This window comes from Arthrobacter sp. 05N428_2, from assembly GCF_056397065.1.
In genome coordinates this window covers 168,507-223,454 of record NZ_JBFTMR010000001.1, presented here as the reverse complement: position 1 = coordinate 223,454, position 54,948 = coordinate 168,507, and the positions used below count along the sequence as shown (strand labels likewise).

Annotated in this window: 55 protein-coding genes, 1 tRNA gene and 1 other RNA gene (1 of these 57 cut by a window edge); 26 read left to right on the top strand and 31 right to left on the bottom strand. The window is 67.4% G+C overall.

Annotated elements, in window-relative coordinates; translation table 11 throughout:
* Window positions 1-93: 93 nt before the first annotated feature.
* Window positions 94-579 (bottom strand): glutathione peroxidase, encoded by a 486-nt coding sequence (locus AC1DGI_RS01095; RefSeq protein ID WP_441399385.1) that lies wholly within the window; start codon window positions 577-579, stop codon window positions 94-96.
* Between the two features lie 90 nt (window positions 580-669).
* Window positions 670-2,139 (bottom strand): M23 family metallopeptidase, encoded by a 1,470-nt coding sequence (locus AC1DGI_RS01090; protein ID WP_476897435.1) that lies wholly within the window; start codon window positions 2,137-2,139, stop codon window positions 670-672.
* A 218-nt stretch (window positions 2,140-2,357) separates the two neighbouring features.
* Between AC1DGI_RS01090 and AC1DGI_RS01085 the strand changes: the two genes are divergently transcribed.
* Window positions 2,358-3,269, top strand: a complete 912-nt coding sequence (locus AC1DGI_RS01085; RefSeq protein ID WP_441399387.1) for an oxygenase MpaB family protein — start codon at window positions 2,358-2,360, stop codon at window positions 3,267-3,269.
* 167 nt (window positions 3,270-3,436) lie between these two features.
* On the opposite strand, the gene AC1DGI_RS01080 is transcribed toward AC1DGI_RS01085, so the two are convergent.
* Window positions 3,437-3,521, bottom strand: a tRNA-Ser gene (locus tag AC1DGI_RS01080).
* Between the two features lie 360 nt (window positions 3,522-3,881).
* On the opposite strand from AC1DGI_RS01080, the gene ffs reads away from it, so the two are divergent.
* The 3 genes from ffs (at window position 3,882) to recR (ending at window position 7,674) form a co-directional block, all read left to right on the top strand.
* An RNA gene (ffs, locus tag AC1DGI_RS01075) (signal recognition particle sRNA small type) lies at window positions 3,882-3,978 on the top strand.
* A gap of 27 nt (window positions 3,979-4,005) precedes the next feature.
* Window positions 4,006-7,023 (top strand): DNA polymerase III subunit gamma and tau, encoded by a 3,018-nt coding sequence (locus tag AC1DGI_RS01070; protein WP_476897434.1) that lies wholly within the window; start codon window positions 4,006-4,008, stop codon window positions 7,021-7,023.
* 51 nt (window positions 7,024-7,074) lie between these two features.
* Window positions 7,075-7,674 (top strand): recombination mediator RecR, encoded by a 600-nt coding sequence (recR, locus tag AC1DGI_RS01065; protein WP_441399389.1) that lies wholly within the window; start codon window positions 7,075-7,077, stop codon window positions 7,672-7,674.
* A gap of 11 nt (window positions 7,675-7,685) precedes the next feature.
* Here the strand turns inward: recR and AC1DGI_RS01060 are convergent, their stop codons facing one another.
* Both AC1DGI_RS01060 and AC1DGI_RS01055 read right to left on the bottom strand, forming a co-directional pair.
* On the bottom strand, window positions 7,686-8,834 hold the full coding sequence (locus tag AC1DGI_RS01060; protein ID WP_476897433.1) for an ABC transporter permease: 1,149 nt from the start codon (window positions 8,832-8,834) through the stop codon (window positions 7,686-7,688).
* Window positions 8,831-9,802 carry an ABC transporter ATP-binding protein gene (locus AC1DGI_RS01055; RefSeq protein WP_476897432.1) on the bottom strand — a complete coding sequence of 324 codons (972 nt, stop codon included), beginning with the start codon at window positions 9,800-9,802 and terminating at the stop codon, window positions 8,831-8,833. The genes AC1DGI_RS01060 and AC1DGI_RS01055 overlap by 4 nt, the downstream gene beginning before the upstream one ends.
* Before the next feature lie 209 nt (window positions 9,803-10,011).
* Here AC1DGI_RS01055 and AC1DGI_RS01050 point away from each other — a divergent pair, with 209 nt between their 5' ends.
* Window positions 10,012-11,370 (top strand): aspartate kinase, encoded by a 1,359-nt coding sequence (locus AC1DGI_RS01050; protein WP_476897431.1) that lies wholly within the window; start codon window positions 10,012-10,014, stop codon window positions 11,368-11,370.
* Window positions 11,371-11,470: 100 nt separating this feature from the next.
* Here AC1DGI_RS01050 and AC1DGI_RS01045 read toward each other — a convergent pair whose 3' ends face one another.
* Entirely contained in the window at window positions 11,471-11,677 is a 207-nt protein-coding gene (locus AC1DGI_RS01045) for a hypothetical protein (RefSeq protein WP_441403491.1), read from the bottom strand.
* Between the two features lie 197 nt (window positions 11,678-11,874).
* Entirely contained in the window at window positions 11,875-12,099 is a 225-nt protein-coding gene (locus tag AC1DGI_RS01040) for a hypothetical protein (protein WP_441403489.1), read from the bottom strand.
* Between the two features lie 81 nt (window positions 12,100-12,180).
* On the opposite strand from AC1DGI_RS01040, the gene AC1DGI_RS01035 reads away from it, so the two are divergent.
* From AC1DGI_RS01035 to AC1DGI_RS01020, 4 genes are all read left to right on the top strand, one after another.
* Window positions 12,181-12,657, top strand: coding sequence for a MarR family winged helix-turn-helix transcriptional regulator (locus tag AC1DGI_RS01035; protein ID WP_476897430.1), 477 nt, complete (start codon window positions 12,181-12,183; stop codon window positions 12,655-12,657).
* A gap of 104 nt (window positions 12,658-12,761) precedes the next feature.
* On the top strand, window positions 12,762-13,316 hold the full coding sequence (locus tag AC1DGI_RS01030) for an SSI family serine proteinase inhibitor (protein ID WP_476897429.1): 555 nt from the start codon (window positions 12,762-12,764) through the stop codon (window positions 13,314-13,316).
* Window positions 13,285-14,265: a 3-methyladenine DNA glycosylase gene (locus AC1DGI_RS01025; RefSeq protein ID WP_476897428.1), complete on the top strand. Its 981-nt coding sequence runs from the start codon at window positions 13,285-13,287 to the stop codon at window positions 14,263-14,265. Before AC1DGI_RS01030 ends, AC1DGI_RS01025 begins: the two co-directional genes overlap by 32 nt.
* On the top strand, window positions 14,258-14,638 hold the full coding sequence (locus AC1DGI_RS01020) for a serine protease inhibitor (protein ID WP_441402832.1): 381 nt from the start codon (window positions 14,258-14,260) through the stop codon (window positions 14,636-14,638). The genes AC1DGI_RS01025 and AC1DGI_RS01020 overlap by 8 nt, the downstream gene beginning before the upstream one ends.
* A 95-nt stretch (window positions 14,639-14,733) precedes the next feature.
* On the opposite strand, the gene AC1DGI_RS01015 is transcribed toward AC1DGI_RS01020, so the two are convergent.
* Together AC1DGI_RS01015 and AC1DGI_RS01010 are read right to left on the bottom strand one after the other, a co-directional pair.
* Complete coding sequence (locus AC1DGI_RS01015) at window positions 14,734-18,111, bottom strand: S8 family serine peptidase (protein ID WP_476897427.1); 3,378 nt, start codon at window positions 18,109-18,111, stop codon at window positions 14,734-14,736.
* A 141-nt stretch (window positions 18,112-18,252) separates the two neighbouring features.
* Entirely contained in the window at window positions 18,253-18,438 is a 186-nt protein-coding gene (locus tag AC1DGI_RS01010; RefSeq protein WP_441402533.1) for a hypothetical protein, read from the bottom strand.
* Between the two features lie 218 nt (window positions 18,439-18,656).
* On the opposite strand from AC1DGI_RS01010, the gene purS reads away from it, so the two are divergent.
* Genes purS through purL form a run of 3 tightly spaced genes read left to right on the top strand, consistent with a single transcriptional unit; the run spans window position 18,657 to window position 22,010 of the window.
* Window positions 18,657-18,908: a phosphoribosylformylglycinamidine synthase subunit PurS gene (gene purS / locus AC1DGI_RS01005; protein ID WP_476897426.1), complete on the top strand. Its 252-nt coding sequence runs from the start codon at window positions 18,657-18,659 to the stop codon at window positions 18,906-18,908.
* A gap of 1 nt (window position 18,909) precedes the next feature.
* Window positions 18,910-19,680, top strand: coding sequence for a phosphoribosylformylglycinamidine synthase subunit PurQ (gene purQ / locus AC1DGI_RS01000; protein WP_476897425.1), 771 nt, complete (start codon window positions 18,910-18,912; stop codon window positions 19,678-19,680).
* Window positions 19,677-22,010 (top strand): phosphoribosylformylglycinamidine synthase subunit PurL, encoded by a 2,334-nt coding sequence (purL, locus tag AC1DGI_RS00995; RefSeq protein ID WP_476897424.1) that lies wholly within the window; start codon window positions 19,677-19,679, stop codon window positions 22,008-22,010. Before purQ ends, purL begins: the two co-directional genes overlap by 4 nt.
* Window positions 22,011-22,076: 66 nt before the next feature.
* Here purL and AC1DGI_RS00990 read toward each other — a convergent pair whose 3' ends face one another.
* From AC1DGI_RS00990 to AC1DGI_RS00965, 6 genes are all read right to left on the bottom strand, one after another.
* Entirely contained in the window at window positions 22,077-23,039 is a 963-nt protein-coding gene (locus AC1DGI_RS00990) for a hypothetical protein (protein ID WP_476897423.1), read from the bottom strand.
* 119 nt (window positions 23,040-23,158) lie between these two features.
* Window positions 23,159-23,452 (bottom strand): DUF503 domain-containing protein, encoded by a 294-nt coding sequence (locus tag AC1DGI_RS00985; RefSeq protein ID WP_476897422.1) that lies wholly within the window; start codon window positions 23,450-23,452, stop codon window positions 23,159-23,161.
* Window positions 23,453-23,526: 74 nt separating this feature from the next.
* A complete protein-coding gene (locus tag AC1DGI_RS00980; protein WP_476897421.1) occupies window positions 23,527-23,844 on the bottom strand; it encodes a putative quinol monooxygenase in 318 nt (105 codons plus the stop codon).
* Between the two features lie 60 nt (window positions 23,845-23,904).
* Window positions 23,905-24,507, bottom strand: a complete 603-nt coding sequence (locus tag AC1DGI_RS00975; protein ID WP_441402215.1) for a tetratricopeptide repeat protein — start codon at window positions 24,505-24,507, stop codon at window positions 23,905-23,907.
* 14 nt (window positions 24,508-24,521) lie between these two features.
* A complete protein-coding gene (locus AC1DGI_RS00970) occupies window positions 24,522-25,070 on the bottom strand; it encodes a DUF1990 family protein (RefSeq protein ID WP_476897420.1) in 549 nt (182 codons plus the stop codon).
* Window positions 25,067-25,480, bottom strand: coding sequence for an MmcQ/YjbR family DNA-binding protein (locus AC1DGI_RS00965; protein WP_476897419.1), 414 nt, complete (start codon window positions 25,478-25,480; stop codon window positions 25,067-25,069). The genes AC1DGI_RS00970 and AC1DGI_RS00965 overlap by 4 nt, the downstream gene beginning before the upstream one ends.
* A gap of 237 nt (window positions 25,481-25,717) precedes the next feature.
* On the opposite strand from AC1DGI_RS00965, the gene AC1DGI_RS00960 reads away from it, so the two are divergent.
* Window positions 25,718-26,746: an isopenicillin N synthase family dioxygenase gene (locus tag AC1DGI_RS00960; protein WP_476897418.1), complete on the top strand. Its 1,029-nt coding sequence runs from the start codon at window positions 25,718-25,720 to the stop codon at window positions 26,744-26,746.
* Between the two features lie 45 nt (window positions 26,747-26,791).
* On the opposite strand, the gene AC1DGI_RS00955 is transcribed toward AC1DGI_RS00960, so the two are convergent.
* On the bottom strand, window positions 26,792-27,268 hold the full coding sequence (locus AC1DGI_RS00955) for a polysaccharide deacetylase family protein (RefSeq protein WP_476897523.1): 477 nt from the start codon (window positions 27,266-27,268) through the stop codon (window positions 26,792-26,794).
* Window positions 27,269-27,544: 276 nt separating this feature from the next.
* Window positions 27,545-27,967, bottom strand: a complete 423-nt coding sequence (locus AC1DGI_RS00950; protein ID WP_476897417.1) for a CoA-binding protein — start codon at window positions 27,965-27,967, stop codon at window positions 27,545-27,547.
* A gap of 381 nt (window positions 27,968-28,348) precedes the next feature.
* Here AC1DGI_RS00950 and AC1DGI_RS00945 point away from each other — a divergent pair, with 381 nt between their 5' ends.
* From AC1DGI_RS00945 to AC1DGI_RS00915, 7 genes are all read left to right on the top strand, one after another.
* Window positions 28,349-29,236: an ABC transporter ATP-binding protein gene (locus tag AC1DGI_RS00945; protein WP_476897416.1), complete on the top strand. Its 888-nt coding sequence runs from the start codon at window positions 28,349-28,351 to the stop codon at window positions 29,234-29,236.
* 114 nt (window positions 29,237-29,350) lie between these two features.
* Window positions 29,351-30,400 (top strand): aliphatic sulfonate ABC transporter substrate-binding protein, encoded by a 1,050-nt coding sequence (locus AC1DGI_RS00940; protein WP_476897415.1) that lies wholly within the window; start codon window positions 29,351-29,353, stop codon window positions 30,398-30,400.
* Complete coding sequence (locus tag AC1DGI_RS00935) at window positions 30,400-31,311, top strand: ABC transporter permease (protein WP_476897414.1); 912 nt, start codon at window positions 30,400-30,402, stop codon at window positions 31,309-31,311. Before AC1DGI_RS00940 ends, AC1DGI_RS00935 begins: the two co-directional genes overlap by 1 nt.
* Complete coding sequence (acs, locus tag AC1DGI_RS00930) at window positions 31,302-33,368, top strand: acetate--CoA ligase (RefSeq protein ID WP_476897522.1); 2,067 nt, start codon at window positions 31,302-31,304, stop codon at window positions 33,366-33,368. Before AC1DGI_RS00935 ends, acs begins: the two co-directional genes overlap by 10 nt.
* Before the next feature lie 9 nt (window positions 33,369-33,377).
* Complete coding sequence (gene sfnG / locus AC1DGI_RS00925; protein WP_476897413.1) at window positions 33,378-34,586, top strand: dimethylsulfone monooxygenase SfnG; 1,209 nt, start codon at window positions 33,378-33,380, stop codon at window positions 34,584-34,586.
* Complete coding sequence (locus AC1DGI_RS00920; protein WP_476897412.1) at window positions 34,586-35,992, top strand: O-acetylhomoserine aminocarboxypropyltransferase/cysteine synthase family protein; 1,407 nt, start codon at window positions 34,586-34,588, stop codon at window positions 35,990-35,992. Before sfnG ends, AC1DGI_RS00920 begins: the two co-directional genes overlap by 1 nt.
* Entirely contained in the window at window positions 35,989-36,486 is a 498-nt protein-coding gene (locus AC1DGI_RS00915; RefSeq protein ID WP_441399965.1) for a CoA-binding protein, read from the top strand. The genes AC1DGI_RS00920 and AC1DGI_RS00915 overlap by 4 nt, the downstream gene beginning before the upstream one ends.
* Before the next feature lie 98 nt (window positions 36,487-36,584).
* Here AC1DGI_RS00915 and AC1DGI_RS00910 read toward each other — a convergent pair whose 3' ends face one another.
* The 4 genes from AC1DGI_RS00910 to AC1DGI_RS00895 all read right to left on the bottom strand — a co-directional run bounded on the left by AC1DGI_RS00910 (window position 36,585) and on the right by AC1DGI_RS00895 (window position 40,132).
* The gene (locus tag AC1DGI_RS00910; RefSeq protein ID WP_476897411.1) at window positions 36,585-37,304 is read right to left on the bottom strand and encodes a hypothetical protein; all 720 of its coding nucleotides are present in this window, start codon (window positions 37,302-37,304) and stop codon (window positions 36,585-36,587) included.
* Window positions 37,301-37,849 carry an RNA polymerase sigma factor gene (locus tag AC1DGI_RS00905; protein ID WP_441399967.1) on the bottom strand — a complete coding sequence of 183 codons (549 nt, stop codon included), beginning with the start codon at window positions 37,847-37,849 and terminating at the stop codon, window positions 37,301-37,303. Before AC1DGI_RS00905 ends, AC1DGI_RS00910 begins: the two co-directional genes overlap by 4 nt.
* A 97-nt stretch (window positions 37,850-37,946) precedes the next feature.
* Window positions 37,947-38,432, bottom strand: coding sequence for a hypothetical protein (locus AC1DGI_RS00900; protein ID WP_476897410.1), 486 nt, complete (start codon window positions 38,430-38,432; stop codon window positions 37,947-37,949).
* A 410-nt stretch (window positions 38,433-38,842) separates the two neighbouring features.
* Window positions 38,843-40,132 carry an adenylosuccinate synthase gene (locus AC1DGI_RS00895; RefSeq protein ID WP_476897409.1) on the bottom strand — a complete coding sequence of 430 codons (1,290 nt, stop codon included), beginning with the start codon at window positions 40,130-40,132 and terminating at the stop codon, window positions 38,843-38,845.
* 223 nt (window positions 40,133-40,355) lie between these two features.
* Here AC1DGI_RS00895 and AC1DGI_RS00890 point away from each other — a divergent pair, with 223 nt between their 5' ends.
* From AC1DGI_RS00890 to AC1DGI_RS00880, 3 genes are all read left to right on the top strand, one after another.
* Window positions 40,356-41,585 carry a multidrug effflux MFS transporter gene (locus AC1DGI_RS00890; RefSeq protein ID WP_476897408.1) on the top strand — a complete coding sequence of 410 codons (1,230 nt, stop codon included), beginning with the start codon at window positions 40,356-40,358 and terminating at the stop codon, window positions 41,583-41,585.
* 249 nt (window positions 41,586-41,834) lie between these two features.
* Window positions 41,835-43,043, top strand: coding sequence for a cobalamin-independent methionine synthase II family protein (locus tag AC1DGI_RS00885; protein ID WP_476897407.1), 1,209 nt, complete (start codon window positions 41,835-41,837; stop codon window positions 43,041-43,043).
* A 173-nt stretch (window positions 43,044-43,216) separates the two neighbouring features.
* Window positions 43,217-43,849, top strand: coding sequence for a uracil-DNA glycosylase family protein (locus AC1DGI_RS00880; protein ID WP_441403701.1), 633 nt, complete (start codon window positions 43,217-43,219; stop codon window positions 43,847-43,849).
* 84 nt (window positions 43,850-43,933) lie between these two features.
* Here AC1DGI_RS00880 and AC1DGI_RS00875 read toward each other — a convergent pair whose 3' ends face one another.
* The 3 genes from AC1DGI_RS00875 to AC1DGI_RS00865 form a co-directional block, all read right to left on the bottom strand.
* Window positions 43,934-44,359 (bottom strand): DUF3151 domain-containing protein, encoded by a 426-nt coding sequence (locus AC1DGI_RS00875; RefSeq protein ID WP_441402677.1) that lies wholly within the window; start codon window positions 44,357-44,359, stop codon window positions 43,934-43,936.
* 2 nt (window positions 44,360-44,361) lie between these two features.
* A complete protein-coding gene (gene fbaA / locus AC1DGI_RS00870; protein WP_441402676.1) occupies window positions 44,362-45,381 on the bottom strand; it encodes a class II fructose-bisphosphate aldolase in 1,020 nt (339 codons plus the stop codon).
* Window positions 45,382-45,538: 157 nt separating this feature from the next.
* A complete protein-coding gene (locus AC1DGI_RS00865; RefSeq protein WP_476897521.1) occupies window positions 45,539-46,195 on the bottom strand; it encodes a TrmH family RNA methyltransferase in 657 nt (218 codons plus the stop codon).
* A gap of 109 nt (window positions 46,196-46,304) precedes the next feature.
* Here AC1DGI_RS00865 and AC1DGI_RS00860 point away from each other — a divergent pair, with 109 nt between their 5' ends.
* Window positions 46,305-47,171, top strand: a complete 867-nt coding sequence (locus AC1DGI_RS00860) for an HAD-IIA family hydrolase (protein WP_441402675.1) — start codon at window positions 46,305-46,307, stop codon at window positions 47,169-47,171.
* 26 nt (window positions 47,172-47,197) lie between these two features.
* Here AC1DGI_RS00860 and AC1DGI_RS00855 read toward each other — a convergent pair whose 3' ends face one another.
* From AC1DGI_RS00855 to AC1DGI_RS00835, 5 genes are all read right to left on the bottom strand, one after another.
* On the bottom strand, window positions 47,198-48,238 hold the full coding sequence (locus AC1DGI_RS00855; protein ID WP_476897406.1) for a thioesterase domain-containing protein: 1,041 nt from the start codon (window positions 48,236-48,238) through the stop codon (window positions 47,198-47,200).
* A gap of 60 nt (window positions 48,239-48,298) precedes the next feature.
* Complete coding sequence (locus AC1DGI_RS00850; protein ID WP_441403453.1) at window positions 48,299-48,850, bottom strand: hypothetical protein; 552 nt, start codon at window positions 48,848-48,850, stop codon at window positions 48,299-48,301.
* Window positions 48,851-48,937: 87 nt separating this feature from the next.
* Window positions 48,938-49,711, bottom strand: a complete 774-nt coding sequence (locus tag AC1DGI_RS00845) for a GAF and ANTAR domain-containing protein (RefSeq protein WP_476897405.1) — start codon at window positions 49,709-49,711, stop codon at window positions 48,938-48,940.
* Window positions 49,712-49,813: 102 nt separating this feature from the next.
* Window positions 49,814-50,398: an orotate phosphoribosyltransferase gene (gene pyrE, locus AC1DGI_RS00840; RefSeq protein ID WP_476897404.1), complete on the bottom strand. Its 585-nt coding sequence runs from the start codon at window positions 50,396-50,398 to the stop codon at window positions 49,814-49,816.
* A 66-nt stretch (window positions 50,399-50,464) separates the two neighbouring features.
* Window positions 50,465-51,718, bottom strand: coding sequence for an FAD-dependent oxidoreductase (locus AC1DGI_RS00835; protein ID WP_476897403.1), 1,254 nt, complete (start codon window positions 51,716-51,718; stop codon window positions 50,465-50,467).
* Between the two features lie 145 nt (window positions 51,719-51,863).
* On the opposite strand from AC1DGI_RS00835, the gene nadE reads away from it, so the two are divergent.
* Complete coding sequence (gene nadE, locus AC1DGI_RS00830) at window positions 51,864-52,688, top strand: ammonia-dependent NAD(+) synthetase (protein WP_441402980.1); 825 nt, start codon at window positions 51,864-51,866, stop codon at window positions 52,686-52,688.
* Window positions 52,689-52,707: 19 nt separating this feature from the next.
* On the opposite strand, the gene AC1DGI_RS00825 is transcribed toward nadE, so the two are convergent.
* Together AC1DGI_RS00825 and AC1DGI_RS00820 are read right to left on the bottom strand one after the other, a co-directional pair.
* Complete coding sequence (locus AC1DGI_RS00825) at window positions 52,708-53,673, bottom strand: plastocyanin/azurin family copper-binding protein (protein WP_476897402.1); 966 nt, start codon at window positions 53,671-53,673, stop codon at window positions 52,708-52,710.
* 282 nt (window positions 53,674-53,955) lie between these two features.
* Window positions 53,956-54,741, bottom strand: a complete 786-nt coding sequence (locus tag AC1DGI_RS00820; protein ID WP_476897401.1) for an IclR family transcriptional regulator — start codon at window positions 54,739-54,741, stop codon at window positions 53,956-53,958.
* Between the two features lie 204 nt (window positions 54,742-54,945).
* Between AC1DGI_RS00820 and AC1DGI_RS00815 the strand changes: the two genes are divergently transcribed.
* A protein-coding gene (locus AC1DGI_RS00815) for a CoA transferase subunit A (protein WP_476897400.1) crosses the window boundary here: on the top strand, window positions 54,946-54,948 show its start. 750 nt of this gene lie beyond the right edge of the window; 3 of the gene's 753 nt are visible here — the first part of the coding sequence; the start codon lies at window positions 54,946-54,948; its stop codon lies beyond the right edge, outside the window.

Sequence of the window (54,948 nt, the reverse complement as noted above, 5' to 3'; positions counted from 1 at the left end):
AGGGTTTCGCCAGTCTAGGGTCTGGGCATGTTTTGGGGTAGGGCCCGTTGTCCCCTTGCCAATGTCGCGGCTTAGCCGCTGACAGGCGGGTGCTCAGCCGAGCGCCTGCCGGACCGCCTCGATCACCTCAGGTGCGTCGGGCTCGACGGTAGGCGCGAACCGGGCCACGATCTCGCCGTCGCGGTTCACCAGGAACTTCTCGAAGTTCCATTTCACGAGCCCCGGCAACGGTCCGTTCTTGAACTTGGTCAGCTTGCCGTAGAGCGGGTGCTGGTTCTTGCCGCGGACGTTGGCCTTGGTGGTCAGTGGAAATGTCACGCCAAAATTGCGTTCGCAGAACTCAGCGATTTCCGCGTCGGCACCCGGCTCCTGCCCGGCGAACTGGTTGCACGGGACGCCAAGGACGGTGAAGCCATCCGAGCGGAACTTGTTGTGGAGGGCTTCGAGGCCGGCATACTGCGGCGTAAATCCGCACTGGGATGCCACGTTTACCACCAGTACCACCTGGCCCTTGAACCGGCCAAAGTCCGTTTCGGTGCCGTCATTGAGAGTCAGGGGGATGGAATGCAGGGAGGTCATGGGCGCGTTTCCTCGAACTAGGGTGCAGGACACTTCACACTGTAATTCGATCCCAAGACGCGGCGGTATGGGTGGCCAGGGTGATCAGGATTAGGGCGCGGGGGTTGCGGTCGGTGTCACCGCCGGAGCAGCCGTGGCCGCTGGCTTCGTGGTAGCTGTCGCCGTGGGGACTACCTTCGCAATAGGCGCCGGTGCAGGCGCGGTCGCGGTCGCCGAAGGGGTCACGGCCGGAGCAGTGGTGGACGTTGGCTTCGTGGTGGCTATCGCCGAGGGGACTGCCGTCGCGGTCGGGGCCGGCGCACTGGGCGCCGGCACGGAAGGTACCGACGCACTGGGCGCCGGCGCGGCGGGTGCCACCGACGGCGTGACCGCCGGGGCAGTTGTGGGTGTCGGCGCCGGCGTCACGGTCGGCGTCGGCGTGACTGCGGCGGGTGGCGGGGAGGCCGGCGGTGTGGGGCTCGGCGTCGGCGTCGGTGAGACTGCCGGCGGAGGCGTGGGGGTTGCAGTGCGCGGCGGAGTTGAAGCGGCAGGCGGCGGAGTGGCGCCCGTAACCGTCGCGGCAGGCGGCGTGGAGCTCGGCGTCGACGTTTTCGGCATGGCCGCGACGACCGGCGGTGGGGTGGCAGCAGCACTGCCCGCAGCCGTCGGAACGCGAGTTTCCTGCAACCCTCCAGTGACTGCGGGGGCCGGGTCGCCGGTCACCGGGACTGCCCAGTCGGAGCTGGAGCTGCCCTGGGCGCCGGCGCCGGGCGCGTAGCTGACCATCTGCAGGTCGTCGAGCCGGTCTACCTGCCGGGTGGGCAGGAAGGTCCAGTCCAGGGGATTGACGTGCGAGCCGTTGAGGATCGTCTCGAAGTGGAGGTGGCAGCCGGTGGACGAGCCGGTGGTGCCCACCTTGGCGATGAGCTCGTCCACACCCACCGTTTGACCCTTCTTGACGGCGATGCCTTCAAGGTGGTTGTACGTGGTGATCAGCCCATTGCCATGGTCGATTTCGACCCGGTTGCCGCCGCCCCAGGGGTGCCAGCCGACAGCGCGCACCACCCCGGCGTCGGCCGAGTAAACCCGGGTACCGCACGGCGCGGCGAAATCCTGGCCCCAGTGGAACTCTCCCGCGGTGCCGGTCAGCGGGCTGGTGCGCAGGCCGAAGGGCGACGTTTCCACCAGCGTTTCGAGCGGGGCCATCAGGGAGCCGTGCGGCGGACGCGACAGACCGGCCGACGCCAGACGGAGCTCCGCCTTGCCGTCTTTCGACGCGGTCTGGACCGTGGACCGGGCGAAGGAAAGCACGGCGCGGCGGTCTGCGGTCAGCGCATCCGGCGTCACCGCGGCAGAATCTCCCGCACCGGCCGGCGCGGCGGTCAAGGGGTCCAGGAAGCCCGGGCCCACGGAGCCGGTAGCCGGCGGTAACGGCGCCTCCCGCGCCGAGGTGCCCATGGGGGCCGGGACCCCGATGACCAGCACGGCAAGTGTCAGGGCCGTGGTTGCCGCCAGAGCGCGCGCCACGATCTTCGTTTTTTTGGACTGCTCACTCGTTGAGTTTCCCCAGTGTTTTCCCACGATGTGACTCCTGCAATATCTGTCCGCCAGACCCCAATCTCAACGGACTCACCCTTTATGGGAACACAATCGACCGGGTCTGTGAACCTCCAAAATCCTTGGGTTTGGGCGGATTCGCGGCATTCTCAGGGTGCCGTTCGGCGACTTGGGTGGCATCTCAGTAGCCCCCGCCGGGAAAGCACGTAGGACGCCCGGCCGGGCCGGGTAAGAATAGGAGTATGCGCAATGTCCTTAGGGAATGGCAGGCCGAGCTCAAACAGACATTCACCGGAACCCGGGATGCCGTTCCGGAATGGGTGGGCCACCTCGAGGAAGGCGACGACCTGGGCTACCACCTTCCCGGGTCCGCCGTCTGGGCCGTGCACGGGGGCATGCCCACGATCGTTGCGGGCATCCGGGCGCTCCTCATGCAGGCCCTCCACCCGGGCGCCCTGGCCGGGGTCCACGACCATTCCCGGTTCCGCGAAGACCCCCTGGGCCGGCTCGCCGGCACGATCCGCTGGATTTTCACCGTCACCTACGGTTCTACCGGCGCGGCCCGGGCCGCATCCGACTGGGTGCTACGGCTGCACGAGTCGGTGCACGGGACCTATCTCGACGGGCACGGGACGCTCCGGCCCTACGCGGCAAACGACCCGGAGCTGCTCCGCTGGGTGCACATCGCCTTCACCGACGCGTTCCTGTCCGCGCACAAGATCTGGGGCAGGCCCATTCCGGGCGGCCCGGACGCCTACGTGCGCGAATGGGCGCAGGCGGGAACCCTGATGGGCGTGGACTGCCCGCCGCTGAGCGAAGCGGAGATGCGCCGGCAACTCGACCGCTGGTACGACGACGGCGAACTCAGCGCCGGCGACAAGGTCACCGAGACCGTGGCCTTTATCCGCGATCCCCCGCTCCACCCGGCTCTCCGGCCCGGGTACCGGGTGTTGTTCGCGGCGGCCGTGGCCAGCCTCGAACCCAAATACCGGGACATGCTGGGGTTGCGGACGGCACGGTTCGGCCCGTTTCCGCTGCCGGTGAAACTGGCGACCAAGGTCACCCTCGGCATCGTCCATCTTGCCCTCGGCAGGGTCGGCCCCAGCGAGCAGGCGGCCCGTCGGCGGCTCGGGCGCCTGGGGTACACGAATTAGGGGTCCGGCCTGGCGGGGTCGTGGAGCCCGGGCCTTGAGCGGCGTGGAGGCGTGCTGCGTTGGGTCAGTGCTTGTGGTCCCTCCCGGTGGTTCCACGCAGGACAGGCGGAGGTGCTATTCCGGCCCCGGACGCAAAAGGGCCCCGGTCCTAGGACCGGGGCCAAACGCGGAGAATGGGGGATTTGAACCCCCGAGGGCGTTAACCCAACACGCGTTCCAGGCGTGCGCCATAGGCCGCTAGGCGAATTCTCCAGTAGCTTCTGAATCAAAAGCAGATACTAGACTACCTGAACTTCCCGGCTGCGCCCAATTGAGCCCTCCCGAGCCGCGCCGCGGGACATGCTCCGCGCCCGCGCCGAACCCTGGACATACCCCCACTATGCCCACTCCCGGGCGCCAAAAATGGACATGCCCCCGCGCCAACCGACCCCTTTGCATGCCGCTGCACGCCGCTGCATGACCCGCCACGAGCCGCGCCGCGGGACATGCTCCGCGCCCGCGCCGAACCCTGGACATACCCCCGCTATGCCCACTCCCGGGCGCCAAAAATGGACATGTCCCCCGCACCGGCCTGCGGATTCGAGGCAAGCCCGATCGTCGGGTAAGCTAGTCGTCGGCCCCTCATGTGGCGTCATCCTGTTGAACTCCCCCAGGACCGGAAGGTAGCAAGGGTAAATGGGCTCTGGCGGGTGCATGGGGGGTCTTTAATGTCTGTGCCGATTGGTAGGGTTTAGCTGTGACTGTTACTACCGCCCTTTACCGTAGATACCGCCCCGATTCGTTCGCGGATGTTATCGGGCAGGAACACGTCACGGAGCCGCTTATGACGGCGCTGCGGAAGAACCGCGTCAACCACGCCTACCTGTTTTCGGGCCCGCGGGGCTGCGGCAAAACGACGTCCGCCCGCATCTTGGCCCGCTGTCTGAACTGCGCCGAAGGCCCCACCGACACCCCTTGCGGCGTCTGCCCCAGCTGCGTCGAATTGGCGCGCGGCGGTTCCGGTTCCCTCGATGTGATCGAGATTGACGCGGCCAGTCACGGCGGGGTGGACGACGCCCGGGATCTACGCGAACGGGCCACCTACGCCCCGGTCCGTGACCGCTACAAGATCTTCATCATTGACGAAGCCCACATGGTCACCTCGGCTGGCTTCAACGCGCTGCTCAAGATCGTCGAAGAGCCGCCGGAACACATCAAGTTCATCTTCGCCACCACGGAGCCGGACAAGGTGATCGGCACCATCCGGTCCCGCACGCACCACTACCCCTTCCGGCTGGTACCGCCGGAACCCCTGATGGCCTACCTGGAGCTGCTCTGCCGGCAAGAGAACGTGCCCGTGGCACCCGGCGTGCTCTCGCTCGTGATCCGCGCCGGCGGCGGCTCGGTGCGCGACTCGCTCTCGGTCCTGGACCAGCTCATGGCCGGAGCCGGCCCGAACGGGCTGGACTACGAACTGGCCGTGGCCCTGCTTGGCTACACGCACGCCTCCCTGCTGGACGACGTCGTCGAAGCCGTTGCCGCCTCCGACGCGGCCACCGTGTTCCGCGCAGTGGACCGAGTAATCCAGACCGGCCACGACCCCCGGCGCTTCGTCGAGGACTTGCTGGAACGATTCCGGGACCTAATCATCGTGCAGGCCATGCCGGAAAGTGCCCAATCGATCCTTCGCGGAATGCCCGCGGACCAGATCGCGCGGATGCAAAACCAGGCACACAACCTCGGCGCTGCCGAACTGTCCCGCGCGGCGGATGTCACCAACACCGCGCTCACCGAGATGACCGGTGCGACGTCGCCGCGGCTGCACTTGGAACTGCTCTGTGCCCGGATTTTGCTGCCCAGCTCCGAACAGACCGAACGCGGAATCGCCGCCCGCATCGACCGCGTGGAGCGGCGCCTGAATTACGGCGGGAACGACGTCGGAGCCCCCGCTGCGGCGCCCGCAACGGCAGCATCAGCGACGGTTGCAGCGCCCGCGGCCGCTCCGGTAACAGCCACGGCGCCGGAAGCCACCCGACCGGCCGACACCGCGGTCCGGGCGGGGTCCGCGGGTACCGGCGTCCCGGCGGCGGGCCCCGCGCCCGCACCTGCCGCGCAGGAACCACAGCAGGACCGGCCGCCGCTGACGCCGCCGCGGGTCAGCACCAACGACTGGCCGGTGGAAGAATCCACATCCGCGAACGGCGCCTCACGAACCGACCCCGTCTCGGCCCTCGCCGCCGCTTCGACGATGCGGCCGGCCCCTGCGGACGAGCCGAACCGGGCAGGCCGCCCGGAGCAGGCACCGGCTGAGCGCCCGGCAGCCAGCGTCCCCCCAACGACGCCTGCCCCGGCTGCAGGACCCGACGTCGAGGTCCTGCGCCGGGCCTGGCCCGAGATCCTGCAGACCCTGACCAAAATCAAGCGCAGCACCTGGGCGCTGGTCGAACCCAACGCGCAGGTCGGTCACTTCGAAGGCCAGGTCCTGACCCTGTCCTTCAGCACGTCCGGACTGGCCGGTGCCTTTGGCCGCGCGGATCACGCGGAGAATCTGCGTCAGGCGATCCACAAGACCATCGGCATCGATTGCCAGATCACCGCCGTGGCCGGCGGCGCCAACAGCCCAGCGAGCTCTGAGCCAAACCCAAAAGCGCCCGCTAGCCGGGAGGCCCCGGCCAGCTCGGCGGATGTCGCATGGGGTCTGGCGCCGGCGGGGACAACGCCCGCACCGGAATCCGCGTCCACGTCCGTAACCGATGCCGGAAACAGTGCCGAAAACGGTGTCGCAGAGGGCCCCGGGATTGGCACGGCGGCGCCTGCGGCTGTGCCCGCTGCGGCACCCGTATCGTCGGGCGGCGAGTCTGTCACGGCCGCGGCCCCGGCCGTTCCGCGGACCGGCCCTTCAGGCGGACCGTCAGCCGAAGCGTCTACCGGCCACGCTACCGATGCCAGCGGTTCATACTCCTACCCGGACGACGACTGGGGTCCCGCGAGAGATGAAGACGCGCCGCCCCTGGACGAAGAGCCGCCGATGGACTGGGACCCCTCAGCCCCGGCACCCGTCCGGGCAGCCGCCGAAGCAGCGCCAGCACCCGCGCGGACTGCTTCACGCCCGCGTTCGGGCGCCGGCTCAACCAACACCGCAGCCAACGCCGCATCGTGGCCCTCCGTCACAGCACCGCCCGCCGCGGACGACGTCGCGGACCCATGGGCACGCGCCGTCGAGCAGTCCCCCGGGGTCTGGAGCGTCGGCACCGAACTGAACGTGGGCCGACACGCCTCCCCGGAGCCTGCGCCGCGCAGCCCCGAACCGGAACCGGAGCCGCCCCACTACGAGCCGGCCGCTGCCCAGATCCCCGAGCAGGTCGCCGCCTTCCAGGCCGCATCCGGTTCCGGGAACGCCGTTTCCGTGGACGCCGGCAGGCCCGTGCCACAGCTCGTCCCGGCCGGCGCCGGGGCCGCCTTCGCCCCGGCCACGGCCACCCCAGCAGTGACGGCTGCCCCGGTCGTTGCCCCGGCTGGTGCCCCGTCCGGCTCCGGACGGCAGAGTCTCTACCAGCGCCTGTCCAACAGCCCCGAGGCTGAGGCCGGACGCGCCAAGGCACCCGCGCGCGCCGCCGTTGCCGTCACGAGCTACGAACAGGACATCCCCAGCGCCGACGACGAAACGATCGAGGAATCGGGCGTATTCGGCCGCGCCGCCGTCGAGCGTATTCTGGGCGGGAAGCTGCTCGAAGAGCGCTCCCTGGACGGAAGCCCGCTGGCGCCGCGCTTCTAGCCATTTCGGCGGCCATGCCGGTTGCCGGTCCCCCAAACGAACGAGGAAAACGTGTACGAAGGTGCAGTCCAGGAGCTGATCGACGAGCTTGGACGCCTTCCCGGTGTAGGTCCCAAGTCCGCCCAACGTCTTGCCTTCCACATTCTGGAGGCCGACCCGCAGGACATGAAGCGTCTTGTCGAGGCGATCACCACCGTCAAGGAGCGGGTGAAGTTCTGCACAGTCTGCGGCAACGTCACCGAACAGGAATTGTGCAACATCTGCCGGGACCCGCGACGCGACCCGTCCGTCATCTGCGTCGTGGAGGAATCCAAGGACGTCCTGGCGGTGGAGCGCACCCGCTCCTTCCGAGGCCGGTACCACGTGCTCGGCGGCGCCATCAACCCGATTGCCGGGATCGGGCCGGAGCAACTGCGGATCCGCGAGCTCCTGACCCGGCTCAACGACGGTGCCATCCAGGAAATCATCATCGCCACCGACCCCAACCTCGAGGGTGAGGCCACGGCCACGTACCTCGCACGGATGCTCAAGTCGATCGGCATCGCCGTCACCCGGCTCGCCTCCGGCCTGCCGGTGGGCGGAGACCTCGAATACGCGGACGAGGTCACCCTCGGCCGCGCCTTCGAAGGCCGCCGCAACGCGCTGACCTGATCCCCGGCCGGTTAGGCGACGCGCGTCCCCCGCGCAAGGCGATGCGCCGGGGTGCGCAAGGCGCGCCAGCCCAACCACATCAGCAGCCCCGCCAGCAGCAACTGCAGCCCAAGCCCCAGCGGCCACAGCGGGGTGGACTGCGCGAGGTACCGCGGCTGGGTCTCCCCGTTGGCGCAGGGGTATGTGCCGTCAGGACCCGCCATCGCATAGCGGGCACCTTGGCTGATGGTCTCAATGGCCCCCACCGGCGACCTGCCGTAGCTGCTGGTCCGTGCCGGATACGGGATGGCATCGGCGACGACGATGTAGGGGTTCATTGCCAACATCCAGGCCACCCGTTCGGTGTGCACGGCCGGCTGTTCCCGCATTGGTCCTGCACACGTGTACTCCGGCTCCAGCGGCATAGTTTGGTCAGGGGCGGGTCCCTGGGCGGTGTAGCCGCGGTACTGGGCCTGGCTGGCCATGATGGTGCCCTGCGCGAGTCCAGTGCCCAGTCCAAAGGAAATCAGCGTCCCGAACACCAGCCCGGCCACCGCCAGGTAGGTGACCACAATGGAAAACAGCGGCCGGCCGGCGAGCGCAGAAATTCCGACGCCGAAGGCAGAGACCACGCCCAGCTCCACAGCCAGCATCAACAGGGCCACCACCACATAGCCCGGCGTCATCCCGCCGAGGGTCACTCCGATCGCCAGGAATGGCGTACTGGTGACCAGGAATGCCAGTGCGGCCGCCCAGGCCGCGAAGAACTTGCCCCAGAGGATTTGCCCCGGACGGAGCAGAGTCACCTGAAGGATGGCCAGGGTGCCTCCCGCGCGGTCGCCATTGATGGCGTTGGCGGACAGTGCAGGCGCCACTAGCAGCGCGAAAAGAAGGACGAAGGCCAGGACGACCTCGAAGATCATGGACCCGGGCCCGCCGGTATCCGCGGGGGCGATGCCGGAGTAGGCCCTCTGGGCCTGGCGCTGGGCGTTCCAGCTGGCCCACGTGAGCCAAGTAACCAGGCCGGTCAGGATGAACCAGATCGTCAGCATGATGTACCAGCCGCGGGACCGGAGCCGCTGCTTCAGTTCCAGGACCACCACGTCCCGGACTCCCGCTAGGTAACCGGCACCCACGCCTGGCCCGGACGGACGCTGCGGTCTGACTGTCAGCTGACTCATCTCCGCTCCCCCTCAAGGTTCATGTAAGTCTCTTCCAGGGCGCCGGCTGCCGGGGCGAAGGACCTGACCCCAACCCCGGCCAACACCAGGTCGCGCAGGAGACTGGCGGCGTCGTCGTCGTTCAACAACCGCAGGCTGACCGCCGGCCTCCGGCCGTCCTCGATCCGGAAGGCCAGACCCAACTCGGTGAGCTTGGCTGCGAGCCCGGCACCGTCGGCGGCTGAGATTGCGTAGCGCCGCCCGGAAGCGGCCGCCTCCTCCGTGGTCTGTTGCCGGACCGTCCGTCCGTGGTTCACAAACACCGCGGCGTCGGCAATCTCGTCCAGCTCACTGAGGACATGGGAAGAGACCACGATGGCTTTCCCATGGGCCGCCAGTTGGCGCAGCATGACGCGCAACGCCACCCGCGATCCCGGGTCCAGCCCGGACGCCGGCTCGTCAAGGAGCAGAACGGACGGATCATGGATCAGGGCGCGCGCCAGGCTGAGCCGCTGCTGCTGCCCCCGTGACAGCACCCGGGCCGGCTGGTCCGCCAGCTCACCCAGCCGGACCAGGTCCAGCATCTCGGTGACGCGCTGGCCAGTTCCGGCCTTGGGCAGCTGGTAGAAGCGGGCCATTTGGGTAAGGATTTCCCGGGCCGTCAGGGACTCCCAGAGGCCCAGGGTGTCCGGCATCCAGCCGATGCGCCTACGGACCTCGAAGCTATGCTGCCGCGGATCAATCCCTTCCACCAGGATGGTGCCGGAGTCCGGCGCCAGGAGCGAGGCCAGCATCAGCAGCAGTGTGGTCTTGCCGGCTCCGTTGGGCCCGATCAGCGCGGTCACTTTGCCCGCCGGAGCGTCAAGGTCCATATGCTCGACGGCGTGCACCTGCCCGAAGCTGCGGCTCACCGCCCTGGCGCTGATGCCGTCGATGCCAACACCGTGCGGCCGGTCCGGCACAGCCGTTTCGTCTTGATTTTCTGTCATATCCCGCGCACCTGTCCCCCAAGCCCGTTGCATGCATACTGACCAACCGAGCCTACGCGGCGGCCCTGCGCTCGGTATCCGCCTAAAGGCTGAGATTCGGTCACAATTCAACGCCGGGCACCCGGCGGCGATAAACTTGGCTCAGAAGTCGCCGTCGCGCCGTTTGGTTGCTTGGCCCAGAACCCCGATGATCCAGTGAGGGTGCGCGCATGAGTTTGCCCACTACCGAAGTCCACCCCGGACCGCAGCCGCAGGAGCTGCCGGCGGTTCCGGCCGCCACCAAGCATCTGGTGGTGAAGAAGTTCGGCGGTTCCTCCGTGTCGGACGCGGAAGGCATCAAGCGGGTCGCCCGGCGCGTCGTCGACGCCCACAACGCGGGCGACGAGGTCGTCGTCGTGGTGTCGGCCATGGGCGACACCACCGATGAACTCCTGGACCTTGCCGCCCAGGTGACCGACTCCGCCCCGGCCCGGGAAATGGACATGCTCCTTTCCGCCGGGGAGCGTATCTCCATGGCCCTGCTCGCGATGGCGATCAACAAGTACGGCGCCTCGGCCCAGTCCTTCACCGGATCCCAGGCCGGCATGATCACCGACGGCATCCACGGCAAGGCCCGGATCATCGACGTCGACCCGCACCGGATCCGCACCGCGCTGGACAAGGGGCACATCGCGATTGTCGCGGGCTTCCAGGGCATGAGCCGCGTCACGCACGAGATCACCACGCTGGGCCGCGGCGGTTCGGACACGACGGCGGTGGCGCTGGCCGCCGCCCTTGAGGCCGACGTCTGCGAGATCTACACGGATGTCGACGGGATCTACACCGCGGACCCGCGAGTGGTCCCGTCCGCCCGGAAGATCGACCGCATCTCCAGTGAGGAGATGCTGGAACTCGCGGCCTCCGGCGCCAAGATCCTGCACCTGCGCTGCGTGGAATATGCGCGCCGCTTCGGGATGCCGCTGCACGTCCGGTCCTCATTCAGCCAGAACGAAGGCACCTGGGTCCTGCCCAGCGCCGATGACAAGATCACGATTCAAGAGGGAGTTGCCTTGGAGCAGCCAATCATCTCCGGCGTTGCACACGACCGTTCCGAAGCCAAGGTCACGGTGGTCGGCGTTCCGGACATCCCCGGCAAGGCTGCAGCCATCTTCCGGGTGATCGCCGACGCGCATTCCAACATCGACATGATCGTCCAGAACGTCTCCACCCACGGCACCGGCCGGACGGACATCTCCTTCACCCTGCCGATCGTCGAAGGGGCCGACGCCCTCGACGCCCTCCGCGCCGCCCAGGCCGAAATCGGCTTCGAAAACATCGAGTACAACGAAAAGATCGGCAAGCTGTCGCTGATCGGCGCCGGAATGCGCTCCCACCCGGGCGTCTCGGCACGGTTCTTCGCCGCGCTCTCCGAGGCCGGAATCAACATCAACATGATCTCCACCTCGGAAATCCGCATCTCGGTGGTAACCCACGCCGACCTGCTCGACGATGCAGTGCGCGCCATCCACAAGGCGTTCGACCTGGACAGCGACGACGAGGCCACAGTCTACGGCGGCACCGGCCGCTAGACGGCGGGCCGGTGGCCACCACACCGCCCGCGGACGCCACACCAAAGGGAGCAGCAAACTGCTGCTCCCTTTTCGGTTTCGCCTCCGGGCGCGGGTCGGGTCAGACCTGTTCCTTCGGGAGGTCTTCCCGGCGGACGGCGTAGTGATGCCCCTGAGAGTCCGTCTCCACCTCGAAGTCTGCGAGGTCGGTCTCCGAGGCTTGCTCATAATCATCGTGCGAGTGCACGACCGGCGAGGTGTAGTCCCCCCGCGAGGCGGGGCCAAAGAGGAACCATGCCCAGTTCGACGGGTGCAGGCGCTGCCTCAGTGCAGCCTTCCTCAGTGCGTATGCCACATTTCCACCCCCTTCCCGCTGACAGATCAGACGGAACAGACGTGGCGCGGGCCGCGCCAGTGACCCAATTTTACGCCCGACGGCGGCAAAAGGCTCGGGCGGGAGACCGGAAGACGGAGACCGGACCCTGAACGTGGGCAGGCGGGGCGCTGCCGGGCCGAGGGGCCGGGCTAGCGCAGGGATTTGTCGTCGGGGTTCCGCGGCACTACGTAAGTGCTGCCGTCCGGCCGGTGGAGGGTCTCCCACTGCTGTGCCTCGGCCTCCCGCTGTGCCAGCAGCTGGCGGTTCTGCTCCGTCATCTCATGACCCAGCGAACTGCGGTTGGCAGGCCCGATGATCGCCCGCAGTTTCCCGGTCGCACGCATGAACCGCTGGGCGGCGTTCTCCTTGGCCATCGCTACCTATCTCCTTCGAAGCTGTCGTGCCACCAGTGTACGCTAATCATTAGTGCACTAACTATTACTAAGGAGGGCCAGATGCCCGACGCCGCCGGAACCGTCCCCGTGGACGAGGACCTTCTGCTGGAACATCAGCTCTGCTTCGCCCTGACCGTCGCATCCCGCAGCGTCGTGGGGGCCTACAAGCCGGTGCTCGACGCGCTCGGGCTCACCCACCCGCAGTATCTGGTGATGCTGTGCCTATGGGAGTCGAGCCCCCGCTCCGTCCGTGACATCAGCGACGCCCTGGCCCAGGAACCGGCCACCATATCGCCGCTGCTCCGGCGGCTCGAAGCGGCAGGCCACATCAGCAGGCAGCGGGCCGAGGGCGATGAGCGCAGCCTCGCCGTACGCCTGACCCCCAGCGGCGCAGCGCTGCGGCAGCAGGCCACGGCGGTCCCCGGCATCATGATGGCCCGGCTTGGCCTGACCCGCGAAGAGGTCGGCGAACTGCACACCTCGATGATGCGGCTTATCGCCGCCACCCGGTCAGCCGGGGCCGGAACGGTGGCTTAGGACCCGCACCCAGCCAACCCGAGTCCGTCCCAACTCCCGCCCCGCCCACCGTTCCAGGTCCGCGCCGCGGCGCTAGAATTGGGTGACACCAAGGAGAACCGCCAATGCGCAAGACCCTGTTCCCCGCCCTGTTCGTCCTGCTGGCGGCGGCCGGCCTGACCGCCTGCTCGCCCGGCGGCTCCGGCCAAGGCGCCCCCACCGGGTCGGGCACAGCGTCGGCCAGCGCCCCTGCCTCGGGCACTCCGTCCGCCGACGCCGAAACCACCTCCCCGGCACCATCGCCGTCGGCCACAGCCCCCGCTGTCGGCCCCGGTCAGGGCAACGCCGAGTTGGCCATCATGATCAAGCCCTCCGCCAGCGGCCAGGCCGTCAATTACACGCTGGTCTGCCAGAACGGGGTTCCGGCCGCGGAAAGCCAGCACCCGACCGCGGCGGCGGCCTGCACCGCACTGAAGGGTAACGCCGCGCTCCTGAGCCCCGCACCGCGCACCGCGGACAAGGTGTGCACCCAGCAGTACGGCGGCCCGCAAGAGGCCACCGTCACTGGCTCCGTGGACGGCACGGCCGTCGAGGCAAAATTCAGCCTGCGGGACGGCTGCGAAATCGCCCTGTGGACGGCCGCCAAGGATGTCCTGGGATCAACCGGCGGGGCTGTCTAAACTGTTGCATCTCCCGCAGGACGACTGGCTGCCGCGCGAAGACGCCCACCGGCAGCGCGTCCGGACCTATTCTGATCCCTACCTCGCCCGGAGGTCGGCCGGCCGAAAGCACCCGGTGGAGGATTTCCTCTTCACCTACTACACGCAAAAGCCGGGCCAGCTGCTGCGCTGGCACCCGGGCGCCGGCGTCGTACTGTCCGGCCCGGCGGCAGCATCCCGCACCGGCTGGAAGTATTACCGCGCCCCCGACTCCGCCGAACGCGCCGCAGCGGGATTGGCGCCTGGCACGGATGCCGTGACGGTCGACGTCGAACGGTTCCTCGACGAACGGCGCGACGCCGTGCAGTTCGCCGGCGTCATCCTCGCGGGGACCCTGGCCCGGCCCGCGCAGTTTGGCTGTTTCGGGCTGCACGAATGGGCGATGGTCTACCGGCAGGACAAGTTCGAGCTGCGGCACGAGTACCTGAAGCTGCGGCTCGGTTCCGAGCGGACCGACCGGGTGGTCGAGGAGAACCGGATCCGCTGCTCGCATTTCGACGCGTTCCGCTTCTACACCCCGGACGCGGCGCCGCTGAACAGCCTGCAGCCAAGCCGCGAGAACCAGCGGACCATGGAGCAGCCCGGCTGCCTGCACGCGAACATGGACCTCTACAAGTGGGCCTACAAACTTTCCCCAGCGCTGCCCGGGGAGCTGGTCATGGACTGCTTCGAGCTGTCCTGGCAGATCCGCGCGATGGACATGCGCGCCTCCCCCTACGAGCTGAGTGAGTGGGGTTACCCGCCCATCCGGATCGAGACGCCGGACGGCAAGGCCGAATACGTGGAGCAGCAGCGGACCTTCGCCGCCGCCTCACAGGAACTGCGCCAACGGCTGCTCCGCGAACTCACCCCGCTGCTCACGGCCGCGGGCGCCGCCACTCCCCCGCCCCAAGAAGGACGCCATGACTGACCCGACCGGAACAAGCGACCCGCACGACGTCGACCTCTCGATCCGGCTGACCGAGGCGCCCGGCGCCGCCGAGTTCAGCTTCCGCCTGGTCGCCGACGGCGGCACGGCCGCACCCGGCTCGACCCTGCCGGACCCTGCCGCCGCGCTGGAGTCCCTCCGGCAACACGGCGAGGAAGTCTTCTTCCCGCAGCCCGGACCGCCGAAGCTGTGCACCCAGCAGTACGGCGGCCCGCAGGTAGCCGTGGTCACGGGCCGCTATCTGGGCCGGGAAGTCCACAGCGAGTTCAGCCGCACCGACGGCTGCCAGATCGCGCGCTGGCGGGCCATGGCGCCTCTGCTGGGCGGCACCACGGGCGCCACGGGCGCCGTCTGAGGCGCGGGCAGAGCAGGGCCTGGCCTCAGGGGTCCCGGGGTTAAACGGCAATGGCCGGCGGTTGGACCGCCGGCCATTGCTGTTCTCATGTGCTGCTAGATGGCGTTGTTAGGGCCGTCCGCGGGATCCTGCGGAACCACCTTGGCCTGTTCCTTCTTGACCTTGGCGCCCTTCTCCAACTGTGCGGCGTCGCCGCTACCCTCCTCATCCCCGGGGCCGGCGTTGCTCGCCGGGTCCTCGGACGTGGGGGCCACGACGGTGGTGCCCGCGGGGCTCACCATGACAGTGACGAAGGTCGGCTCGCTGGCCCCGGCAAAGGTGATCCGGCCGATGTAGGAGCCGGCCGCGAGGCCCGTCCAGTTCAGCGTGACCTTACCGGCCTTGCCGTTGGTCAGCTTCAGCGGGTTCGGCGACAGCGAGGCGTTGCCCACGTTGGCGCCGAGTACCGCCGCCTCGACGGAGGCCTTGGTCGCCTTGCCACCCGGGCTGGAGTACAGGTTCGCGTAGATGGTGTACGTGCCTGCGGCCGGATTCGGAATCGACAAGGTCTCGCTCGAGGACGATGTCGCCACCTGCTCGACACCGCGCGGGGTGACGACGTACATGTCGAAGTCCGCGCCCGGGTCGGAGGAGATGACCGAGAACTTCGCCAGCGGCACCCCGGCCGGAACGTTGACGGTCTTAATGAACGTCGAGGCGTCGGCCTCGGCGGTGAACGGACCCGGGACCAGTTCGACGGCGGTCGCGTCGGCCTTGGAAAGGCCGTCCAGCATCATGTTGGTGCGGTCGTTGGTGCCGGAGACGACCTTGATGTCACCGGAGCCGGTAGCCGAACTGGTGGTAAGCGTGACATCCTTTGGCGCCACAACGGACTGCGGACGGACGGAGACCGGCGAGGTTACGGTCTTGCCGGCACCCTCCCAGGTCAGCGAACCCATCGCGAACTTACCCAACGCCGCACCCTGGTTTTCAAAGGTGACCTTGAAGGTTCGCTGCTCGCCCGCTGCCTTGAAGTTCAGAGCGGCCGGAGCCACGCTGACCTTGATGCCCGGGACATTCGCCGAGACCTTGTAGACGCCCGGGGTCAAGGCGGTCACCGTACGGGTGACCTCGATCTTGCCGGTGAGGTTGCCCAGCGAGAAGGACGGAACGTTCATGTCCCTGGCCTTGGTGCTGGTCGGCTGCTTCATGTCCACGCCGGTGCCCTGGATGAACTTCTTGTAATCGCTGAGGTCGGCGTCGTAGACCAGACCCGGATCCACCATGCGGGCCGGATCGACCTCGCCCGCGCCAGTGGCGTGGACGTCGGTGTCCTTGGACCCGTCGGCGAGCTTGACCTCGGACGCGGTCGTCATCATGGCGGACTTCACCATGGCCGGCGACCAGCCCGGGTTCTTACCCAGCAGCAGCGCGCCGAAGCCGGCAACGTGCGGTGCGGCCATGGAGGTGCCGGACATGAAGCCGAACTTGGCTCCGTCCGAGCCGATCGGCGATACGCCGGCGAGAACAGCAACACCGGGGGCAGCGACGTCGGGCTTCAACAGGTCCGAGTCGGTGGCGAGCAGCGGGCCCCGCGAGGAGAAGCCGGCCATCTGCGGCTGGGCCTCCAGCGGAAGCCCCGTGGTGTCCTTGTTGACCAGGGAAACCTTGATGGCCGGGGTGGCCGTCACTTTGTCCTTGATGGTCTGGCTCGCGGGCGGGTTCACGTGGACGGTGGGGACCGCGTGCTGATCGGTGTCCAGCGAAGAGTTGCTGAGGTTCACCAGGATCATGCCGACGCCGCCGCCGCGGGAGACTTCGGCGCTCTTGGCAACGCGGTCAACAACGCCGCGGTCACAGACGACAACCTTGCCGGCGACCTTCGCAGGGTCGAGCGTGCCGGGGCCGCACAGGGCGGGGGACGACGGCGCGTTGGCGGCCGCCGCATTGGCGGCCAGCACGACGCCGGCATCCTTGACCTCGCGGTTCATGATGCTGGCGCCGCGGAACTTGGAGCCGTCGGAGAATTCGACAGTGCCCTGGAGTTCCTGGGAGAAGCTGGTGGCGGCCACCGTGGTGACCCACGGTGCGCCGTGGTTCACGGTGCTGGCGGTGGGGCCGGAGTTGCCGGCTGAGGCCGCAACGAAGATGCCCGTCGCGGCGGCGTTCAGGAACGCCATCGAGACCGGGTCGACCACGGACGTTGCGGACCCGGAGATCGAGTAGTTCAGGACGTCCACGCCGTCCGCGATGGCCTGCTCCACGGCCGCGACCGAGGAGGAGCTGTAGCAGCCGCCGGTGTTGGGATCGTTGTCTTCCCAGCAGACCTTGTACACGGAGAGCTTCGCGGCCGGTGCGATGCCGCTGGTCAGGCCGAAGCTCCGGCCATCCACGAACGTCTCGACGTTGGCATTGCCAGCGGAGGTGCTGGCCGTGTGGGTGCCGTGGCTGACGACGTCGACCGGGGAGAGCCGTTCCTGGGGGGCGCGGGCGCCGGCGGGAACGTAGCGCAGGAAGTCATCGGCGAAGTAGTGCGCGCTCAGGACCTTGGAGTTGCAGGCGGAGCCGTCGAAGTCAGCGCCGGTGCCCACGCCCTTCTGGCACTCGCCGGTGAAGGTTTCCCCGTCGGCCTTCAGCATCGAAACCTTGCCGTCGGCCGTCCGGTAGGGAACGCCGACGACGGGCTGGCCCACCAGCGGCTTCACCGCCTCACCGGCGAAGAAGGCGCTGTCCGGGGTGTAGCCGGTGTCGATGACACCGACCACGACGCCCTTGCCGGCCGCGTCCTGGCCGCCGAACTTGGTGTTCCAGGTGCCGTTGGCCCCGCTGAGCTTGAGGAAATCGGTGCTGGAGTAGTCCGGGGCGTTTTCCGTGTCGGGGGCAACCACCAGGACGCTCGGGTCCTTGGCCAGCTTGATGGCCTGGTCCGTGGTGAGCGAGGCGCTGAAGCCATTCACGGCGGAGGAGTACCGCCGCTGGATCTGGACGTTCTGCTGCGCGGCAACGTCGGACTGCTTCTTCTCTAGATGCGCCCGGTAATTCTTGACCTCGTCCTTGTTGACGTCCAGTTTCTTGCCCTTAGCAGGCTTCGTGGCGGGCAGTCCGTCCGTGGAGCCCTCGTAGGTGGCCGCCGGCTGCTCGGCGAGGAGGACGATGTAGCGGCCCTCCGGGTAGCTGGCGGGGTCCAGATTCTTCTGTGCGATTCCGGCGACAGTGGAACCTTGGGCCGGTGCCGCGGTGGCGGGCGAGATGGCGACAGTTGAGAGGAGAACCGGCAAGCCCAGGGTCAGTGCCACGACCCTCCGGAGTCCCCCGCTTCGAAGGAAGCTCTTTCCTGGTGATTTCACGAGTGGTTTGAACCTTTCAGAAGGAACGGTCCCGGCGCCGTTGCCGGGTACGACGGCGGGAACGGGTGCGGGAACAGGAGTCGACTCTCGCGCCACGGCGGATACCAGCCGAGTCATACAGTACAGACTGAGAGCCAGATATGACATAGGACACAGGCAACTAATCGGAATTTGTCACACGGCGCGACAAGAAGCGGCAGGCGGCGGGCACAGCTGAGCCGGGACGGCTGGGCCGCCCCGGCAAGAAGGGGTAACTACTGAGGGGTTTAGGCGCCCAGAACCGGCGGCCTACTGCCGGGGTGTGCGGACGACCTCGCTGATCCAGGCGCGCGTCTTGTCGTCGAGGGGTGCGGCCACGTTGCTCGACCGGGCCGCACGGTCGGCCTTGATCTTCTGCAGCACCATCCGGCCGAGGCCGGCGAAGACGGCGGCGGCGACCACGGGAAGCAGCACGGATCTGGATTTCTCAGCCATGCGGACATCCTACTGAGCGCGCTCTCCGGAGACCATAGCCCGCCCCGGGGTCACGAATGCACCCCGGTGCACGGCGCCCGGTAGAATGGGGGTGCAAGCTCGCGGAGCGCCCGTTCCATGTTGTTTAAACACCGTTGTCCTCATCACACAGCAGACCGGCGTGAGACGGCATCACTCCGCTGCGCCCTTACCCAATGCTCACGCACAGGAGTTGCCGGATGCCCCGGATCGTTATCGACGTCATGCCCAAGCCCGAGATTCTCGACCCGCAGGGGAAGGCCATCGTGGGTGCGCTGCCCCGCCTGGGCTTCACCGCGTTCAGTTCTGTCCGCCAGGGCAAGCGCTTCGAACTGACCGTCGACGGCGAGGTGACCGAGGAGATCCTGGCCCAGGCCCGCAACGCCGCCGAGACCCTGCTCTCCAACCCAGTCATCGAGGACGTCGTTAACGTCGAGGTCGTCGAGGCCTGAGATGACTGAACTCCCCCTGATCGGCGGGGCCTCCCCCCTCGCCGCAGATGCACCCGGTGCCCGCAAGCTCGCCGGTGCCCGGATCGGCGTCGTCACCTTCCCCGGCACTCTGGACGACCGCGACGCCGTCCGGGCCATCCGCCTGTCCGGCGCCACCCCGGTGGCGCTCTGGCATGCGGACACCACCCTCGGTGACGTCGACGCCGTCGTCGTTCCCGGCGGTTTTTCCTACGGTGACTACCTCCGCGCCGGCGCCATCTCCCGCTTCGCTCCGCTGATGTCCAAGATCATCGACGCCGCCAATTCCGATGCCAGGTTGCCCGTGCTGGGCATCTGCAACGGCTTTCAGATCCTCACCGAGTCGCACCTTTTGCCCGGCTCCATGATCAAGAACGACCACCTGAAGTTCCTCTGCCGGGACCAGGTCCTGCGGGTCGAGAACAACACCACCGACTGGACCCGGGACTACGCCGCCGGCCAGGAAATCACCGTGCCGCTGAAGAACCAGGACGGCCAGTACATCGCGGACGAGAAGACCCTCGACGCCCTGGAAGCGGAGGGCCTCGTGGTGTTCCGCTACGTCGGCTGGAACCCGAACGGCTCCCGGCGCGACATCGCCGGCATCTCCAACGCCGCCGGTAACGTCGTGGGCCTCATGCCGCACCCCGAGCACGCCGTCGAGTCCGGCTTCGGCCCAGAAGCGGGCCCCGGAACGGAAGGCCTCGGTTTCTTCACCTCTGTCCTGAACAAGATCGTGGGAGACAACAAATGACGGAGACACCCGCAGTGGCGGCGCCCGCGGAGACCGCCAAGAAGTTCAACATCGACACGGTGGAAAACGCGGCCGCGACCCCGGACACCGAGCTTCCCTGGGCCGAGCTGGGCCTGAAGCGGAACGAGTTCGACGAGGTCGTCAAGGTCCTGGGCCGGCGCCCGACCGGCGCCGAGCTCGCCATGTACTCCGTGATGTGGAGCGAGCACTGCTCCTACAAGTCCTCCAAGAACCACCTGCGCCAGTTCGGCGAGAAGGTGACCGAGGAGATGAAGAAGGACATGCTCGTGGGCATCGGCGAAAACGCCGGCGTCACCAACCTGGGCGACGGCTGGGCCGTGACGTTCAAGATCGAGTCGCACAATTCGCCGTCGTACGTTGAGCCGTACCAGGGCGCCGCGACCGGCATCGGCGGCATTGTCCGCGACATCATCTCGATGGGCGCCCGGCCCGTGGCTGTGATGGATCCGCTGCGGTTCGGCGCCATCGACCACCCGGACACCGCCCGCGTCATGCACGGCGCCGTCGCCGGCATCGGTGGCTACGGCAACTCCCTGGGCCTGCCGAACATCGGCGGCGAAATGGTCTTCGACTCCGTTTACCAGGGCAACCCGCTGGTCAACGCCCTCGCCGTCGGCGTCATGCGGCACGAGGACATCCGCCTCGCCAACGCCTCCGGCAAGGGCAACAAGGTCGTGCTCTTCGGCGCCCGCACCGGCGGCGACGGGATCGGCGGCGCCTCCGTGCTGGCCTCGGAGTCCTTCGACAGCACCAAACCGTCCAAGCGCCCCGCCGTCCAGGTGGGCGACCCCTTCGCCGAGAAGGTCCTGATCGAATGCTGCCTCGAGCTATTCAAGGGCTCCCTGGTTGAGGGCATCCAGGACCTCGGCGCGGCGGGTATTTCCTGCGCCACCTCCGAACTGGCGTCGAACGGTGACGGCGGCATGCAGGTTGAGCTGACCTCGGTCCTGCTGCGCGACCCGACGCTGACGCCGGGCGAGATCCTGATGTCCGAGTCGCAGGAACGCATGATGGCCGTTGTCACACCGGAGAATGTTGCCGCGTTCGAGACCGTCATGGACAAGTGGGCCGTCGAGTACTCCTGGCTGGGCGAGGTGACCGACACCGGCCGCCTGATCATCACCTGGGACGGCGACGTGATTGTCGACGTCGACCCCCGGACCGTGGCCCACGACGGCCCGGTCTACGACCGCCCGTACGCGCGCCCGGAATGGCAGGATTCCCTCCAGGCCGACACCTTCACCGGGTCGGTCCAGGATGCGGGCCGTCCGTCCGCCCCGGCGGAACTGGCCGCCGCCGTCACCGAGCTCGTGGCGTCGCCGAACATGTGCAGCAAGGCCTGGATCACCAACCAGTACGACCGCTACGTCGGCGGCAACACGGCCATGGCGTTCCCGGACGACGCCGGCGTGGTCCGGGTGGACGAGGAAACCGGACTCGGCGTGGCCCTGGCGACCGACGCCAACGGACGCTACACCTACCTCGACCCGTACCACGGCGCGCAGCTGGCCCTCGCCGAGGCGTACCGCAACGTGGCCACCTCCGGCGCCGTGCCGATGGCCGTCAGCGACTGCCTGAACTTCGGCTCCCCGGAGGATCCCGACGTCATGTGGCAGCTCGCCGAAGCCATCCGCGGCCTGTCCGACGCCTGCATGGTCCTCGGCATCCCGGTCACCGGCGGCAACGTCTCGCTCTACAACCAGACCGGCAGCGTTCCGATCCACCCCTCCCCGGTCGTCGCGGTGCTGGGCAAGTTCGATGACGTCGCGCGCCGGACGCCGTCGGGCTGGAAGGAAGACGGCCAGGCCATCTACCTGCTCGGCACGACCGCGGCGGAACTGGACGGTTCGGAATGGTCCAAACTGCGCGGGCACCTGGGTGGGCTGCCGCCGAACGTGGACCTCGCCGCTGAACGGGAACTCGGTGAGATCCTGATCAACGCCTCCCGCGACGGCATGGTGGACTCCGCGCACGATCTCTCCGAAGGCGGCCTCGCGGCGGCCCTCGTGGAATCCGCGCTGCGCTACGGCGTCGGTGCCCGGATTGCCCTCCAGGACGTGCTGGACCGTGACGGCGTGGACCTGTTCACCGCACTGTTCTCCGAGTCCCAGGCCCGCGCGATCGTGGCGGTGCCGCGCTCGGAGGAAATCCGGTTCAAGGACATGTGCACCGCCCGCGGCTTCGCCCACGTCCGGATCGGCGTCGTGGATGCCGAGAGCGGCACGCTGGAAATCAACGGCGTGGACACGATGAACCTGGACGCCCTCCGCGAGGCGCACGAAGGGACCCTGCCGAGGTACTTCGGCTAGCTTTCCCTGCACCCCCACCACCATCGACTGCTCCGTAGCAGCCCTTTTGACCCCTCAAAACGGCAGTTACGGAGCAGTCGATGTGGTCTTCCGGGACGGGCGCCAGCCGGCCTGGACCAGGGCGGCTCGGACCTTGGCCACCGCAGCCTTGGCGTCATCGTGCATGTGGCGCTTGGAAATCCGGACCTCGGCCCAGCCCAGCGCCTCGTACCGCTCCGAACGGGCGATGTCCCGGACGATCTGTCCCTCGTCGCCGTGGTGCTCGCCCTCGTATTCGACGCCGACCCGGTATTTCCGGTAGGACAGGTCGGGTTCATGGTGCCGGGTACCGGCGTCGTCGATGATCGGCACGTTCAGTTCCGGTTCGGGAAGGCCGGCGCGGACCAAGGCAAGCCTCAGCAAAGACTCCTGCGGCGAATCCGAGCCAACCCGAATGAGTCGAATGGCCTCCCTCGCCCTGCGGATTCCACGCTTGCCTTTGTGTCTGTCGATCATCCGCTGCAGATCCTCGAGGCCGCATAACGGCGTGTCCTTGCCCTCGAGTTCGAACCGCGGCACGCGGACGCAGCTGTCGCCGACCACCACGAGCTCGTCCACGCTCAACATTTCGGCCAGATCGAGCCAGGTTCTCTCGGGGGTGGTGACGGGGATTCCGTTCAGGACGGTGATCTCGTCGTCGTAGAGCTTCATCCGGTGGACGATGATGTGCGGCCGGTTGAGATGGGCTGCGCCTTCTGGCCTGATCACGTGGTACATCTGCGGTCCCTCCGTCTGCCGCCGCGCCGGGAGCGAACCAAGCTCCGCCGCGGTGAGGTGCGACGCGGCGCATCGCTCATTGACCTCAATGAAAGGCCGCACTCTCACGCCCAAGGGAAGGTCCGCAGTCGTGCCAGCGGACCGGATCCCCTTCCCCAGCGATGCCAGGGAGCGGTGGCGGAGCCGCTTGAGCGACACCCCGGCCGCCGCGGCCTCGGCAATGGTGAAGGGGCGTTCCCGGAAATTGGCGGGCAACGGGCGCGCGGTTTTCATGGCCTCATCAGACCAGAATGGCGCAAAGGCCGCAGAACTTATCCACACCCCCAATCCGTTGCTCCATAAGCGCCGTTATGGCCCCTGAAAAGGGCGTTTACGGAGCAATCGACGGGGGGTCAGTCGTCGCTGCGGAGTTCGCGCTGGCGGGCGCTGAGCAGCTCCAGTTCCGGCCGCGCGGCTACGAAGCGTTCGACGGCGGTGAGCACGTCGACGAGGTGGGACCGGTCCGCGGCGACGAGCCCGGCTCCGATCACCGTGCGGCGGTACTGGTCGTGGTACTCGGCCTCCGTCACGGACACGTCGAAGCGGCGCCTGAGCTCGGCCAATACCGGCCGCACCACCGAGCGCTTCTCCTTCAGGCTGTGCACATCGTCGAGCAGGACATCGAGTTCGATCCAGCCGATCCACATGGATTAAGCGTAGCGATTGCTCCGTTGGCGCCCTTTTGAGGACTCAAAAGGGCGCCAACGGAGCAATCGATGCGTCAGATGGTGAGTTCGCCCATCCGGTCCCAGCCCTCGCCGTCGAGCTGGCGGCTGATGATCCGGGGCGTCTCCAGCAGTGCCTGCGGCATGTCGGCCATGGCCTGCTTGAAGTGGCTGCTGTTGACGTGGTCCCCTGCGGCGTCGTCCTTGAAGGCCTCGACCAGGACGAACTCATTGGGGTCTTCCACGCTGCGGGACCAGTCGAACCACAGGTTGCCCGGTTCCTGCCGGGTGGCGCGGGTGAAGTCCTCCACCAGGCCGAGCCAGCGCTCGGACCAGTCGGGCTTGACCTTGAATTTAACGACGATGAAGATCACGGGGGCGCCTTTCGGTGGGGTGCATCGGGTCCTCCATTCTTGCAGTCTGGGGGCAGCGGCTCAGCAGTCGTTGATGGCTGCCCGCGCGAGTTCCTGTTGCCGCGGCGTGCCGACGCGTTCCGCCCATTGCTCGGCAAGCTGGAACTCGACCATGGCCTCGGCGCATCGTCCCGCTTCGTGCAGGGTCCAGCCCAGGTTGTTGTGCAGCGACACCATCCACCGCTTGGTCCGGAGGTCATGCACCGTGGACGCGTATTCCAGGGCGCTGCGGGTCCAAGTCTCGGCGTGCGCCGGGTCGGCGATGGCCAGCATGTGCAGGGCGTCCACGGCCAGGAATTCCTCGCTGAGGTGGTCGGCGAGTTCCGCGGCCTGTTCAAACAGCGGGACCGCCATTTCGGCGTGGCCGCTGGAGTTCAGCACCCGGCCGCGCTCCAGCAGCACCCGTACCGCCACCGTGGGTTCGTCGCCGTCGATCGAGTCAAGCAGGGCATCCGCTTCCTCGTACCGGCCCTGCAGTCCGATGGACCGGCCCAGCTGGGTGGCCAGCTCCGCGCGTTCGTCGGCGTCGTAGGCCGCATCCGTGATTGCCGCACGGAACCGGGTTTCGGAGAGGGCCGGGTCGTCAAAGTCCCACAGTTGGTCAAGGGTCTGTTGGTTCAGCATTTACCTGCTCCTGCTCAGTTCACGCCTGCGGCCAGTTCTTGTGCACTCCTAACGTATCGGGAAGTGACCAGCCGGCGCGCCCGGGCGGTGACGGCACTGCCGGCCGCGTAGAACCAGTTGGCCGGACCGCCGAAGGCCGTGACCGTGATCAGCACCAAGCCCTGCGCGTCGAGGGAGATTTCGAAGGCCTCCTCGCCGCGGACCGGGTGCCCGGGCAGTGTCCCGTAGCCAAAACCGGCGGACTGCGGTCCGCCGCCGGGGACTGGCCGGCGGACCCACACCACCTCGCAGGGCGCGTTGATCCGGAAGGGGCCGACGCCGAAGCCGCTCACCACACGCGTCCCGGGGAGCACGACGTCGGACTCCGCCCGGACGCGCAGCCCCGCCCGCTTGTGCAGTTGCCAGGTCAGCAGCCCCTGCACCGCGCGGCGGTAGGCTGCCTCGCCGTCGCCCAGGTAGGCCTGGGTGACGAGGCAGTCGCTGCCCGCGGGCGGCACGCCGTCCTCGGTGGCTCCGATCCCCGCGTAGTTCAGTTCGCCGCCGGCGATCCGGGGCGCTGTCATGGCCGGGCCTCCCCGCGGGCGAGCCGGGCCCAGCCCAGCTGCTCCTGCTGCCGGCGACTCAGGGTGGCAACCACAAGGTCGTAGGAGTCCTCCACCAGGTCGCCGATCATGGAGTCGGGCAGGGCTCCGTCCAGCCGGACCCCGTTCCAGTGCTTCTTGTTCAAGTGCCAGGCGCCGGTGATCTCCGGGTGCGCCGCCCGGAGCTGTTCGGCGAGGGCGGGTTCGCATTTGAGGCTCACCGCGAAGTCGTCCGGGTTCAACGCGGAGAGGGCGAACATCTTGGCTTCGTGCCGGGTCCCGCCGGGCACCGCGGAGCGGACCTTGAAAACCGCGGTTTCCGGCCCGAACGGGTAGTCCTCAAAGGCGCCGGGGAATGCCAGGCAGATACCGCGGAGTGCTGCTGCGTCCATGCCACGAGCCTATCGGCTGCCGCCTACCCGGCAGGGCGGACATCGCCGATGCTGTGCAGTCCTTCCGGGGTGGCGCGGCGTCACAGAGCCAGATCTCTTAGCCGCTCGGGATGGTTACCCGACGAATCTTGCACACGCACCGCGGTTTGAGAAGCCGCACGTCACACGCCGTAAAGCGACGAAACCGGGCTCAATATTGCCTCCCGCGGAGCCACCCCGCGGTGCTAGTCTCCGAATATGTCACCTGAACGGGCCACCATCCCAGTTCTGGACCTGAGTACCGCGCGCCAGCCTTACGGTTCCTTCAGCCCGGAATTTATCGACCAGCTGCGGGACGCCGCACATAACGTTGGCTTTTTCCAGATCACCGGCTACGGCGCCGCCCCAGGCCAGGCCGAGGAACTGCTGGGCCTGCTCCGGCGCTTCTTCGACCTGCCCCTCGAGGAACGGATGAAGCTGGACAACCGGATCTCACCGCACTTCCGCGGCTTCACCCGGATGGGCACCGAAGTCACCCAGGGCAAGGCCGACGCGCGGGAGCAGATCGACTACTCGCCCGAACGCGAGCCCGTACACGATTACCCGGCCGACCAGCCCTACTGGCTGCTGCAGGGCCACAACCTCTGGCCTGATGAGGCCATGCCGGAGCTCAAGCCGGCGGCCATGGCCTGGGCCGAGCTGATGTCCGGCGTCGGGATGGAGTTGCTCCGCGGCATCGCGGTCTCCCTCGGCCTGCCGGAGGACCACTTTGACGCACCCTTCAGCGGCGAACCGGCCTGGATGGGCAAGCTGGTGCACTACGTCGGCGGCGTGGTGCAAGCCGCCGGGGACCAGGGCGTCGGATCGCACGCCGACTATGGTTTTGTCACCCTCCTCCTCCAGGACGAGGTCGGCGGCCTGGAAGTACTGCCACACGGGACGACCGAGTGGGCACACGTTGAGCCGATTCCGGGAGCACTTGTGGTGAACCTCGGTGAGATGCTGGAGGTCGCCACCGAGGGCTACCTCGCCGCCACCATCCATCGGGTCAAAGCACCGCCGCCGGGCGTGGACCGCTACTCCGTACCGTTCTTCTGGTCCCCGCGGCTGGACGCCGTAATTGACCCAGTACCCCTGCCGCCGGAGTTGAAGGCCCAGGCCCGCGGGCTCTCCGACGATCCCACGAATCCGATGCTCGCCTCGTTTGGCCTGAACATGCTCAAGGGCAGGATGCGCGCCCACCCGGACGTGACCGAGCGGCACTACCCCGACCTGGCGCAACTCTGACCGACGGTCCTGTCAGAGGCTTATCTTCCATGCCTGCTGCGCGGCTCAGGCAACGCCAAGGAAGTCCTCGAGCAGCACCACGTCCAGGCCTGCGGCGAGCTGCGCGGCCCGGAAAGCGGCCAGGTCGGCCGCGAACTCGGGCCTGAAGTGCATCAGCACGATGTCACCGGGGCGTAATGCTTTGCCGTACTGGTAGTCCATGTGGCCGACGTTGGACTTGGCCTCCCAGGTGATGATCGCCTTCATCCCCGCCGCCGCGACCGCCTGCCGCATGGCGACGGAGTAGGCGCCGCCGGGCGGCCGGAACAGCGTGGGACGGCGTCCGAACTGCTGCTGCGCGTAATCCTGCATGACGGTGATTTCGGCGAACAGCTTGAAGAAGTCCGGATTGCCCTGGACGAAGTTCCGGGTCAGGAAGATCGACGCCGGATAGTCGTACTCCGCCATCAGCCGGACCATTTCGGGAGTCTTTGTGACGCCGTCGTCGATGGTCAGGAACACCACCGGGTGCTTGGTGTCGATCTTGGTGAGGACGGGCGCGAGTCCGTTGTGGATTGGCGGCAGTTTGAAGTCGGGGGTGTAGCGCGCGCGGCCGCGGCGGGCGGGGGAGGTCGTCGGGGAGCACAGGCTTGCGCTGGCCGCCGGGCCGTACCGACGCCGCCGAGGACGCGCCCGCGGGCGGCCCGGCGCCCAAGGGTCGCCGGCGGCGGGTGGTGCTCACACATGTCAGATCCCAGCATCGCTAAATAGGCCAGCGGCAGGCTATCAGAGGCAAGCGTCCAAACGGCGACGGCGTCGTCAGAGGCCCAGGCGTGGTGCTTCCCTTGCCGGGCACGCGTTCATGACCACGTCCAGGCCGGCCGCCTTGGCGCGACCGGCGGCCGCCTCGTCGATAACGCCCAGCTGCAGCCAGACGGCCTTCGCCCCGGCCGCGATCGCCTGGTCCACCACGTCCCCCACCTTCCGGGAATTAACGAAGCAATCCACGACGTCGATCGGCTGCCCGGCCGGGATGTCAGCCAGCCGGGCATAGCCCGTCTCGCCGTGGACCGGGTCGCCGGGAAGGTTGACCGGGATGATCTCCATACCGAGGTGGTCCCGGATGAACAGGGACGTGCCGTACGCGGCGCGCCACTCATTGGTGCTGAGGCCCACGATCGCCCACCTGCCCTTGCTGCGCAGGAGCCGTTCGATGACTGCGGGATCGTTCACGTGGTTCATCTGTTCAGCCTACGTCCCTCTGCTGCGAGCGCGCAGCAGAGGGGCGGCAGGCCGGCCGAAGGCCGGCCGGAGGCCGGCGGTAGACCAGCCGCGAAAAGCGACACTCCGAACTATCGACCGACACGTGGCGCGTTCGGGGCAAGTGTCCGAATATTACGCGGCCAACTTGAGCAAAACCGGCAACTCCGTTTTAGTGGGTGGTGACCATCCCGAGCGGCCGAGAGACCTGGATCGATGAAGCCGCAGCAACCCTGGTCGTTGGAAATCCTTCCCGGGATCCGGCGATAGCAAGGCAGCGAGCCATGGGAACGGCCGGACTGACCACCCGGACCGGAGGCTCGTTCCGTAGGGTGCTACTGCCAGGACCGATGGAGTACCCCTATGACTGCTGTCCTGTCCCGTTCCTCGACTGAGGTGCCCGCGAACGCCCCCCGCGGCGATACCACTCCAGCGCCGGCCCTGCCGGTTTCCTTCCGCGGGCTGAGCCGTTCCTTCGGCGCCGGCGCGGAGGCGCTGACCGTCTTGCGCGATGTGAGCTTCGACGTCCGTCCGGGCGAAGTCCTAGCCATTCTCGGCGCGTCCGGTTGCGGGAAGTCCACCCTGTTGCGCGCCGCCGCGGGCCTCGATGCCCCGAGCTCCGGCGCCGTCGAGATCGACGGCGCCCCGGTCCAGGGCCTGGATTCCCGCTGCGCCTTCGCTTTCCAGGAGCCGCGCCTGCTGCCGTGGCACACCCTGCAGGCCAACATCGCGATCGGCCTGCCCACCGGCGTCAGCGCCAGGGACGGCAAGGCCAAGGTGGCCCGGCTCCTCGAACTCGTGGGCCTGCAGGACTTCGCCAAGCACCGGCCGCGCGAGGTTTCCGGCGGCATGGCCCAGCGCGCCTCGCTGGCCCGTGCCCTGGCCCGCAACCCCGGCGTCCTGCTGCTCGACGAACCCTTCGGCGCGCTCGACGCCCTGACCCGGATCAAGATGCAGGACCTGCTGCTGGATGTCCACCGCGCGGAGCCGACCACTGTGCTGCTGGTGACGCACGACGTCGATGAGGCCCTGCAACTGGCCGACCGCATCATCGTCCTCGGCAGGGAAACGGACCGGACCACGACCGCGGCACCCGAAACGCCCGGCGCTCCCGATGCCGCGCCGGTGCCAGGCGCCACGATTGTCCGCACCGTCGTCGTCCCTGGCCAACGGCCCCGTGACCGGGCTTCGGCCGAGCTGTCCCGAATGCGGGCCTCGCTCCTGGCGAGCCTCGGCGTCGACGGCCACTAGCCGCCGGACCCCTCTGCTGTCCGGCCGGACGCGCCGCAGGAAGCGCCCGCCGCGTCCGACCGCCTCGGCCTTCTTCACCTTCCGCACGCTTGCACCGTTCTTAAAGGAACTTTCATGAACTTCGCCCACAAAATCACCCGCCGCGCCGCGCGCCGTACGTTCCTCACCGCTGCGGCGGTCACCGCCGCGTTGGCCCTCACCGGCTGCGCGGCCGGCGAGGGCTCCGGCGGCCAGCCGGCAGCCAGCGCCGCCGGCGGCACCCTGAACATCGACTTCGCCACGTACAACCCGCTGAGCCTGGTGATCAAGAAAAAGGGCTGGCTCGAGGCCTCCCTCAAGGACCAGGGCGTGACCGTCAAGTGGGTCCAGTCGGCCGGCTCCAACAAGGCCAACGAGGCCCTGCGGTCCGGCGCAATCGACGTCGGTTCCACCGCCGGCTCGGCCGCCCTCCTGGCCAAGGCCAACGGATCGCCGATCAAGGCGATCGACATCTACTCCCAGCCCGAGTGGGCGGCCCTTGTGACCAAGCCCGGTTCGGGCATCATCACCGTGGCGGACCTCAAGGGCAAGTCGGTCGCGGCCACGAAGGGCACCGATCCTTACTTCTTCTTGCTCCAGGCGCTGACCGAGGCCGGCCTGTCGGCCAAGGACGTCACCGTGCAGAACCTGCAGCACGCGGACGGCCGCACCGCGCTGGAAAATGGCTCCGTGGACGCTTGGTCCGGCCTGGACCCGATCATGGCCGGCGCCGAGCAGAAGGGCGCCAAGCTTTTCTACCGGAACCTGTCCTTCAACACCTACGGCTTCCTGAACGCCACGGAATCCTTCCTGAAGGACAGGCCGCAGCAGGCGCAGGCAGTCGTCAACGCCTATGAGAAGGCCCGCGCCTGGGCCGCGGCCAACCCGGACGAGACCGCACAAATCCTCGCCGACGCCGCCGGGCTGGACCTCGCTGTCGCCAAGACCGTGGTGCTGCAGCGCAGCAACCTCACCGTGAACCCGGCGCCGGGCGACGCGCAGCGGAAGGTCCTCACGAAGATCGGGCCGACGTTTGTGGAGACCGGCGACGTCCAGACGCAGAAGCAGATCGACGACGCCGTCGCCTCCCTTCTCGATGACTCGCTGGTGAAGAAGGCGGACGCCTCCGCCATCAAGGATTCCTGATGACACAGCCCGGAAATTCCTACCTCACCGGCAACAATGTTGCGGACGGGCGCGCTGCAGCCGTCCCCGCAACTCCGGCAGACGCCGCCCAGCCGAACTCCCCCGTCAAAGGCGGAGTCGGCTTCCCTGCGAACGGATGGTCCCCCGCCGGGATCCTGGCCAACGGCTGGGCGCGTCTGCTCCTTGGATTGATCATTCCCGCGGCGGTGCTGGCCGCCTGGCAGCTGTCCACGGCCGCCGGGGTGTTCAGCGTCGTCCAGCTTCCCCCGCCGGCCATGGTGCTGGAGGCAGGCCTGGACCTGCTCCAGCGCGGGCAGCTGGGGCAGCACATCGCGATTTCCACCCAGCGCGTGCTGATCGGCTTCGCTGCCGGCGCAGCGCTGGGGCTCGTGTTCGGATCGCTGGTGGGCCTGTCCCGGTTTGCCGACGCCCTGTTCGCCCCGACCATCGGCGCCCTCCGGGCTGTCCCGTCGCTGGCGTGGGTGCCGCTGCTGATCCTCTGGATGAAGATCGGCGAGGACTCCAAGGTCACCCTGATCCTGATCGGCGCGTTCTTCCCGGTCTTCACCACCGTTTCGCTGGCGCTGCGCCACGTGGACCGGAACCTGGTGGAAGCCGCGCGCGCCTTCGGCCTCAGAGGAGTGCAGCTGCTGACCACGGTCCAGCTTCCGGCCGTCGTCCCTGCCGTCTTTTCCGGGCTCCGGCTGGCGCTGGCCCAGGCCTGGCTGTTCCTGGTGGCGGCCGAACTGATCGCCTCCTCGATGGGGTTGGGCTTTCTGCTCACGGATTCGCAAAATAACGGCCGCACGGACCGGCTGCTGCTGGCCATCATGCTGCTCGCGGTGATCGGAAAAATTACGGATGCCCTGCTGGGCGTGGCTGAGAAATGGGCGGTGAAACGATGGGCGTGACAGTAACGGAGATCGGCGCGCCGATGTCCGCGGCGCCGATGTCCGAAGCCGAGCGAATCGCATTCTGGGAAGCGGCGGCGCTGCGCCTGGACTGGGCGGACGCCCCCGGCGGGCCCTCGGACGGATCTTCCGACGGTACTTCCTACGCCGGTAAGCCCTGGCACACGGCCCACCGCCGCGTGCCCGCCGACGCCGCCGCCGGCACCGGACCGGAGATCAGCTGGTTCGAGGGCGGGAAGTTGAACGTCGCCTACAACTGCGTCGACCGCCACGTAGCGGCGGGACGCGGGAACAAGGTGGCCCTGCACTTCGAGGGCGAGCCGGGCGACCGCCGCACCATCAGCTACGCCGACCTGCAGCGCGAGGTGTCCAAGGCAGCCAACGCCCTGCTGGACCTCGGCGTCACCAAGGGCGACCGGGTGGTCATCTACCTGCCGGTGATCCCCGAAACGGTCATCATCACGCTCGCGGTGGCCCGCATCGGCGCCATCCACTCCCTCGTGTTCGGCGGATTCTCCGCCGAAGCACTCAAATTCCGGGTCGAGGACACCGGGGCCAAGCTGCTGGTCACCACGGACGGCCAGTTCCGCCGCGGGGTGGCCGTCCCGGTCAAGGACAACGCGGACGCCGCCGTCGCCGGGGACAACGCCGTCGAGCACGTCCTGGTGGTGAACCGGACCACGCCGGCCGAGGAACTGGACACTGTTCCGATGACCGCCGGCCGCGACCTCTGGTGGCACGACGTCGTCGGGCACGCCTCAGACATCCACGAAGCGGAAGCGTTCGACGCCGAGACGCCGCTGTTCATCATGTACACCTCGGGCACCACCGGCAAGCCCAAGGGCCTGGTCCACACCTCCGGCGGCTACCTCACGCAGGCATCCTGGAGCTTCGAGCACCTCTTCAGCAACCCGGACCCGGCCCTCCGGGACCAGGACGTCCACTGGTGCACGGCAGACCTGGCCTGGGTCACCGCTCACACCTACGAGCTGTACGGCCCGCTCTCCAACGGCGCCACCCAGGTGATCTTCGAGGGCACACCCAACACCCCGCACCCGGGACGGCACTTCGAAATCATCGAACGGTACCGGGTCACGCAGTACTACACCGCGCCCACCCTGGTCCGCTCGCTGATGGGCTGGTTCCCGGACGGTGTCCCGGCCCGCTACGACCTGTCCTCCATCCGCCTGCTCGGCACCGTCGGCGAAGCCGTGAACCCCGAGGCCTGGCGCTGGTTCCGGGAGAACGTCGGCGCCGGTACCGCCCCCGTGGTGGACACCTGGTGGCAGTCCGAAACCGGTGCCACCATCCTCTCCCCCGCCCCGACCGACACCGAGTTCAAGCCCGGCTGCGCCGCCCGGCCGCTGCCCGGCGTCGGCACCCGGATCGTGGACGAGGCCGGCAACACGGTTCCACCCGGGGTCCAGGGTTTCATCGTGGTGGACTCCCCCGGGCCCGCCATCGCCAGGACCATCTGGGGCAATCCGCAGCGCTACTTCGACTCCTACTGGCGCCAATACGCAGCCCAGGGCTGGTTCCTCGCCGGCGACGGCGCCAAGTATGACGACGACGGCGACATCTGGATCCTGGGCCGGGTGGACGACACCCTCAACGTCTCCGGACACCTGCTCTCCACGATCGAGATCGAATCCGCCCTCGTCTCGCATCCGGACGTGGTGGAGGCCGGCGTCTGCCCCGTCGCGGACCCGAAGACCGGCCACGCCATCGTCGCGTTCGTGGTGCTGAAGGATTCGGACGCGATGTCCTCGCGCCGCTTAGACACACTCGCTCGTTCCTCGCTCGCGCGATGCGCGGCTACCGAGGACATCGCGTCCGAATTGAAGGCACACGTTGCGAAGGCTATCGGGCCGATTGCTAAGCCGCGCGACGTCGTCGTCGTTCCTGATGTGCCGAAGACGCGCAGCGGCAAGATCATGCGCCGGTTGCTGACCCAGCTGTTCGAAGGCAGCGCGCTCGGGGACACCACCTCGCTACAGAACGAACCATCCATCGCGGACATCCAGGATGTCCTGCGGTCCCGAAACACCCAGAAGTAAGGAACACTCATGACTGACATCAGCAACGTCGCCCGACTTTCCGAACCGCTCAAGTTCGCCTATTGGGTTCCAAATGTTTCCGGCGGCCTGGTGGTTTCCACGATCGAACAGCGCACCGGCTGGGACTTCGACTACAACAAGAAGCTGGCACGGATCGCGGAAGACTCCGGCTTCGAATATGCCCTGACCCAGACCCGGTACGCCGCGTCGTACGGCGCGGACAAGCAGCATGAGGCCACCTCGTTCAGCCTCGCCCTGCTTGCTGCCACCGAGCGGCTCAAGGTGATCTCCGCCGTCCATCCGGGCATGTGGCACCCGGGCGTGCTGGCGAAATACATCATCACCGCGGACCACATCTCCAACGGCCGGGCCGCCGTGAACATCGTCTCCGGCTGGCTCAAAGCGGAGTTCGAGAACTTCGGCCTCGAGTGGCTGGAGCACGACGAGCGCTACGTCCGCACCGAGGAGTTCATCCGCGTCCTGCGCGGGCTCTGGACCGAGCAGGACTACAGCCAGTCCGGCAAGTACTACAACATCACCGACTTCACCCTGCAGCCCGCCCCCGTCGACGTGCTGGGGCGCGCGCACCCCGAGATCTTCTTCGGCGGCAACTCCACCGCGGCGCAGGCCACGGCCGGCCGGGTCGCTGACTGGTACTTCTCCAACGGCAAGGACCTCGAGGGGTTCAAGGAGAACATCGCCGGCGTCGTGGCGGCTTCATCTGAGGCCAGGCGCGGCGCCGAAGGCCGGCTCGCGTCGCCCCGGTTTGGCCTGAACGGCTTCGTTATCGCCCGCGATTCCGAGAAGGAAGCCCGCGACACGCTCCGCGAGATCGTCGAGAAGGCGCACAAGCCCGCCGTCCAGGGTTTCCGCGACGCGGTCCAGGAAGCCGGGGCGTCCACGAAGGACGGCAAGGGCATGTGGGCCGACTCGAGCTTTGAGGACCTGGTCCAGTACAACGACGGTTTCAAGACCCAGCTGATCGGCACCCCGGAGCAGATCGCCGAACGGATCGTTGAGTACAAGAAGATCGGCGTAAACCTGTTCCTCACCGGCTACCTGCACTTCCAGGAGGAGGTAGCGGCGTTCGGTGCGGACATCCTGCCGATCGTGCGCGAACTTGAGGCCGACCTGGCCCGGAAGCACAGCTCAGAACTTAACCTGTCCGGCACCCCGGTGGCTTCGGCCAGCGCGACCAACGGGCTGGTGAACGCGTAATGGCTGACCGCAAGTTTGGTTTCCGCACCCGCGCCCTGCACGCCGGCGGCACACCCGACGCCGAACACGGCGCCCGCGCCGTGCCGATCTACCAGACCACCTCGTTCGTGTTCAAGGACACCCAGGACGCCGCCAACCTCTTCGCCCTCCAGAAGTACGGCAACATCTACTCCCGGATCGGCAACCCTACGGTGGCCGCGTTCGAAGAGCGCATCGCCTCCCTCGAGGGCGGCATCGGCGCCGTGGCCACGTCCTCGGGCATGGCCGCGGAGTTCATCACCTTCGCCGCGCTGACCCAGGCCGGGGACCACATCGTGGCGGCCTCCCAGCTCTACGGCGGCACGGTCACGCAGCTGGACGTCACCCTCCGCCGCTTCGGCGTGGACACCACCTTCGTTCCCGGCACCGACCCGGCGGACTACGCCGCCGCCGTGCGGGAGAACACCAAGGCGATTTTCGTCGAGGTGGTGGCCAACCCGTCGTCGGAAGTCCAGGATCTTGAGGGGCTGGCAACGGTGGCCCACGACGCCGGCATTCCGCTCGTCGTCGACGCCACTCTCAGCACCCCCTACCTGGTGCGGCCCCTCGAGCACGGCGCGGACATCGTGATCCACTCCGCCACCAAGTTCCTCGGCGGCCACGGCACCACCCTGGGCGGCGTCATCGTTGAAAGCGGCCGCTTCAACTGGGGCAACGGCAACTTCCCCACCATGACCGAGCCGGTCGCCTCCTACGGCAACGTCTCCTGGTGGGGCAACTTCGGCGAGTACGGCTTCCTCACCAAGCTGCGCTGCGAGCAGCTCCGCGACATCGGCCCAGCACTGTCCCCGCAGTCGGCGTTCCAGCTGCTCCAGGGCGTCGAGACCCTTCCGCAGCGCCTCGACGAACACCTCAAGAACGCCCAGGCCGTGGCCGAGTGGCTCGAAGCCGATGAGCGCGTGGCCTACGTAAACTACTCGGGCCTGCCGTCCCACCCGCACTTCGAGCGGGCGCGGAAGTACCTGCCGCTGGGCCCGGGCTCGGTGTTTTCCTTCGGTGTGAAGGGCGGCCGGCCCGCGGGCCAGAAATTCATCGAGTCCCTGCAGCTGGCCTCGCACCTGGCCAACGTCGGAGACTCGCGGACCCTCGTGATCCACCCGGGTTCCACCACCCACCAGCAGCTCAGCCCGGAGCAACTCGACGCCGCCGGAATCCCCGAGGACCTGGTCCGGATCTCCATCGGGCTCGAGGACATCGAGGACATCCTCTGGGACCTGGACCAGGCCCTGGACGCGGCAACAGCCGCTACGGCCGACGATGTATCCGCGGAAGCGGCGCATCGCGCCGCCGAGGAACGAGGCGGTGTGTCTAAGCCGCGTGCGGATGCATTGTCGGCCGACACCTGCACGATCGGAGCAAACGCATGAGCAGCGAAGAGACACGGACCTGGACCGGGCCTTCCGCGCCGGAGCGGCTGACCCTGCTCCGCCAGGCGAAGTCGATCGCGATTGTCGGCGCCTCGGACAAACCGTCCCGCGCGAGCTACTTCGTGGCGACCTACCTGCTGTCCTCCACGCGGTACAAGGTCTACTTCGTGAACCCGGTGGTGAAGGAGATCCTGGGCCAGTCCACGTACGCCTCGCTGGCGGACCTGCCGGAAAGCCCGGACATCGTGGACGTCTTCCGCAAGCACGATGACCTGCCGGGTGTCCTGGACGAGGCCATCGCCGCGGGCGCCAAGACGCTCTGGCTGCAGCTGGGTTCGTGGCACGAGGACGTCGCGAAGGAAGCGGAAGCTGCCGGCCTCGACGTCGTGATGGACCGTTGCGTGAAGATTGAGCATGCCCGTTTCCACGGCGGCCTGCACCTGGCCGGCTTCGATACCGGGGTCATTTCCTCGAAGCGCCAGGTCCTCGCCTAGGCGCACCGCAAGACCCAAGTAACTCGCATTCGTTGTCGTTCTCAGGGCTCATAACGGCAACAAATGCGAGCTACTTGGGTTAAGGGCTGGGCGGTTGGCTAGCGGTCCGGCAACGTCGTCGGCAGTTCCGGGATTGACGGAACCGTCGGCAGCGGGCTGCCCGGAAGGCCCTTGCCATGCTGGCCGGGGAGCACGGGGCGCTGCGGAGGCGCGGGAAGGGCCCCGCCGCGTCCCACCGCGGGAGGCGTCGCGACGGCGCCCGGGCGGCCCGGAGCATGGCTGCTTCCGTCGGGCGCATGCGACGGCGACGGCGGAGCCGGCGTGGACGTGCCGGCCGGGACCGGAACCGCGGGGATGGCCGGGATGGCGTCCGGCGCCGGCTGGATCGCGACCTGCGTCGGCGCGGGGGCGTGCGACGAAGTCGGGGCGGCCGGTTGGAACATAACGTCGATAGTGTGGCCGACGTTCTCGCGGAAGTCCTGGCTGGAGGCCGCCACAGCCCCGGCACCCAGGGTCATGGCACCCACCACGGCCCCGCCGACCAGGGCCATCCGGCGCCTGCGGCCGCGGCGGCGGTCCGCCAGGCTGCTTACCCCGGCCGGAAGAACGTCCGAGTCCTGCGCTGTGCCATCCGCCACGGAGGCCGAACCGGCTGCCAGCAATGCGGCGAGGTCGGCCCGGAGTGCCGGCGCCCGCTCGGGGACAAGGGCCTGGAGCTGCTCGAGCGTGCTTCGAAGTTCGGTGGCAGCTTCGAGGCCGGAATCACGGAGCATCGCCTGGATGCTGCCATCCTGCTGGGGGTTGCGCGTGCCGGTCATGATGCTGCGTGGTCCTTTTCGGTTACCAGTTCGCGCAGGGCACTGAGCCCGCGCCGCTGAAGCTGTTTGATGGCGCCAGGAGTCTTGCCCATGATGCCGGCCACCTGCTCGATGGCGAGGTCTGCGACGATCCGCAGAACCAAGACTTCCCGTTGCTCGTCGTTGAGCTGGGAAAGAATGTGGGACAGGCCGCCGAGCGAACCCAGCGCCTCGTCCTCGGCCGAGGCGGCGGATCGCGCGTCGGTCAAGGGATCGTATTCGGCGAGGTGCGGTGTCCGTTCTGAACGCCGGCGGTGATCCACCAGCCGTGCGTGGGCGACCGAGAAGATGAAGGTCCGCAGGCCCTTGTGGCCGCCGGTGACGTTGGCCAGTTTGGGCAGGACGTCCACGAAGACGTCCTGGGTCAGCGCCTCGGCGTCGTCAACGCCCTTGGCCCGGAAGTAGCCAAGCACCGCGGGGGACAACACCGTGTAAACAGCGCTGAATCCTGATGGGTCGCCGGCTAGAGCTGCTGACAGTTCGTCATCGCTCAGCTGGTCTGCCAAGAGGCCTTCCTTCCGTTACCGCCGGGTACTGCAGGGGTGCGGCCACAGAAAGTCTAGTGGCCGCACCCCGTCGCCCCTCAAAAGAGGGACTCTTTGCTTACTTGTCGAGCTTGGGCAGCTCGGCCGAGGGAGCGGCCGGAACGGCGGGGACGCCCTTGGCGCCCGGGGTAGCGACGGTTACGCCTGCGTGGGCCTTGGCTTCGGCAGCGCCCTTGGCGTTGGCGGCACCTTCGACGCTCACGCCGTCCTTATCTGCGGACACAGTGCCTTCGGCGGCACCTTCGGTACCCTCGACGTCGGCGTCGCCCTTGGCGGAGCCGTCAACGTTCGGGGTGGCGGGAACGGCGGGAGTGGCCGGCACGGCGGGGGTGGCGGGCACGGCGGGAACGGCGGGGGTGGACGGCAAGGCGGGGGTGGCCGGAACGGCGGGAACGGCCGGGGTGGCGGGCACGGCGGGGGTCACTTCAGCCTGCTGGGTGCTGGACAGCTGGGCCGCGTTGGCCAGGCCGATCCCGGAGAAGCCTCCGACAGCGAGGACAGCGGCGGCGACAGCGAACTTGGTGGTCTTGCTAACACTCTTCATGAAAAATGAACATCCTTTGGTTTGTTGAAGGCTGGCCGGCGCCTGATGGGGGCAGGCGCCAGCCGGCACTTACATTCGAGACCCTGTCGGCGCCTGATGGGGACAGGCGCCCGTCGGATCTTCTCGCGAAGTCCTTGGCGCCTGATGGGGCAGGCGCCGCCGGAACATTCTCTTCAACGCCGGCCGGTCCTGATGGGGGGACCAGGCTCCGGGCGGCGCTTACAAAGGAGTAATCGCCCGGTGGCCCCGAAAGGTTACGGGGTAATCGAAATTCCTTTTTTCGCCCCTTCAGGAATGGCCGGGCGGGCGGGATTTCCGCGGCCGGCTTCAACGACGACGGCGGCGGGCCGCCCTTCCGGGTGACCCGCCGCCGTCGTGCGCCAGCTCGTGGAGCGTCGGTGCGTGCAGCGTCAGTCGTTGATCAGATCGTTGATCACGATGGTCTGGTCGCGGTCCGGGCCGACGCCGATTGCGGAGAACCGCGTGCCGGAGAGCTTCTCGAGTGCCAGGACGTAGTTCCGGGCATTCTCGGGGAGGTCGGCCAGGGTCCGCGCGCCCGTGATGTCCTCGGTCCAGCCCTCGAAGTATTCGAAGATCGGCTTGGCGTGGTGGAACTCGGTCTGGGTCATCGGCATTTCGTCGTGCCGGACGCCGTCGACGTCATACGCCACGCAGACCGGGATCTGTTCGATCCCGGTGAGCACGTCGAGCTTGGTGACGAAGTAGTCGGTGAACCCGTTCACGCGGGAGGCCTGGCGCGCCAGCACGGCGTCGTACCAGCCGCAGCGGCGCGGCCGGCCGGTGTTGACGCCGAACTCGCCGCCGGTCTTCTGCAGGTACAGGCCCATGTCGTCGAACAGTTCGGTGGGGAACGGCCCGGCGCCCACACGGGTGGTGTACGCCTTGATGATGCCGATGGAGCGGGAGATCCGGGTGGGGCCGATGCCGGAGCCCACGGAGGCGCCGCCGGCGGTCGGGTTGGAGGACGTCACGAACGGGTAGGTGCCGTGGTCGACGTCAAGGAACGTGGCCTGGCCGCCCTCCATGAGGACCACCTTGCCCTCGTCCAGCGCGGTGTTCAGCAGGAAGGTGCTGTCCACGACCAGCGGGCGGAGGCGTTCGGCGAAGGACAGGAAGTATTCGACAATCTCGTCGACTTCGATGTCACGGCGGTTGTAGACCTTGACCAGCAGTTCGTTCTTCTGCCGCAGCGAGCCTTCGACCTTCTGCCGCAGGATGGAGGCGTCGAAGACGTCCTGGACGCGGATGCCGAGGCGGGCCACCTTGTCCATGTAGGCCGGGCCGATGCCGCGGCCGGTGGTGCCGATCGCGCGGCTGCCCAGGAACCGCTCGGTGACCTTGTCCAGCACCTGGTGGTAGGGAGCGACGAGGTGCGCGTTGGCAGAGACCCGAAGCCTGGAGGTGTCCGCACCGCGGGCCTCGAGGCCATCGATCTCCTGGAACAGGGCTTCGAGGTTCACCACGCAGCCGTTGCCGATCACCGGGACCGCGTTGGGGCTCAGGATGCCGGCCGGAAGGAGCTTCAGCTCATACTTCTCACCGCCCACGACGACGGTGTGCCCGGCGTTGTTGCCACCGTTGGGCTTGACCACGTAGTCGACTCGGCCGCCGAGCAGGTCGGTGGCCTTACCTTTGCCTTCGTCGCCCCATTGGGCTCCGACGATCACGATTGCTGGCATGGGATCCTCCCCCATTCGTTCGGGCCGAACTGTGTGGTGGACCAGGTGGTCGCCGCAGCTCAGCGCCGTTCATGAGAATGCCCCGAATCTACCGCTGTGCTCCCACCATCAACGCCAGAGTCCGGGGCTCTTACCACCCAAGTTTAGCCTGCGGACCTGCGGTCGTGTTCAAATTGGGTTTTTGAGCCTACCGTCCGGAATACGCAGCCGAAAGAAAAACTCCATGGACTCTCCCCACGACAAGGACCGGTTCCGGTCCCGGCTGAATCTCCCGGGGGGAAAGGACCGGATCCTGCTGCTGCTGGCGCTGGGGATCCTGAGCGCGGTCAGCCCGATGGCCACCGACATGTACCTCGCGTCCATGCCCGGGATGGCCGGGTACTTCCGGACGCCGACCTCCGTGGTGCAGCTCACGCTGACCACCTACATGGTCGGGATGGCCGTGGGCCAGTTCCTGCTGGGGCCCATCTCCGACGTCGTCGGCCGGCACCGGCTGATGGTCGCGGGTAATGTGCTCTTCCTGCTCAGCTCCGTTGCGCTCGCGCTCGCTCCGAGCATCGAGCTGGTACTGGCGCTGCGCGGACTCCAGGGCGTGGCTGGGGCGGCCGGCGTGGTGATCGCCCGGGCCGTCGTGTCGGACCTGGCCACCGGGCGGACTGCAGCCAAGCTCTACTCAATGCTGGCGACCATTACCTCGCTTGCCCCCGTCGTGGCGCCCCTGCTCGGCGGCGTAATTGCCACCGTCGCGCCATGGCAGGCGGTGTTCTGGGCATTGACCGGCTTCGGCGCGCTGATGCTGGCGAGTTCCGTTCTGGTGGTTCCGGAAACCGTGCCCCTGCACAAGCGACGACGGGGCGGCGTCAAGGCGGTGGTGGAAGCCTCGTGGTCGGTGCTGCGCAACCAGTCCTTCATGGCCTATGCGCTGGCGTTCGGCTTTACCTTCGGCGCCTTGTTCTCCTATATTTCCGCGTCGTCGTTTGTGGTGCAGAATGTGCTCGGCTATTCGGCGATAGGTTATTCGGTCATCTTCGCGGTCAATGCCTGCGGGATGATCATGGCGGCGCTGATCAACACCCGGCTAGTGGACCGGCTGGCACCCGGCGTGATCCTGCTCAGCGCGGTAGTGGTGCTGTGCGCCGTCAACGTCGCAGGCCTGGCGTTGATCCTGGCGGGAATCGCCGGCTGGACCACCCTGCTGCAGTTGTTCCTCACCCAGTCCTGCATTGGCTTCATCATGGGCAACGCCACTGCCCTCGCCCAGGGACGCGTCCCCGGCCGGGCCGGGGCCGGATCCGCGATGTTGGGCCTCGTCCAGTTCCTCCTGGGCGGGCTCGTCTCCCCGCTGACCGGCGTGGGCGGCCAGCACAGTGCCATCCCGATGGCCGTCTCCATGGCCGCGTGTTCGCTTCTCGCGGTGGGCGCCGTGATGGCCGGACGTCGACTGACCCGGTGAGGAACCGTGCGGCCGGGATGCCCAGGACCGCAAGGCGTCAACCGGCTCCCATTCCCCGTGCAATGACACAATCCGCCGCAGGTTTGCCACTTTCCCGCCGCTGCATTTAACTGGGAGGGACCATCCCGAGCGGCCGAGGGACCTGGACCGTTGACGCCGCAGCAACCCAGCCGGACCATCCCCCGCTTCCCGCGGTCTGGTGACCGGCTACGGTGCTACCGCCAGGACCGATGGAAGGAAAACCGCGCCATGCCCCAGAACACCGACCACATCCGCGTCACCCATGCCGGCTCATTGCCCCGCACGCCCGAGCTGATCGCGGCGAACGAAGCCAAGGAAACCGACGGAATCACGCCCGAGTTCCTGGATCTGCTGGAGACTTCCGTGGTGGACATCGTCCAGCGCCAGAAGGACCTGGGGATCGACATCCCGAACGACGGCGAGTACGGGCACACGATGTCCAGCTCGGTGGACTATGGCGCATGGTGGAACTACTCCTTCTCCCGGCTCGGCGGTTTGGAACCGACCGAAGTGGACCGCTGGGCCGACTCCAAGGTGCACCGATCTTCGCCGGGACATATCGTCCTGACGTCCTTCCCGGACCGCCGCGACCGGCAGACGTTCAACGACGCCTACAACGACCCCTCCTCCGGGATCCTGGCCCACCGGAAGAGCGTCACGCAACCCAAGATCGCGGGCCCGCTGACATACACCGGGCAGGCACTTGTGGCCTCGGACATCGCCAACCTCAAGACCGGCCTGGCCGCGGCCGGCCTCACCGAGGGGTTCGTCGCTTCGCTCTCCCCCGGCTCCTGCGCCCGGGTGGCCAACGAGTTCTACCAGAGCGACGAGGAACTCCTGTACGCCTGCGCCGACGCCATGCGTGAGGAGTACAAGGCCATCATCGACGCCGGACTGACCGTCCAACTCGACGACCCCTCCCTGGCCGAGAGCTGGGACCAGATCAACCCGGAGCCGAGCCTCGAGGACTACCTGAAGTTCATCCAACTCCGGGTCGAAGCGACCAACTGGGCGCTGCGCGATCTGCCGCAGGACAAGATCCGGCTGCACGTCTGCTGGGGCTCCTGGCATGGCCCGCACACCACGGACATCCCGTTCGCGGATATCATCGGCTCGGTGCTGCAGATCAACGCCGGCGCGTACTCCTTCGAGGCGGCCAACGTGCGGCACGAACACGAATGGCGAGTCTGGCAGGACAACCCGCTGCCCGAGGGCAAGTCGATCATTCCCGGGGTCGTCTCGCACGCCACCAACGTCGTGGAGCACCCGGATCTGGTCGCGGACCGGATCGTGCGCTTCGCGGAACTGGTGGGCCGCGAAAACGTTATCGCCTCCACTGACTGCGGGCTCGGCGGCCGCGTCCATCCGCAGATCGCCGTCGCCAAACTCGAGGCGCTCGGCGAGGGCGCCCGGCGGGCCAGCAAGCGTCTCTGGTAGCCGGCCACTGACCCTTACCGGGCATTTCGCGGGGCTTGATAGACTGGTAATGACCGAACACGAATCGGTCCACACCACATTTTCAAACCACACCGGCCAAAGAGTGCCCCTCCTTTGGCGTGCCCGCGGCCGGTCTGGCAGCTTTACCAATCCCGCAGGAGACCCAGCAATACATGACAGCCCTGGCCACAGAAAATTTCCGCGAACAGCTCCTCAGCCGCCGTTACGAAGCTAACGTCGCGCCGGTCAACGAACTGTGCGACGCACTGCAGGCCAACAAAGCTGGCACCACGGTCCCCTACGTCGATCCCGTCCACGACATCGATGAATGCCGGATCATCAGCCTGCACTCCAACATCGGGACCGCGGATCCGTCCGGTTTCATCACCCCCGGCGACGACGAAGCCGTCACCCGGATGCTGGGCCTGCAGTGGAAGCTGGGTCTCCGTCCCGAGTTCGTCATGCCGTGGAACGTCCACCCGTGGCACGTGCCCGGCGAGCCGAACGGCAAGTTCACCCCGGACCAGATCTCGGCCGGCCTCAAGCCCCTGCTGAAATTCCTCGCCCTGGTCCCGCGCGCCTCCGTGATCGTGGCGCACGGCACCGAGGCCAACCGGCTGGCCAACCTGCTGCTCAAGACCGAAGTGCCGATGATCTGGCGCCGTGGCCTGAAGACGTACAAGGTCCGCTCGCTCAGTGGTCGCGCGTTCGCCGGAACCCCCGCCCGCCAGGAACAGTACCTCGAGGAAATGCGCGTCGTCTACGCCGACGCGATGGCCCGCACCGGGCTGGCGAAGGCCAACTGATCCCACCCAGCACGCAACAACGACGGCGGGCGCCCACCGAAAGGTGAGCGCCCGCCGTCGTCGTTAACGTTCGTTATTGCTGTGTCAGCCTTCGGCTTCGATGGCTGCCTTGGCGGTGGGGTCGGAGTCCTTGAGGAACTTCTCGATCCGCTCCGGCTCCTCGGCCTCGCCGATCGCCGCGGAGGCGCGACCCAGCGAGTAGAGGGCGCGCAGGAAGCCGCGGTTGGGTTCGTGCTCCCACGGGATGGGACCGACGCCGCGCCAGCCGTTGCGGCGCAGCGAGTCCAGGCCGCGGTGGTAGCCGACCCGGGAGTAGGCGTAGGAATCGATGGTCCGTCCTTCCTTCCACGCTTCCTCGGCCAGTACGGCCCAGAGCAGCGAGGACGTCGGGTGCTGCTCCACCAGGTCCAGGGCTTCCTGGCCCGCTTCCAGTCCTGCGTAGACCTCGGTCTCGGCAGGTAGCAGCGTGGGCTCCGGGCCCATCAGGTTTTTGCGGAACTCGTCAGACACGGCTAGAACGTCTTGCCGGTGGAACCGAGCTGCTGGGCTGCTTCGACCACTCGGGCGGCCAGACCCGCCTCGGCCGCCGCACCCCACACGCGCGGGTCGTAGAGCTTCTTGTTGCCGACCTCGCCGTCAACCTTCAGGACGCCGTCGTAGTTACGCAACATGTGATCCGCGACCGGGCGGGTGTAGGCGTACTGGGTGTCGGTGTCGATGTTCATCTTGATCACGCCGTAGGAGACGGCGTCCGCGATTTCCTGCTCGGAGGAGCCGGAGCCGCCGTGGAAGACGAGGTCGAACGGGTTGGCCTTGCCGATCTTCGCGCCGACCTGCTCCTGGATGTCCTTGAGGATCTCCGGGCGGAGCTTGACGCCGCCGGGCTTGTAGACGCCGTGCACGTTGCCGAAGGTCAGGGCCGTGATGTAGCGGCCGTTCTCGCCGGAACCTAGCGCGTCGATGGTCGCCAGGGCGTCCTCCACCGTGGTGTACAGCTTGTCGTTGATGGCGTTCTCGACGCCGTCCTCTTCGCCGCCGACGGTGCCGATCTCGACCTCGAGGATCATCTTGGCGGCTGCGGTGCGCGCGAGCAGTTCGCGGGCGATCCGGAGGTTTTCCTGCAGGGTCTCGGCCGAGCCGTCCCACATGTGCGAGTTGAAGATCGGGTTGCGGCCGGCCTTCACCTCGGCTTCGGAGGCGGCGAGCAGCGGCAGGACGAAGCCGTCCAGCTTGTCCTTGGGGCAATGGTCCGTGTGCAGGGCGATGTTGACGCCGTAGTTCTTGGCGACCTCGCGGGCGAACGCGGCGAAGCCCAGGGAGCCTGCCACCATGTCCTTGGTGGAGGCGCCGGACCAGTAGGCAGCGCCGCCGGTGGAGACCTGGACGATGCCGTCGGACTCTGCCTCGGCGAAGCCGCGCAGGGCCGCGTTCAGGGTCTGGGAGGAGGTGACGTTGACTGCCGGGAACGCGAAGCCGCCCGTCTTTGCGCGGTCGATCATCTCGGCGTAGATCTCTGGGGTTGCAATGGGCATGCTGACTCCTAAAGTGAATTTCGTCTGCGGGCTGGATTGACCCTGGAGTGAACCTCGTCGGCTACGCACCATCCTAGCCATTCCTCCTCCACCGCAGTGGTTATGGTCACGCGGGGCTGTAATACGGCCGGGCGCTCCCCTTCGCTTAGGCGTGCTCTCACGGCTGCAGCAACCCGGGGAGTTGGCCGAAGACGTGCCGGCGGATCCAGGCATGCATCGCGATCGCGGCGGCCGAGGCGGCGTTCATGGACCGGGTGGAACCGAACTGCTCGATCGACAGCGTGTCGACGGCGGCCGCGTGAACCTCCGGGGTGAGACCCGGGCCCTCTTGGCCGAACACCAGAACGCAGTCACGGGGCAATTCGTAGGTCTCCAGCGGAACGGAGTCCGGGAAGATGTCGATCCCGATGATGGCCAGTCCCTCACCCTGGGCCCAGGCGACAAAGTCATCCACGGTGGGGTGGTGGCGGACGTGCTGGTAGCGGTCGGTGACCATCGCGCCGCGGCGGTTCCACCGGCGTCGTCCGATGATGTGGACTTCCTTGGCCAGGAACGCGTTGGCGGTGCGCACGACAGTGCCGATGTTCATGTCGTGCTGCCAGTTTTCGATCGCGATGTGGAAGTTGTGGCGCCGCGAATCCAGTTCGGCCACAATGGCCTCGTGTTTCCAGTAGCGGTACTTGTCGACCACGTTGCGGCGGTCGCCATCCGCGAGCAGGTCCGGGTCCCACTGCTCGCCCTCCGGCCATTGCCCCTGCCAGGGTCCGACGCCGACCTCCGCCCTGGCTTCCGGCTCGCCGTCCGGTGCGGCCACGGTACTGGCGGCGTCGGGTTCGCTGGGAGTCTCGGGTTCGGTCACGACTCAACATTAGACTGGGAGCGGAAGCGGGACACTATCGGCGGCACTATCGGCGGAGGACACCATGGCGGATCAATACGAAGACCACGGGACAGACCAGCAGTCAGATTCCGACGACGTGCGCTCCTCGTCCTCGGTGTACCGGAGCGGCCAGGAGATCGAGTGCTGGCTGACGGATATGGACGGGGTGCTGGTGCACGAAAACCAGCCCATCCCCGGCGCCTCGGATCTTATCCAGCGCTGGGTGGACACGTCCAAGCGGTTCCTGGTCCTGACCAACAATTCCATCTTCACCCCCCGGGACCTCGCGGCCCGGCTGAAGGGGTCCGGGTTGGAAATTCCGGAGGAGAACATCTGGACCTCGGCGTTGGCCACGGCCCAGTTCCTCAAGGACCAGGTGCGGGGTTCGGACTCCGGCAACCGCGCCTACACGATCGGCGAGGCCGGACTCACGACGGCGCTGCACGAGGCCGGCTTTATCCTCACGGACCAGGACCCCGACTTCGTGGTGCTCGGCGAAACCCGGACCTATTCCTTCGAGGCCATCACCATGGCCATCCGGCTGATTTTGGGCGGCGCGCGGTTCATCGCCACCAACCCGGACGCCACCGGCCCGTCCAAGGACGGCCCGATGCCGGCCACCGGTGCGATCGCCGCGCTGATCACCAAGGCGACGGGCCGTGAACCCTACATTGTGGGCAAGCCGAACCCGATGATGTTCCGGTCGGCAATGAACCAGATCGACGCGCACTCGGAGACCACCGCCATGATCGGGGACCGGATGGACACCGACATCATCGCCGGCATGGAGGCGGGCCTGCACACTGTGCTGGTCCTCAGCGGCATCACGCACCGGAACGACATCGCTGCCTACCCGTTCCGGCCCAACCAGATCCTGAACTCGGTCGCGGACCTGATGAACCAGATCTGAGGCCACCGGCCGGGACCGGGCAGCGGTTAGAAAGCGGTCTTCTTGCCGCCACCGGAGGGCAGCGGCAGGAACTCGTCCTGGAGCTTTTCGATCAGCGGCCGGTAGACAAAGGGACTCCATTGTGGGCTGGCGTGCGCGGGCCTGGCCCCGTCCGTCCGCAGCGAATCCGAGACCATATTCGCTTTGAACCGCAGCATCCAGGTGTCCCGTGCCGTTTCGTAGCTCACGGTATCGTCCGCGGGGTTGCCGATGAACGCCATCTTCACGTCCCCGAGCTTGCCGACGAAGCGGTTCAGGTCGAAGTGGTAGATGTACGCCGATTCGGTCTGGATCAGCACGCTGGACGGGGCGATCGGCGAAAGCTGTTCCAACGTCTGGTCCAGCACCTGGCCCCAGCTGCGTTCGTGCTTGTTGAGCACCCGCTCGCCGAGTTCGTAGCCGCCGCGCAGCACCGTGGGGAACCTGAAGCCGCTCTCGTAGAGGAACACCACCCCCTCGAACCAGCTCTGGTCCAAGACGTCGTACCTGCTGGCCGGGCTGGAATCGAGCAGGATGAACGCCACTTTGACGCCGTGCAGTTCCAGCAAGCGGGCGGCGACCTGGACTGCGACCATCCCGCCGAAGCTGTGGCCGTAGAAGTAGAGGGTGTCGAGCTGATTTGCCCGGACGTGCTCGATGACGGCGATCACGATTTTGTCGATGTCCAGGCCCACATTGGAATAGCCGACGGCGGCCAGCTGGCCGCGTTTGTTCAGCGAACCGCGCAGCGAGTTCAGGATCCACTGCGCTTCTTCCCAGCTGGTCTTGTACCCCGGAAAGAGAAACCAGCTGGCACGCGGGAAGTACCGCTCGGCGACGTCGTCGGGCACCGTAAGGACCTTGTTGACCCGCCGCTCGGCCTGCACCCGGCGGGTAAAGAGCATGTCCGCGGCCAGGACGGAGGCAGCACCCGCGCCGAGGAGGAAGTTCCGCCGCGAAAACCGCTTTAGCTCCGCGGCGTGCCGGAGCACGCGGGCCTCGGCAGTCTCCGGTCCGCGCCGATCGTTCGCTTCCGTCTCACGCGGCACACCTCTACCGTAGCCAGTGCGGCGCACGCTGGAGAAAATGTGGCAGGGCGGTGGTCCGGACTACGCCGGCTCGGCTTCGCGGTCGAATTCTCGCCGGGTCATCTCCAGACTGAGGTCCTCGTACCGGGCCAAGAGTTCCGAGGGCGCTCCGGTGTCCGGATCGTCCAGCTTGCCGAAGACCGCGTCACTGGCGGCCAGCAATTCGTCGTCGGAGTAGCGCGCCAGCGGACGGGTTCCGGAAGGATCGATGGACGCCAGGATATCCGCGGAAAAGTCCAGCGGCTGAAGGTCCCTGCCGAAGTCGTCGGCGATCAGCTGCAGTTCCAGCGATACCCCGGCCGCGACGGTGACGTTCCCTGCGACCTTGAACTGGCCGGCGCCGCCGTCTATGGCGTTGAGGTCGTGACGCAGGCCGGCAAGGGCTGCTGATTCGACAAACCCGGCCTGGGCCAGGTCCACGCGGATGTGGGAGCTGATACCCATGCGGCGGATGCGCTGAATCAGCTGCATCAGGTCGGGTCGGGAGTCGTGGTTGAGGCTCCCGCGGACATCGATCCGGATGACGTCTGCGATGACGTCGAGCTTGACTTGGGCATTAAGAAATTGGTCCATAGGTACTCCAAAGAAAGTGTCTATGGCCGACGGCTCAACCTTCCTCAGCGTAGCCGCAGGGTCGGACGGGCACAAGTCACCGCAGGATCATCCCGTGGCCTGCCGTCCCGGCTCCTGGAAGTGCGTCTTGGTCGCCGAGCCGCCGACGGATTCCACCAGCGAGGTGGCAATGTCCCGCAGTTTCACGTTGCCGTTGCTCGACGCGTCGGTGAGGATCTGCACCGCCGCGTCCTGGCTGCAGCGGTTCTGGGCCATCACGATACCGATGGCCATGTCGATGACGGTGCGGGACTCGAGTGTGGCCCGCAGGTTCGTGGCACTGTCTGTGTGCAGCGAAAAGCGCACCGCCATGCGCAGCGCCTGGGAGATCTGGCGTGTGAAGTCGCGGGCCCTCTCGGCGACGTCGCCGTCGAATTTGCCCGGCACGTCCGAATACAGGTTCATCGCAGCCTGCGCCTCGCCCTGCAGGTGGAAGGGGACCGACAGCACCGACCGCAGTCCGTGCGAAGCCACCGCGTTGGCATAGTCAGGGCCCCAGCGGTCCTCTTCGAAGAGGTCGGGCACGTAGACTTCGCGCTCCTCCTGCGCGGCCGTCAGGCACGGCCCCTGGGCCAGCCGGTACTGGATCTCGTCCACTTCCCGCGCGGTGTCGCTGCTCCAGCCGATGGTCGCCGCCTTCCGGTCCCGAAGCAGGGTGATCCCGCAGAGCGCGTCGTCACCCTCGCCAGCGACCTGGTGGGCGGAGAATCGGGCGAGTTCGTTGAGGAACTCTTCGAAGTCCGCGCTGTCGAGGATGAGGTTCTGGACCTGGTCGGCAGTACTGATAGGTGCCGAACTCAGGTCTTCCTGGGGCGTGAGCATAACGCATGTCTCCAACTACGGGTGTGAGGCACCGAGGGGTGTCTCAAAAATGATAAGACACCGCCCAAAGTCCGGTCTACTCCCGTCCGCTGGCGGCGAACCCTAGCCCAGGCCGAGTTCGTCCTTGCCGAAGGCGAACAGGTAGGGGACGCCTGCTTCGGCTTCGATCTTTTCCTTGGCGCCGGTGTCCCGGTCCACGATCACTGCCACGGCGACGACGTTGCCGCCTGCTTTGCGGACACCCTCGACGGCGGTCAGCGCGGACCCGCCGGTAGTGGAGGTGTCCTCCAAAACCAGGACTTTGCGGCCCTCGACCGAGGGCCCCTCGACCTGGCGGCCCATGCCGTAGGACTTCTGCGCCTTGCGGACCACGAAGGCGTCCACGGGACGCCCGGCGTCGACCGCGGCGCGCATAACCGCGGTGCCCACCGGGTCGGCCCCCATCGTAAGCCCGCCGGCGCACTCGAAGTCGATCCCGGCGTCATCCATGAGCGACAGCATGACCTGGCCCACGAGTTTGGACGCCTCGTGGTGCAGCGTGATGCGGCGCAGGTCGATGTAGTAGTCAGCCTCGGCCCCGCTGGAGAGGGTGACCTTGCCACGGACGACGGCGAGCTCCTTGATCAGTTCCAGGAGGCGGGCACGGGCGGCAGCGGCGTCGGCCGCAAAGTCACTGGTGGCAGTCATGGGACCCAGTTTAGTGGCACGGCCAACCGCGTCCGGCTGACCAGCGGCCTCGAGTCGACGCCGGGGCTAAGGGTACGGCTGGGGGCGGGCTTCGGCGCGACGCGCGAACGCCGGCGCATGCTCCGGCCGCGGCCCGAAGCCGATGAGCCGGGGAATGATTCTGCGGACCGCCGGCAGGTGTCGGGCCACGAAGAGCGCAGCGGCCGGAACTCTTGTCTGTTTCCCGGCCATGACCGGACCAAAGACGGCGCGGTGCATGAGGCGCTGGGCTGACTGCACGATGACGGTGGGCAGCCGCCGTCGGCGTTCGACGGCTTGGAGGTCCGCCCTGGTGACCCGGCCGCGCAGCAGCGCGGGGGCCAGGTACTGTGCCGCCGCCGCGGCGTCCTGGATGGCGAGGTTGATGCCGACGCCGCCGGCCGGGGACATCGCATGCGCGGCGTCGCCAATACAGAGCAGGCCGTTGATATGCCACGACTGCAGCCGGTCCAAGCGCACGTCGAGCCAGTGGAGATCATCGAGCGAACCTATGGCATCAACGCGGTCTGCGAGGTCCGGGCGCAGCGCGGCGATCCGCCGTCGAAACCCCTCGACGCCCTCTGCGCGGAGTCTGGCCTCGATGCCTTTCGGGGCGAGGTATCCCATCTGGTAGTAGTCAGTACGGGTGAGGGACACCAGCGCTTCGCCGGGGCCGAACGCGGGTACCAGCCCGGCCACCTCGCCGGTTTCGGCGGGGTAGCGGGGCAACCGGAACCACCAGGTGTCGAAGGGCACCGGAAACTCCTTCGGCGCCAGCCCGGCGGCGGCGCGGAGGACGGAGTGGCGGCCGTCCGTGGCGACCACGAGGTCCGCCAGGAGTTCGTCCTGCCTGCCGTCGGGGGTCCGGAGGCGGACGCCGCGGACGCGGCCCCCGTTGCGGACCAGGCCCGTGGCCGTGTGGCTCATGAGCAGTGTGAAGGACGGCTCCTCGGCGGCGGCCGCGGCCAGGAAGTTCAGGAAATCCCACTGCGGCATCATGGCGATGTAGTTGTACGGCGGCCGCAGCGAGTCGAAGTCGCCCATGGTCACCGGCGGACCCCCGGCGACCGGGAGGACGACATTCTTGAGTCGGCTCTGCGGCAGCCGGCGGAACTCTCCGCCCAGGCCCAGCTCGTCAATCAGCCGGATTGTGGACGGGTGCACCGTGTCGCCACGGAAGTCGCGCAGGAAATCTCCATGCTTCTCCAGGACCGTCACCCGCACACCGGCCCGGGCCAGCAGCATGCCAAGCATCATGCCGGCCGGGCCGCCGCCCACCACCGCGCACCCTGTCGTCTCCATGGCCATACGCTACGCCTCCGGGGGTGCCCGCGGGAGGGGTTTTCGCGGCGGAGGCGCACCTCGCACGCCGGTGCCACGTAGGCACCGCCAGCCTCGTGCCTGCAACAGTTGAGCCCGATTGACAAGGCTGGCTAGGCTGTGAGGCATGCGTGAACTCCAGGCCAAGATCATTGAAGAAATGGGCGTGCAGCCCCGGATCGACCCGGCCGGGGAGGTGCGCAAGCGCGTCACGTTCCTGAAGGAATACCTCAAGGCGACCCACACGAAGGGGTTTGTCCTGGGTATCTCGGGCGGGCTGGATTCCTCGCTTGCCGGACGACTGGCCCAGCTGGCCGTTGAGGAACTGGCAGCCGAGGGCACGGAGGCGAACTTCGTGGCTGTGCGGCTCCCCCACGGATTCCAGCACGACGAAGAAGATGCCCAGGCGGCGCTGGACTTCATCGGCGCCACGACCGAGTGGACCTTCAACGTCGCCCCGGCGGTGGAGGGCTTCGAGGCCGAGTTCGAGAAGACGACCGGCGCGCCCGTTTCCGATTTCACCAAGGGAAACATGAAGGCCCGCTCCCGCATGATTGCCCAGTACGCCCTGGCCGGCGAGCATAACTACCTCGTCATCGGCACAGACCATGGTGCCGAATCGGTGACGGGATTCTTCACGAAATTCGGCGACGGCGGCGCGGACATACTGCCTTTGTTCGGACTCAATAAGCGCCAGAACCGCGCCCTGCTCGCCGAGCTGGGCGCCCCGGCCCGGGTCTGGGACAAGGTGCCCACCGCTGACCTGCTCGACGGTAAGCCAGGCCGCACCGACGAGGACGAGCTCGGCCTCAAGTACGACGACATCGACGACTACCTCGAAGGCCGGGACGTTGCGGACGAGGTGGCCGAGCGGATCGAGGAAAAATACCTCCGCACCCGGCACAAGCGCACGGTCCCGGTCACGCTCAGCGACACTTGGTGGATACTGTAGCCCTCCGGAAGGAACGTGATCAGTCCCGGACTTCCACGGTCCCCTTCATGCCCATGTAGTCGTGCAGGGCGCAGATGTAATCAAACTCGCCGGCCTTCGTGAAGGTCACCTTGAAGCTGCTGCCAGGCGGCATGAGGCCCGAGTTGAGGTCCCCTCCGCTGAAGTGGTCCCGGTCCCCCAACGGCGCGAGGAAATTAGCCGGTTCGGTCCCGAAAGTCACGGTATGCGGGGCACCCATGCCGTTGTTGACGAACGTCACCGACTCCCCCACCCGGATCTCGATCTTCTGCTGGACAAACCGCATCACCATTGACGTTCCGTTGTCCGTCCCGGCAATCACGGTGTGGGGGCCCGCCTGATCCCGCGCCACGTCCCACTGCCGCTCTCCGTCCCGCAGAATGGTCCGCTCGCGCTTCCCGGACTGGTGGTCGTACTGCGACTGGCTGAACGGGTACTCCGTTCCCGCCGCCCGGACATGGACCGTGCCTTTCATGGCCATGCCGTGGACCAGGCAGTAGTAGGTGAAGTCGCCCTCGTTAGCGAATGCCAGGGTGTACTTCTTGACCTGTACGAATCCGCTGTCTGACACGTTCGTCATGACGCCGGAGTTGTAATAGGAATGCCCGTCATAGTCCTTGCCGCCCATTTGGGTGACGTCGGCCGGAACGGCGGGGTTGAAAGGCTGGGTCGAATCCAGGGACTGGCCTTCCGCCAGGAACGTCACGGTATGGATCTCTGCGGAGTTGGCCCGCCAGGTGACCTTGTCACCGGCATTCACGTATATGTTTTCCGGCAGGAACGCCATGCCCTGAATGGCCTGGTCTGAGGACTCGGACCCGACCTGGACCGCCCACGTCCTGGCTGATTTTCCGCCGTCCGCGGCGGCGGCACCACTGACGGATACCGGCAGCAGGATGGCGGCGGTGAAAGCAATAAGAAGGCGCAGCAGACGCGGCGCGAGGTAGTTTTCTGCTTGACGAGTCATCAGACTCATTCCTTTGTAGCTGGAGGAAACAGCCGGGAAACCGGCTTAGGCTGTGCGTCGCCGTCGCAATTTACGACGGCGGTACGCTCCGGCCTGGACTGCGTCCGCCGTTTCTTCTTCAGCTCCAAGTCCCAGCATCAAGGCGGGGAAGTAGGTTTTGGGCAGACGCGCCGCCCGGACATTGGAGGAGGCGCGAATTCTGCGCATGCAGACCCGCGGCTGCAGTTCACATGGTTCTCCGATCCGGCCCGATTGTCGATACACCCGGCAAAACTTCCCCGCTCAGCTGCCCTGGAGCTGCAGGGAAATCCGGTGCGCCTCCTCCATCAGCAGGCGGCCCAGAAATTCGCGGCGGTCCGCACGGAAACGCGGTTCAATCCCGGTCAGTGACAGCGCCCAGGCCGGCCTGCCGCGCCGGTCGAAGACCGCGGCGCCCATCCCCCAGCTGCCTTCCAGCACCAGGCCGGGGTTGACGGAATAGCCGGTTTGCCGTGTCGTTTCCAGATTTGCGCGGACCATCTCCTCGCTGTGGCCGGCGGCAAAACTGCCGGCATGGGCGGCCCAGCCGGCCAGCAGCTCTTCCTGCTCCTCCGCCGGCAGGAACGCCATGATCGCGGTGCCGGCGGAGGCGACACCGAGCGGGAAGCGGACCCCCTCATGCAGTACGAAGGAGCGGACCGGGAAGCTGCCCTCCTCGCGCAGCAGGCACACCGTCTCGACGCCGCGGCGGATCGAGAAAAAGGCGCTCTCCCCGGTTTGCTCGGCCAGCCGCCGCAGGCTGGGGCGGGCAATGTCCTCCAGCGGGAAACGTGCCGACGCCACCGACCCCATCAGCAGGATCTCCGGGCCCAGCACCCAGTTGCCGCTGTGCGGGTCCTGGTCCAGCAGGCCCTCAGCGGCCAGAGAGCTGAGCAGCCGGTGGGCGGTGGGCCTGGTCAGCCCGGATTCGCGAACGAGTTCGACGAGCGCGGAGCCCTCCGGCTTCCGGCCGACGATCCTGAGCAGGGCCGCTACCCGGCTCACCACCTGGGCGCCCTGGACAGGGCCCTGGACGGGCATGGATTTCATCTGATCCTCACGATTCCCCGACTAATAGTCCATATTATGGACGGTGCTCAGCTTAGCGTCCACACTGTAAAAACACACGAGTGCAAGCGAAATCCAGGCGTTGACAGTGTTCCACGCCACACCATAGGCTCATTTCTCAGACGGACAGTCCACAAAGTGGATTGCAGATGTGGGCAGCTAAAAATGCTCAATGAGGAGATGCAGATG

What these genes read in the sequence shown, in the direction of transcription:
- AC1DGI_RS01095 (WP_441399385.1), bottom strand. Translation starts at nt 579, where the DNA reads ATGACCTCCCTGCATTCCATCCCCCTGACTCTCAATGACGGCACCGAA.
- AC1DGI_RS01085 (WP_441399387.1), top strand. Translation starts at nt 2,358, where the DNA reads ATGCGCAATGTCCTTAGGGAATGGCAGGCCGAGCTCAAACAGACATTC.
- AC1DGI_RS01060 (WP_476897433.1), bottom strand. Translation starts at nt 8,834, where the DNA reads ATGAGTCAGCTGACAGTCAGACCGCAGCGTCCGTCCGGGCCAGGCGTG.
- AC1DGI_RS01055 (WP_476897432.1), bottom strand. Translation starts at nt 9,802, where the DNA reads ATGACAGAAAATCAAGACGAAACGGCTGTGCCGGACCGGCCGCACGGT.
- AC1DGI_RS01050 (WP_476897431.1), top strand. Translation starts at nt 10,012, where the DNA reads ATGAGTTTGCCCACTACCGAAGTCCACCCCGGACCGCAGCCGCAGGAG.
- AC1DGI_RS01040 (WP_441403489.1), bottom strand. Translation starts at nt 12,099, where the DNA reads ATGGCCAAGGAGAACGCCGCCCAGCGGTTCATGCGTGCGACCGGGAAA.
- AC1DGI_RS01035 (WP_476897430.1), top strand. Translation starts at nt 12,181, where the DNA reads ATGCCCGACGCCGCCGGAACCGTCCCCGTGGACGAGGACCTTCTGCTG.
- AC1DGI_RS01030 (WP_476897429.1), top strand. Translation starts at nt 12,762, where the DNA reads ATGCGCAAGACCCTGTTCCCCGCCCTGTTCGTCCTGCTGGCGGCGGCC.
- AC1DGI_RS01025 (WP_476897428.1), top strand. Translation starts at nt 13,285, where the DNA reads ATGTCCTGGGATCAACCGGCGGGGCTGTCTAAACTGTTGCATCTCCCG.
- AC1DGI_RS01020 (WP_441402832.1), top strand. Translation starts at nt 14,258, where the DNA reads ATGACTGACCCGACCGGAACAAGCGACCCGCACGACGTCGACCTCTCG.
- AC1DGI_RS01015 (WP_476897427.1), bottom strand. Translation starts at nt 18,111, where the DNA reads ATGTCATATCTGGCTCTCAGTCTGTACTGTATGACTCGGCTGGTATCC.
- AC1DGI_RS01010 (WP_441402533.1), bottom strand. Translation starts at nt 18,438, where the DNA reads ATGGCTGAGAAATCCAGATCCGTGCTGCTTCCCGTGGTCGCCGCCGCC.
- purS (WP_476897426.1), top strand. Translation starts at nt 18,657, where the DNA reads ATGCCCCGGATCGTTATCGACGTCATGCCCAAGCCCGAGATTCTCGAC.
- purQ (WP_476897425.1), top strand. Translation starts at nt 18,910, where the DNA reads ATGACTGAACTCCCCCTGATCGGCGGGGCCTCCCCCCTCGCCGCAGAT.
- purL (WP_476897424.1), top strand. Translation starts at nt 19,677, where the DNA reads ATGACGGAGACACCCGCAGTGGCGGCGCCCGCGGAGACCGCCAAGAAG.
- AC1DGI_RS00990 (WP_476897423.1), bottom strand. Translation starts at nt 23,039, where the DNA reads ATGAAAACCGCGCGCCCGTTGCCCGCCAATTTCCGGGAACGCCCCTTC.
- AC1DGI_RS00985 (WP_476897422.1), bottom strand. Translation starts at nt 23,452, where the DNA reads ATGTGGATCGGCTGGATCGAACTCGATGTCCTGCTCGACGATGTGCAC.
- AC1DGI_RS00975 (WP_441402215.1), bottom strand. Translation starts at nt 24,507, where the DNA reads ATGCTGAACCAACAGACCCTTGACCAACTGTGGGACTTTGACGACCCG.
- AC1DGI_RS00970 (WP_476897420.1), bottom strand. Translation starts at nt 25,070, where the DNA reads ATGACAGCGCCCCGGATCGCCGGCGGCGAACTGAACTACGCGGGGATC.
- AC1DGI_RS00965 (WP_476897419.1), bottom strand. Translation starts at nt 25,480, where the DNA reads ATGGACGCAGCAGCACTCCGCGGTATCTGCCTGGCATTCCCCGGCGCC.
- AC1DGI_RS00960 (WP_476897418.1), top strand. Translation starts at nt 25,718, where the DNA reads ATGTCACCTGAACGGGCCACCATCCCAGTTCTGGACCTGAGTACCGCG.
- AC1DGI_RS00950 (WP_476897417.1), bottom strand. Translation starts at nt 27,967, where the DNA reads ATGAACCACGTGAACGATCCCGCAGTCATCGAACGGCTCCTGCGCAGC.
- AC1DGI_RS00945 (WP_476897416.1), top strand. Translation starts at nt 28,349, where the DNA reads ATGACTGCTGTCCTGTCCCGTTCCTCGACTGAGGTGCCCGCGAACGCC.
- AC1DGI_RS00940 (WP_476897415.1), top strand. Translation starts at nt 29,351, where the DNA reads ATGAACTTCGCCCACAAAATCACCCGCCGCGCCGCGCGCCGTACGTTC.
- AC1DGI_RS00935 (WP_476897414.1), top strand. Translation starts at nt 30,400, where the DNA reads ATGACACAGCCCGGAAATTCCTACCTCACCGGCAACAATGTTGCGGAC.
- acs (WP_476897522.1), top strand. Translation starts at nt 31,302, where the DNA reads ATGGGCGTGACAGTAACGGAGATCGGCGCGCCGATGTCCGCGGCGCCG.
- sfnG (WP_476897413.1), top strand. Translation starts at nt 33,378, where the DNA reads ATGACTGACATCAGCAACGTCGCCCGACTTTCCGAACCGCTCAAGTTC.
- AC1DGI_RS00920 (WP_476897412.1), top strand. Translation starts at nt 34,586, where the DNA reads ATGGCTGACCGCAAGTTTGGTTTCCGCACCCGCGCCCTGCACGCCGGC.
- AC1DGI_RS00915 (WP_441399965.1), top strand. Translation starts at nt 35,989, where the DNA reads ATGAGCAGCGAAGAGACACGGACCTGGACCGGGCCTTCCGCGCCGGAG.
- AC1DGI_RS00910 (WP_476897411.1), bottom strand. Translation starts at nt 37,304, where the DNA reads ATGACCGGCACGCGCAACCCCCAGCAGGATGGCAGCATCCAGGCGATG.
- AC1DGI_RS00900 (WP_476897410.1), bottom strand. Translation starts at nt 38,432, where the DNA reads ATGAAGAGTGTTAGCAAGACCACCAAGTTCGCTGTCGCCGCCGCTGTC.
- AC1DGI_RS00895 (WP_476897409.1), bottom strand. Translation starts at nt 40,132, where the DNA reads ATGCCAGCAATCGTGATCGTCGGAGCCCAATGGGGCGACGAAGGCAAA.
- AC1DGI_RS00890 (WP_476897408.1), top strand. Translation starts at nt 40,356, where the DNA reads ATGGACTCTCCCCACGACAAGGACCGGTTCCGGTCCCGGCTGAATCTC.
- AC1DGI_RS00885 (WP_476897407.1), top strand. Translation starts at nt 41,835, where the DNA reads ATGCCCCAGAACACCGACCACATCCGCGTCACCCATGCCGGCTCATTG.
- AC1DGI_RS00880 (WP_441403701.1), top strand. Translation starts at nt 43,217, where the DNA reads ATGACAGCCCTGGCCACAGAAAATTTCCGCGAACAGCTCCTCAGCCGC.
- fbaA (WP_441402676.1), bottom strand. Translation starts at nt 45,381, where the DNA reads ATGCCCATTGCAACCCCAGAGATCTACGCCGAGATGATCGACCGCGCA.
- AC1DGI_RS00860 (WP_441402675.1), top strand. Translation starts at nt 46,305, where the DNA reads ATGGCGGATCAATACGAAGACCACGGGACAGACCAGCAGTCAGATTCC.
- AC1DGI_RS00850 (WP_441403453.1), bottom strand. Translation starts at nt 48,850, where the DNA reads ATGGACCAATTTCTTAATGCCCAAGTCAAGCTCGACGTCATCGCAGAC.
- AC1DGI_RS00845 (WP_476897405.1), bottom strand. Translation starts at nt 49,711, where the DNA reads ATGCTCACGCCCCAGGAAGACCTGAGTTCGGCACCTATCAGTACTGCC.
- pyrE (WP_476897404.1), bottom strand. Translation starts at nt 50,398, where the DNA reads ATGACTGCCACCAGTGACTTTGCGGCCGACGCCGCTGCCGCCCGTGCC.
- AC1DGI_RS00835 (WP_476897403.1), bottom strand. Translation starts at nt 51,718, where the DNA reads ATGGAGACGACAGGGTGCGCGGTGGTGGGCGGCGGCCCGGCCGGCATG.
- nadE (WP_441402980.1), top strand. Translation starts at nt 51,864, where the DNA reads ATGCGTGAACTCCAGGCCAAGATCATTGAAGAAATGGGCGTGCAGCCC.
- AC1DGI_RS00825 (WP_476897402.1), bottom strand. Translation starts at nt 53,673, where the DNA reads ATGACTCGTCAAGCAGAAAACTACCTCGCGCCGCGTCTGCTGCGCCTT.
- AC1DGI_RS00820 (WP_476897401.1), bottom strand. Translation starts at nt 54,741, where the DNA reads ATGAAATCCATGCCCGTCCAGGGCCCTGTCCAGGGCGCCCAGGTGGTG.